Below are 57,671 nucleotides of genomic sequence, written 5' to 3'. Positions count from 1 at the left end.
GCGCACTTTCTGATCATTCTGCATCCCGATGCCTATGAAGAGCGCCAGAACGCCTTTCCGGTGATCGTCAATGAAGCGGTAAATGCCTTTAAATCCATCATCAAGGCGCAGAAAGAGCAGTTTGAACAGATCGCTCCGGTGGCATCGAGCTGGTTTTTCAAGTTTGGTGGAGGCCGGGAGTTTGGCGGAGAACCGGTCAATCCGGGGGATATCAAAGTAGTAGGTGCCCTGACGGGAATTCTGCCCGGCAACGCCCCCGCCCAATCGCCCGACAAAGTGCGCGTCACCCGCCGGGTCAAACAAACCAACCGCTACGAAAAAGTGGACGTCGACCAGCATACGTTCCAGCACATCGACTTTCGGGAACCGGGCGCGTTTGTCGTAAAGTTCAATTTTGAGCCGGAGACACCGAAAACCGCCCACCCGGCGGTTCTGGAAACCGCCACGCGCAACGTTGCGGGAGAGCCCCGGAACCCGGGTCCCGGCACCGGACTGGCCCGAATCGATTACTACATTGCCGAGCTGAACAAAGAGGATTCGTACGCCATGCGTGACCGCGAGATCGTGGTGGCCCGCAAGGAAACCGACAACCAGCATTTTCCGAACTACCTCCTGCTCGAATCGGCTTACGTATCCAATCCCCACGCCCGGATTCGCTTCAACGACGCGACCCAGGCTTTTCAGATCACCTCGTTCAGCCGGAACGAAACGCGGGTGAACGAGCAGCTTATTCCGCGGAGCGAACCCGCCAGCCCACACTGGCACGATCTGCCGGATAAAGCCCAGATTTTGCTCAACAGCATGGTTACCCTAAACTTTCAACGCACGACCTAAGGCTATGATTGATACGTTACTGGCCGTTTTGCTGCTTCTGTTTGTGCTGTTTCTGGTGGTGCGGCATTTTCGGGATTTACCCCGGTAGAAAAAACAAAATGAGCGTCTCTGCGCTTTCTTTTTATTTACGCAGTTCATTTTTCACGTTTCCCTTTCTGAATGAATTCGTTCGTATTTGCCGGTCGGACCGACGTAGGCCAACGCCGAAAAGATAACCAGGATACCTTTATCTGTTCGCCGATCTGGTCAGAAGATAGTGCCTTGCTGGCGGTTATCGACGGCGTGGGCGGGTATGCCGGGGGCGACCGGGCTGCGGCCATCGCCCGGGAGTCGATTGAACAGTACATGGCCACGCCCAACGGCGATCCGCTGTCGATGCTGCGCGAAGCCGTCGTGTTTGCCAACAACCAAATCCATACGCAACGGCAGCAGGAGTTGAAACTGGCCCAGATGGGGTGTGTTTTGACCACCGCCGTGGCCGATAGCCGCCTGGGCAAAGTCTATTTCGTTCATGTGGGCGATACGCGCTTGTACCGGTATCGCCGGGGGGTACTCGAAAAGCTGACCCGCGATCACTCGCTGGTTGGCGTTCGGGAGGACGCGAATGAACTGACCGAAGCCGAAGCCATGCAACACCCGCGCCGGAACGAAATTTTGCGCGAGGTCGGTTCCGCCGTCCACCGCGTCGATGATCCGGATTTTCTGGAGTCGGGCGAAACCGGTTTTGAACCGGGCGACCAGTTGCTGCTGTGCAGTGATGGCCTGACCGATATGATTACCCAGGCGCAAATCAGGGCGGTTTTAAACCAAAAACTGACGCTCGACGAGCAGACGGCCGAACTGATTCGCCTGGCCAATGAAGCGGGCGGTAACGATAACATTACGGTGGTGCTGGCCCTGAACGCGACGCCTGCCAGCGCGGTTCCGGTTCCTGCCGATAAAACTGCCCGTGCGCAAACTCCGAAACCGTCGCCGGTTCCGCCGGTCAATCCGGCACCGGCCAAAACGCAGCCCGCCAAAAAGAGTTCAGGCGGTATCTGGCTCCTGCTGGGCCTGCTGTTTGCGGGTGCCATTGCGGGGCTGGTGTGGTATCAGGACCAGCCCTCCAGCCAGTCCGAAGAAGCCCGAATGGATAGTCTGCGGTCGGTAAACAGTCTGCCCGATACGGCCTTGGCGACAATCGCAGGAATTTCCCGCTTCGATTCGCTGGTACAAACCGCCTACCGCAGCAAAGACCATCGCCTGCTGTTGCCCGCCGACACGTTCCGGCTCGATAAGCCGCTGCGGCTGACCGATTCATTGCAGAGCATCCTGGGTGCTAATCAACTAACGGTTTTGATTCCCGCGGATACGGCTCTGGCACAGGTGGCCTTGCGGATTGATCGTGCGGGACCCGTACGGGTGGAAAACATCGTGATCAGCGGTTTCAAAACCGGTATTGAAACCACCCGGGAAACGAAACTTCAGCTCTCAAAAGTGTATTTTCGGGACGTGGGCCTGCCCGTTGGCGCGGCTATTCGGCAGGATACCTTTCGCAACGTTCTTTTCGTGGTTTCGATGCAAAACCAGCCTGATTCTACCCCAAAACCCCGCCGTTGATGTCCACGATCCGATTCGATACACGTTTTCCCGGCTATGAAGTGCTGAGTGAGTTGGGGCGAAGCAACGCCCGCATTCTCAAGGCGCGTCATCTGGCCACGGGTGATCTGGTGGCCATCAAGCACTTTGCACTCAATACCGATGCCGAAACACTCCGGCGGTTTCAGCGGGAATCAGCCATCATGACCAGCATCGCCCACCCCAATATCGTCAAGGTCCGGGAGGTGCAGCTGGAAGCGGAGTTGCCTTATCTGGTGATGGAACTGATCGAAGGCGGGAACCTGAGTCAGCTCATCGCCGGTGAGCAACGGCTGAACGTGCCGACGGTTATCCGGCTGGGTCTGCAAATGGCCGAAGCGTTCCGGGCCATCCACCCGCAGGGCATCATTCACCGCGACATCAAGCCGGAAAACATTCTGTTTCGGCCGCTGCCCAGTGGCGAACTGCACTTTCTGTTAACGGACTTCGGCGTCGCCCGTCTGCACGAGCAATCGAACACCCTGACGGGGCAGTCGCTGATGACGTATGAATACGCATCGCCTGAGCAGTTTAACGACCCGAAAGGCGTAAATACCGCCACCGACTACTATTCGCTCGGCGTCGTCTTGTACGAATGCCTGCACGGGAGCGTACCCTTCAAGCTAGACGACAACTCGGGCATTGTAACCTTCATGAACAAGGTGCTGAACGAGGCTCCGCCCGCCCTGACCGTGACTCCGCAGGACCCGCAACTGGGTCCGTTCGCGGATCTTCTTCAGGCCCTGTTGAAAAAGAAAGCGAGTGAACGTCTGAACGATCCGGATGAACTGACGTGGTTACTAAAACAGGCCGAACTGAACTATTTGCGGGCGGGCCGGACGGTGAACACGCCCGGAAAAACCGCTTCGTTCCCCATCGAAAGTGCGCCGAATCGGGAAGCAACAAAACCGCCTGTGGCCGACGTTCCGAGGCCCGAACCGCGTGCGGTTTCTCCGGCCCGACCTCCACACACTTCGTCCGGAAAAAGTCTGAAAGTGGCCGTACTGGTGCTGGCCATTCTGGTGGGCGGAACCGGTCTGTATTTTGCCCTTACCGGGCGTCAGTCCAAGCCCATAAAAAAGATAGGAAGCCTGTTTACACCCGGCGATACAAGCACCGATCAAACAGATGCCACCGACCAGGACACGGACGTGCGGGCCGACGTTGAAGAAGCCGAAGACACCCTGAGCCAGCGGCTGGCGGAAGAAGCCAAACAGCGCGAGCAACTCCGGATTCGGGCACAGGCTGCGGGTGAAGCCCTTACGGTAGAGACCGTTGGCATTCGAGTCGGCATATTTGGTGGCATCAAAAAGGCCCGCATTCAGCTCAATAACCCCAGCCCGTTTCCCTTTCCGGCGGTTACGGTTCAGGTCAGCTATTACAAGGATAAAGGAGGGCTTCATAAAACCGAAAAAGTCTATTTCATGAATGTAAAGCCCCATTCTTCTCCCATCCGACCAGCCCCGGACAGCGACCGGGGCACCCGAATCAGTAGCAGAGTTTTGAAGTACGATCTGCCCAAAAATCTGGATTCGTTGGCGAAAACTATATCAACCGACTCGTTAAACTAAGTGGCCGATGCCAACCGTAAGTATCAATACCCATTTTCCTGGCTACGAAATACTCGGCGAAATAGGCCGCTCCAACGCCCGGGTCCTGAAGGCCCGCCATCTGGCATCGGGCGATCTGGTGGCGATCAAACATTTCGCCCTCAATACCGACGCCGAAACGCTCCGACGGTTCCGGCTCGAATCACAACTGATGACCGACATCCGCCACCCGAACGTGGTCAGTGTGCGGGAGGTGCAGTTGGATATGTCCATGCCGTTTATTGTGATGGAATGGATTGAGGGCGGCAGTCTCCGGACGCTCCTCGGGCAGCAGGGACAGCTAGACATTCCAACCACCATCCGGCTGGGGCTGCAAATGGCGGAGGCATTCAAGGCCATTCACCCGCGTGGTATTATTCACCGCGACATCAAACCCGAGAATATCCTGTACCGCCCCCTGCCGAGTGGCGAATTGCATTTTTTGCTGACCGATTTCGGGGTTGCCCGGCTGCGCGAACAGACGCAGACCATGACGGGCCAGTCGCTGATGACCTACGAGTATGCGTCGCCCGAGCAGTTCGACAATCCAAAAAGCGTCGATGTGGCGACCGATTATTACGCGCTGGGCGTGGTGTTGTACGAGTGTCTGGCGGGCCGGGTGCCGTTTTCAATGGCCGACAATGCCGGTATTGCCACCTTCATGACGCACGTCCTGCGTACCCCGCCACCGGCTTTGCCGCTTCCGGCTGGGCAATCGCTTCCGCCAAGTCTCGACACGCTTCTGAACTGGACGTTGACCAAAGACCCCGCAGAACGGCTGAGTGACGTAAACGAGTTGAGGCTGCTGCTGGGGCAGGCCAACGTGGAACAGTTGCAGGCCAGTCGCTCCGGTGTCCGTTCCGCGCCGGTTCCCGGGCGCACCAAAGCGGCCCCCGCGCCGGTGGTTCAGCAACCGACCGAGTCCGAGGTGTCCATGCCGGAAGAGGAGCCCGCTGCGGGGCCAAACTGGTCGTGGATTACACTGGGACTGGTCGCAGTGGCGGTCTTGATCGGTCTTTTCGTTTTTTACAAGAATCAGCAGAACACCGGCAGTTCCGGAATCGTGCCGGATTCGACAGTGAGCGTATCGGACACGTCCGATTCACAACGGATGACGGACGATTCGACCACGGACTCATCGGAAGAGGTTCCCGCGGAAGAGACGATGCTCCCGGATTCGACCGAAACCGCGCCCGCGATAAAAACCGACTCGACACCGCCTGTGCCCCCCGAAACGAAACCGGATTCGACCCGGGCGGTTCCGGATTCGACCCGAACACCCAATGACTAATTTACCAACCCACCTCAACACGAACGAATGAAATCAGCACCTGTTCCGGCCGGACGCCTGTATTTACTGGGGGCAACGGTTATGCTGCTCCTGCTGTTTATCCGGCTGTATGTGAACTTGTTGCCGAATTTGAACCGGGCCAAACAAGCGCTCGTTGAGGGACAAGCTTTAACACTGGAAGCCGGAATCAAACCGGTTTTCATTCAACGGCTCCTCGCCAGCGGAAACTATTACACGGATCCCCGGGATAGGGCGCTGGTGGCCGATTCCTTAGCCGCTAAACTGGCACAGGACGGTTCGCCGGATAACCTGGGTACCATCAACAAACGGCAATTTTCGGTGCTGGCTCCCCTCACCTGGCGCAGTCCGCTGGGGGGCTCCGATTTTCAAAGCCGGCTGCAACTGTCGCGCCAGCAAATGGGCTTCGACTCGGTGCTGTACGTTCGGGAACTCACCAACCCCAAATCCTACGGAGCAACGACGAAGGTCGGCAGCGGGTCACGAGTCCTTGCGGGGCGGGTCACCCGCGAGGAACAACCGATGGCCGGGGTGTTGGTCCAACTGAAGCGCCACCTGCCAACGGCCCAGCCCGACACGCTGGAAGACCGGTTTATCTACGCCCGCACCGATTCCGACGGCCGGTTTACGTTCACCGGTTTGAAAGACGGTTCGGCCTACAGCGTCGTACCGCTGAAACCCGGATTTGAGTTTGGCAGCCGGTGCGGAACGAGTGAGTTAACGAGCGATCAGACGTATGCCTTTGCCGCCCGCCCGCACCAGCTTCGGCTCATCGGGTCTGTCGTCTACGGGCAGCTGAAGGCCGATCACGCCCTTGCCGTTCGCACGCCAGCGACGTTTTCCGGGCAATTCTGGGCCATTGTTGCCTTGTTTTTTTTGATTTTCTGGCTGGTACAGGGCTTCTGGACCCTGCGTCGGTTTCAGCCGGACCCGCTGCTGTTGTCGATCCTGATGCTGCTGACCGGTATTTCGGTGCTGACGCTTCTGGCCATTCAGGACCCGTTACAGGATACGCTCTATGCCTGGCAAAGTCTGCAAGGCGTTGCCATCGGTCTGGTGGGCATGGCCCTGGTATCGCAGTTGAATATTGGCCGGTTTTACGCCGACTGGCGGTTTGACGGGTTGTTTACGTTCTGGAATCGGACCTCCGTGCGGCTGGTCGGCTGGACCTGGCTGGTGCTCGCCGTTGGACTGGCGGTATTGACCTTGCTCGTCGGCTCGGGACCGGAAGGCAGTGGCGTTCGGGTAAACCTGTCGCTGCTGGGCCTGACGTTCCAGCCGAGCGAGATCACCAAATACCTGCTGCTGCTGTTCTTTGCCGGTTTTTTTGCCGCCAAGGAACAGCAAATCCGCGACCTGCCCGATCTGCGCTGGCGGTTTGCGGTCAGTTTCGGTGCCCTGGCCGGAGCCGGTTTGCTTATGCTGCTGTATCTTCTGCTGGGTGACATGGGCCCGGCGCTGGTGGTCTGCTTTACGTTTCTGCTGTTTTACAGCATCGCCCGGGGAAATTTACCGCTGACTCTGGCAACCGGTGTCGGTTATGGCGTCGCCCTGTGGCTTCTGCCCGGCACTCTTGCCACGGTGCTCAGTGTCGGCGTTCTGATGGGCTACCTGTTCTGGCGGGGCGAAGCGCGTTCGACCAGCAAGCGGGGCTGGGTGGCTTTGCTGACGGAGGCTCCGGTGCTGCTCCTGCTGGTGATGGCCATGTTTGCCTTTGGTGATTTATTGCCCTTTGTCGGAAGCCGGCTGGCCGACCGAAAAGCCATGTGGCTGAGTCCCTGGAACAACGACGTCTATGGGGGCGACCACCTGGCCCACGCGTTCTGGACCCTGTCTTCGGGCGGTTGGACGGGGCAGGGGTTGGGCAAGGGGTTTGCCAATGCCATGCCAGCCGCCCACACCGACATGATTCTGCCGAGCGTGGGCGAAGAACTGGGCGGTTTGGGTGTCATTGCGGTATTTCTGTTGTTCGGCATCCTGTTGCACCGGCTGTTCTTACAGGCTCGCCGGGCGGGTCAGCCGTTCAGTTTTTTTCTGGTAGCCGGTATTGCCATTGCCACGGGCGTTCAGTTTCTGATCATTGCGGGTGGTTCCATCGGCCTTCTGCCACTCACCGGCATCAGCGTCCCGTTTCTGAGTTACGGGAAGATTTCGCTCATCATCAACCTGACCGCCATGGGGGCGGTATTCAGCGTTGCGCATCGGCCGGGGCAGACGGCCCAGCGCGAATACCTCGAAAAACACTATGATGCGGTACTGATGGCCGGTATCGCCGGTTTTCTGCTTGGCGTACTGCTTCTGATCGGTCGCTTGTTGCCGGTCATCGGCTGGCGGGGAGACGAGTATATTGTGCGACCGGTTCGGGTGGTGACGCGCAATGGCGACCCGGTTTTTAGCTACAATCCCCGCATCGAGCGGCTAACCCGGGCCCTGGCTTCCGGCACGATTTACGACCGCAACGGGGTTGTGCTGGCCACCAGTTCACCGGAAATTTTGACGCAACACGCAGCCCGGTTGACGAAAACCGGATTAAAGCCGGAAGACGTTCAGACGCTCTCCCGGAAACGACTGCGCCGGTATTATCCCTTCGGCGATCACCTGTTTTTCTGGATCGGCGATCTGAACACGCAGTTATTCTGGGGACAGAGCAACGGTTATTTTGCCGAGGCCACGCATTTCAGTGAGTTACGCGGTTTTAACAGCAAACCGCGCAAAACCGATCTGGTGACGACCGATTACCGCGCCGACCGGTTTAGTCCGCCGGTTCAACAAACGCGGACGTTGTCGGTATACGATTACAGCGAACTGGCCCCGGCGCTGCGGGCGGGCATCGACAGCCGCGAGGTGGACCGGCGCAAAGCCCAGAACCGGGATCTGCATCTGAGCGTGAATGCCGAATTGCAGGTTACCTTACAAAAGGCGCTGGCGACGTCGGACTACCGCGACCATCGTCTTTCGGTGGTGGTCGTCGATGCGGCTTCCGGCGACGTCATGGCTTCGGCGTTGCATCCCCTGCCGAATCTGAAAACCCCCGAGCCCATGCTGCTGTCGGATCGGGACCGGATGAAACTGCCTTTTCTGGTAACCGAACGCGATCTGGGAATGACGTATCCGACGGCACCCGGTTCAACGGCTAAAATTTTGACGGCCACCGCTGCGTTTAATAAATTGGGATCATCGGCTTCTGCGGTCAGTTACCCGATTTCGTGTCAGGAAATTATCCGGCGAGGTACGTACGAGTCGGAGCCCTGCGGGGAGTCGGTGGACATGCGGAAAGCCATTGTCCGGTCGAGTAATGTGTATTTTATTCGCCTGGCCAACGACAAAGCCCTGGATAACGAACTCGCCGATCTGTACCTGGCAACGGGCATGAATGTCGACCTGATTGGCGGTTATTCGTATTCCGACACGCATACCGACGCCGAACGGAAGCAGATTCGGGAACACTGGCGCGATTCGTCGTTCGTGGTCCGCCGGAAACTGTACCTGAGTGACCGCTACCCGCGACGCTACCGCAGCGAGTTTTCGGGCCTGGCCTGGGGGCAGGGGCAACTGACGGCAACGCCCGCGTCGATGGCGCGGATGGCCGCATCGATTGCCAACCGGGGCGTTCTGCAACCCTCGCGGTATGTGCTGAACCGGGCCGGAAAACCGCAGCCCATCCCGGCGGGTCGGCCCCTTGCCCGACAGCCCGACTACGCGGACCAGCTGGAGGAATTTATGATTCAGCAATCGAATCCGTCGGCGGGCCGGAGCAAAATCAGTGCCGTTCGTGTGGCCGGCAAAACCGGTACGCCCGAGCGCATCGTGCAGGGCGAACAGCGCAACGATGGCTGGTTTGTGTTTTTTGCGCCCACGCCCAACGGCCGGTCGCATACCGTCGTTTGCGTGCGGATCGAGCTGGGCGAGTCGTCGGCCGATGCGGTCCGGCTGGCCAATACCGTAGTGGCTCCGATCCTGCAACAACGGGGCTATTTAGGAAGTTTTTGATCACCAAACCACGACGCACATGGGCCTGCTGGAAACGCTTAAAAACTTATTTGGCTTTACGTCAACGTCCTCTTCTCCACCGGCCAACGCCCCGGCACCGAGCGTTCCAACGCCGGTTTCCGCCCGGCCTAAACCCATCCCGGCAGGGCCTCCGCCAGCCGCCCAGCGACGCGAGCAGGTTCTGCGGTTTGTGGTTGAAAAGCTGCGGGCCTACCAGAACGAGCCGGAAAATACGCCGGTCGGTCTTCGGTTGTATGTGCTGTGTACCGACGCCGAAGAAGAAGAACTGTACCGGGTGGCGTTGTGGGCCACCCGGCCGGGCCGGTTTCAGGAGGAGCTGGGCCGCCAGCTGGCCGACAACTACATCACGTTGCCGAAGGACTGGCGGTTCGAGTACGCGTTTTTTCGGGATCAGCTACCGGCTTCTACCTACCAGGCCGGGAACCTGGGAATGGCCGTGTTGGATAAGTCGAAGCCGGAGGGGCCGGTTCTCAAGGCTAAAATTACCACCCTGGTAGGCCAGACGGAGCAGCCGGAATACGTGCTCGACCCCACGCAGAAGCTCAACTTCTACATCGGTCGCGGCCATACGAGCCAGACGGCTTCGGGCCGGGTCCGGACCAACGATGTTGTTATTCTGCACGACGATGATCCCGGTTTTGATCCGCAAAAAGGGGCCGGTAATCAGGCTGTTAGCCGCGCCCACGCCACGATTCGCTACGATGCCCTGCAACGCAAATATTCCCTGCTGGTCGATCCGGGCGGGCTCCCGGCCAGCGGCAACAAAACGAAAGTGATGCATCCGGACGATACCATTGAGCGGGCCGATATTGCCGGTATGAGCTACCCGCTCCAGAACGGCGATCAGATCGAGCTGGGGGGCGAGGTTACTTTACTGTTTGAGCAATAAGGCATTGCTTTCAAAAACCGGCTGCGTTCCGGCAAACCGATCGGCGTAATGACCGCATCGGCGATGCCTGGCCGACGTGTATCCCATTGGCGACGTGCTGCTACCGATGGGGATTCGACTAATCCATTTTTCGCATTTCCTTTCTGACCTACGGTTTCTCTCGGGTCCAGTAACTGCCTGCACTAATTTTTGACGTTTCACCAGACGGGAAATGACGGCCTAAGCCGCTCACTGCGAGGTAGTTCTGTTTTGGCGGTATGGGTGCTGCCAGACGCGTCTTTTTAGGATTAAAAAGAAATATTTTTTTAATGTGGGGTGAAATAACAAAACTTTGTCTTTGAATTAGAATATTTTACTTCTCAACGTACGGCCATTCCCGAATCTCCTGCTCTTACGTAGGCTTAACGAATTGATCCACAACTCATCAAGTAGTTGAACACCGTTGTGATACCAGTGCCTAACCGCTCAAGCCTACCGGAACGATGAAACCTGACGAGCAGAAAATAGCGAGTTTTCAGTCGAATAGCCATAAACTTCGGATTTCGAAAGATTCTGAGGAAACAAAGGTTATTTCCGAAGACTATTTTATCCAGAACTATTTTACGGCTACCCCCAAAACGGGGTTCGAGCTACTTTTTAGGAAATACTATACTAATCTATGCAACCACGCCATTCGCTATGTGTATTCTAAAGAAATAGCCGAGGATATTGTTGCTGAAGTATTTACTAACTTCTGGAATAACCGGGTTTACGAAACCATCACCACATCGTATAGCTCCTATTTATATACGTCGGTAAAAAATAGAGCTTATAATTACATTAAGCTCGAACTAAACCGCAACGAAAATTTAGATTCCGAGAATGAAGATGCCGGTTATGGTGATAACTTTTCTGTGTTACAACCCGATGAAATTTTACACTATCACGAGCTTAGCCGGAAGCTGGAAGCTGCTATTCAGCGTTTACCAAAACAATCAAGGAAAGCGTTTCAATTAAATAGATTGGAAGGGAAAAAATATAGCGAAGTTGCTGCGGAAATGGAATTGACAGTCAGTGCCGTAGAACGATTGATAAGCCGGGCTTTATCGAAGATACGAGAAGAGCTGAAACAGGAGTATCTACTTAATTTATTCTTAATGTTTATTTTCTCCTATTGACACTACCTGTTGTTTGTTAAAAGCATTAAGATGGAACCTTCATTGATAAAGAAAATTATCTTCGATTATTTTGATGATAAAAGCACCTCGATACAGCGGAAAATGATCGAAGAGTGGCTTATTGACCAAGGTAACCGCGACCTTTTTCATCAGTATCTGGACGAATGGGAAGCGCAGCATCCGCAATATAATTTCGATACTGAATTGGGTCTGGCAACTATTTATAAAAAGATAAATGCTTCCATTGGTGAAGACGATGCTGTCCGTATCCCGATTAAGCGCATAAGTTTCAATTTTATCTTTAAATGGTTTTCCGTAGCGGCTGTCATTTTAATATTTTTTTTAATTGGCTGGCGTAAATTTTCAACTCCGTCTCTTGTTGGCTACAAAAACCGCATTGATGCCGTACGGAAAGAAACCGGTGAAATTTACGAAAAAGAAAATGTAACGACCGCGCCCATCCTGGTTAACCTGCCCGACCGAAGCTCCGTACTTCTACAACCTAAAAGCAAAATAAGCTACTCACCTAAACAATTTAACAAACAAACGAGAGAGGTTATCTTGTCGGGCGAAGCGTTTTTTGAAGTGCAGAAAAATTCAAACGTTCCATTTTTTGTCTACGCAGATGGACTGATTACCAAAGTTTTAGGTACCAGTTTTTTTGTGAAGTCGCAAGCTTACGCGTCGGAAGTGATTGTTAAAACAGGGAAAGTAGCGGTTTTTATGCACAACGATCGGAACAAACAACATAAACTGACTGACAAGACGCTAAATGGCCTGGTCTTACAGGAAAATGAACGTGTCACGATTGATCAGAATGAATACGCTCTTACTGAACCGTTGCAGGCGAGTAAGGAAACGCTTCAACTACCGATTCAGAAATTGTCGTTTGATTTTGACGAAGCTCCCGCTATTTATATCCTGGAAACGTTAAAGAAAGTTTATCATATTCAGATTGTTTATAATACCGCCCGATTATCAAAGTGCAGGCTGACGGCGCATTTGTCGGATGAACCTTTACTCGATAAAATTGAATTGATCTGTATCGCACTCGAAGCTCATTACGTGGAAAGCGACGGAAAAACCATCATTGAATCGGCTGGATGTAAATAAAATACCGGAAGTTCTTCTTTTTTGCCTGTCTTACTTATTCTTTACCAGTAATTAACCACTAAGCCCGATGAAAATACAGTTACGAACTTGCGGAACGAAGTTTGTTTTCCTGCAAATACTTGGTTGTTACCTTTTAATTTTATTCGGGTTGATTGACAACGCGTTGGCGAGCGACATCGATTCTCAGGAAATTCTAATGAAAAGGATCAGCTTCAAGGTTGAAAACCAGTCCATTAAAAAAGTATTGATTGAAATCGAAAAGAGCGCCAGGATACGGTTTGTTTATAATCCTGATTTGCTAAAATCAGCACAAAAACTAAACATCACAATTGATAATTTACCATTGGGTGAAGTGTTGCAAAATGTGCTTACTCCACTTCAGATAGGCTATCGGATTCTGGGGAAACAGATCGTTCTGAACAGGCTGGAAGAAAAAACGGATTTGATTCAGGAAAATACGGAGCGGTTTAAGGTAGCGGCTCCGTTGGATATACCCGTTAAAGGAAGCATTACCGATGATAAAGGCGAAGCCATTATTGGCGCCAGTGTTATTATTAAAGGCCTTAACCGGGGGGCAACGACCGATGTTCAAGGGAAATTTTCGCTGTCGGTACCCAATGAAAGTTCAGTGTTGATCATGAGTTTTATTGGCTACGAAACCCAGGAATTGCCAGTGGGTAACCGCACGGTTTTCGATGTCGTTTTAAAAACGGATTTAAAGCAGTTGGAAGAAGTCGTTGTGGTTGGGTACGGCGAAATTAAAAAGACGGATCTGACCGGTGCCGTCGCATCGGTGCAAACCAGAGACATTGTCCGGGCCAACCCGGTAATGGCATCCAAAGCCATTCAGGGGCAGGTCGCCGGAGCAACCGTCACCAAATCGAGTAATAAACCGGGGGCTGGGTACAACATCTCCATTCGGGGCGAAAATACCATCAACAATTCCACCGAACCGCTGGTGGTGATCGACGGGTTGATGGGCGGCAATCTTAACAACCTCAATCCCAATGACATCCAGTCGATGGACATCCTGAAAGATGCTTCTTCGACGGCCATTTATGGCGCCCGTGGTGCCAACGGGGTTATTATTGTCACGACCAAAAAAGGCATTTCCGGTAAACCGCGCGTGAGTTATGATAGCTATGTCGGCGTAAAAGCGCCCGCCCACATTCCTAAACTGATGTCGAGCGAGCAGTTTTACAAAGCGGTTTATACCGACCGGGTGCTGGAAGGTGCTACCGGCGCTACCTTTACGGCGGCCGAAATGGCGAATATTCAGGCGGGGAAAACGGCCGATTGGGTGGATTTAATTACGAAGCCCGCGCTGCAAACGAGCCACAACCTTAGTGTGGCCGGAGGCAGTGAGAAAACAACTTACCGGTTTTCGGGCGGGTATTTAAACGAGAACGGCAACGTGTTGTACACGGGCTACAAACGGTATAACCTGAATGCTGGGCTGGACAGTAAACTGGGCCGTCTTTTCAAGGTAGGATTTACCTCGTATTTAACCTACAGTAACCAGAATGTGGGTTCTCAGGAATCGCTGCGGGGCGCTTACCGGGCGCGTCCGACGGGAACGGCCTATTTTAGCGACCTTGCCAATCCGTCGGAAAATGGTGATTTCAACATCGACGGCTACGCGTTCTGGATGGGGATCAACGACAAGCAGGTCCCTAATCCGCTGGCCGATGTCGACCCTAAAACCTCGAAACTGCAGACCACCAACCTGACGGTGATGAGCAATGGCTATGTGGAGTTCACGCCCGTCAAAGGGTTAAGCATTCGTTCGTCGCTTTCCGCATCCTATGGCTCCGAGCGGGTGGGTGATTTTCGGGGCCAGTGGTCAAAATCCCAGATTGGGGCCAAGCCCCGGGCGCAGTTTGACAATCGGACGCAGGGCAATTACACGCTGGATAATATCGTCAATTATAATCTGGAACTGGGAAGGCATAAATTCGGCGTAACGGGTTTGCAAAGCGCCTTTTACCAGCGGAACGAAGCGTATCAGATTGCAGCAAAGGACCTGCCCTACGATTCGGATTGGTATGCGTTAAATACCGGTACGGTGACGGGAATCAACAGTTCGCTGGTGGAACGTTCGCTGCTTTCGTTTATGGGCCGGGTCAATTATTCCTACAACGACCGGTATTTAGTGACGGTAACGGGCCGGTCGGACGGCGCTTCCCAGCTTTCGGAAGGCAACAAATGGGCGTTTTTTCCGTCGGTGGCGTTGGCCTGGCGGTTGGGCGATGAAGCTTTTATTACGAATCTCAACGTGTTTTCGAACCTGAAACTGCGCCTGAGTTATGGTCAGGTGGGCAACTCGACGGTCAACCCGTACAGCACCCAGGCCGGTCTGCTCAATACCGGGTATGATTTCGACGGCACGGCGGCCTACGGGTTTGCGCCCGCCAATCTGGCCAACAAGGATTTGCGATGGGAACGGAGCACGGAATACAACCTGGGTCTGGACTTCGGCTTCTTCAAAAACCGGATTTCGGCTTCGCTGGAGCTCTATAACCGGAAAACAAAAGATCTGATTCTGAACCAGAAGATTCCGACAGCGACCGGTTTTTCGCAGGTGATTGCCAATGTGGGGCAGATTGAGAACAAAGGCGTCGAACTGACGCTGAATACGGTCAACGTCGCCAGGAACGATTTTAGCTGGAACAGCACCTTCGCGTTCACCCGAAACCGCAACAAACTGCTCCAGTTATACGGCGATGGACAGACGGTTGACAAAGGCAACAAACTCTTCGTCGGCTACCCGATCCGGTCGAATTTCGATTATAAGTTTGATGGCATCTGGCAAACGGCGGAGCAGGAAGCTGCGACCAAATACAAACAGGTTCCCGGCTCGGTGCGCGTGGTCGACAGGAACAACGACGGCGTTATTTCGTCGACCGATGCCATCGACGACCGGATGGTGCTCGGAACGCAACTGCCAAACTGGATTCTGGGCGTTACCAACCGCTTCAAATTCAAAAATCTGGACTTGTCCTTCTTCCTGTATTACCGCAATGGCGTTCAGTATTACAACAACACCCTGGCCGGAACCTTCGGTGAAATAAGCGGCACCCGGTATAACAAACTGGCTTCGCTGGACTACTGGCGGAGCGACAATCCGTCGAACACCTATTTCGGTGTTGTGGCCGCCAATCCCTACCGGAACGCCATCAACTACCAGGATGCCAGCTTTTTACGGATTTCCGACATCACTGTTGGTTACACCCTGCCGAAAGGATTGATGTCGAACTGGAAACTGGCCAATGCCCGCCTGTATGCGCAGGTCATCAACCCGTTTGTGTTCACCAAATTTACCGGTTTTGACCCCGAATTTAACTCGGCGATTTATCAGGACGACGTGCCGTCGATGACGTACACCGTGGGCGTAAATATCAGTTTCTAACCCCGAATTCAACGAATTATCCGAATGAAATCATTCTTACCGATGCGTTATTCTGCCTTCGCCGTGGCTTTTATCGGCCTGGTTGCTGCCGGTTGTAAAGACGATTTTCTGGTTGAAAAACCGGTGACGACCCTGACCACCGACGTATATTATAAAACAGAAGCCGGATTCGAGGATCTGGTCCGGTCCTGTTATTCCCTGCTGCGAAATATCCACCAGAACCGGGCGCTGGTTCTGAACGGAACCGATATTTTTTCGCAGAGCGGTTTCGGCGATCCGAAGTTTGCCACGCCGGCGGTAACGGGCGGCCCTCTGGAACAGTACGATGTGCGTTTAAACGCGACGCTGGGCGAATTGCAAAGCCTCTGGACCTTGTTATACGCCGAAATTGCCCGAACCAATACGGCCATTAGCCGGGCCGACGGCATCACCACCATGGCCGCTGCGCTCAAAGAGACACGGCTTTCGGAAGCCAAATTCCTGCGGGCGTTGTCCTATTTCTACCTGGTTCAGCAGTGGGGTGATGTCCCGATGCCGCTGACCGAATCGCTAAGCCCGAGCAAGGAAGCCATCCGGGTTCCTTCGGCGGAGATTTACAAACAGATTATCAACGATTTGCTCGATGCGGAAGCGAAATTACCGGTAACGGCTTCCAATTATGGGCGGATTACCAAAGGCGCGGCCCAGTTTTTAATATCGCGGGTGTATCTGACCCGGGGCTGGAATTTCAAAAGTTCGTTGGGTGGTTCAACCGCCGATTTCGACCTGGCGCTGCAATACGCCGATAAAGTGATCGAGGCCTATCCGCTGGCGACGGCCTACAACCAGTTGTTTCCGACCCGTTCCGAAAATCCGCTGAAACAGTATACCGGGGCTCAGAATGATAAGAATCCCGAAATCGTTTTTGCCGTCCAGTACAATTCGGATGTGTTGACCAACAAAACCGACCCGGCTTTTACCGTCGACCCGGCGGGGGGCAATAATCTGCATTCGGTTTTTGGCGGGGGCGGAGAAGGCTATCCGGGTACCAAAGGCCGAACATCGGATTACAACCGGCATCAACCGGTACACATCACCAATCCGGCCATGTACCGCCTGTTCGATCCGGAAAACGATTCGCGCTATGACCATAATTTTGTGGAGGTTGGCTATGCCTTATTGCCCGTTGCCGGTTTTAAACCACTGCCCGTCGTGAACCCGAATCTGAAAATCGATATCAAAGCCGGGGATACCGTCGTGTATTTCCGCCCCTGGAACAAACCCGCCACGTCGTTAAACGACCGCGGTATTGATTTAGGCGGCAAAAGGAATTATTCGGTGGTCAATCTGGACGAGTTTAGCGGAGGGTACGGTTTTGTGAATGGCAGCGCCGTCAGCGTGAGCGGTTTTCCGTCGGACCAGCCGATGATGTGGAAATTCTGGCAACCCGGTATTGCTTACGGCGATGCGTTTGGGACCTTCAACGAAGCGGTTTTCCGCTCGGCCGAAGCGTATCTGATTGCGGCCGAAGCCATTGTCAAAGGCGCGAAAAACGGAAAGCTGGGCGGTGCTGAAGTCTATTACAACAAGGTGCTGGACCGGGCTTTGGTCAAAAAAGGGGGCGATCCCCTGTGCGCCAAAGAGCCCGGAAATGTGAAGTCGCTGGAAACGGTATCGTACCGGGCTACGGCGGCTACCATCTCGATCGACCTGATTCTGGACGAACGGGCGCGCGAACTCATGGGCGAATATTCCCGCTGGTTCGATCTGAAGCGGACCGGCAAACTGGTCGAACGGGTGAAAAAATACAATCCCTGGGCCGCCAAAAGCAATACCATCAAAGACATTCATTATTTACGACCCATTCCACAGGGCGAGATTGACCTGTCTTTCCCGGCCATGAAGCAGAATGAAGGCTATTGAAACGAACGACAAACGGGCATGACGAAGCGACTGGCAAGGCTGGTGATCTGTTTTTTTTATTCCGCCACGGTGGCCTTTTCCCAGACCACCAGCAGCCTCTGGCTGGATGATTTGCCGACCAAATCGTTTTCGGAAGGTATTCCGGCGGTATTACCCAAAACAACGGCCGCCGGGGATTCCATCGTGATGCACGGGACGTATTTTAACCGGGGCGTCGGCGTGAATGCGACCAGCATTCTGGCGTTCTTTCTGGATGGAAAAGCCACCGAATTCACCGCTTTGGTGGGCGTAGACGACAAAGGGATAAAGGAATTGCCCCACCGGTTTTACGTCATTGGCGACCGGAAAATCCTGTTTGACAGCGGTGACATGCGGCTTGGCGACGAACCAAAGAACGTCGCTGTGCCGTTGAACGGCATTAAACGGCTGGGCCTTCTGGTGAAAGTCGATGATGCGGGGCGCACGAAAGTGTATTCCAACTGGGCCAACGCGCGGCTGGTCGTGCGGGATAATTACCTTCCACAAACCATTCCCAATACCGATGAACGCTACATCCTGACTCCGCCAACGCCAAAAACGCCTAAAATCAACTCCGCCCGGGTGTTCGGAGCCACGCCCGGCAACCCGGTTTTGTATACCATCGCGGCCACGGGCGAACGACCCATGCGGTTTTCGGCCAAAGGATTACCGGCGGGGCTTTCGCTGGATGTACAGACGGGCCTTATTACGGGAAAAGTGGTACAGCGCGGGACTTATAAAGTGACACTGACCGCCAGAAATGCCTTTGGCCAGGCAACCCAAAACCTGAACCTGAAGATTGGCGATGCGATTGCGCTGACGCCCCCGATTGGCTGGAACGGCTGGAATTCGTGGGCCCGAAACATCGACCGGGAAAAGGTAATTGCTTCCGCCAAGGCGATGGTCAGGATGGGATTGAGCCAGCACGGCTGGACGTATATCAACATCGACGATGCCTGGCAGGGCCAGCGCGGAGGAAAATTCAACGCCATTCAGCCGAATGAAAAGTTTCCGAAATTCCGGGAAATGGTCGATTTCATCCACAGGTTGGGGCTGAAAGTCGGGGTTTACTCGACGCCCATGATCACGAGTTACGCGGGCTACGTCGGTGGTTCTTCCAACTTGAAAGACGGCGGTTTTCCCGATTCCATTCAGGCCAACAAGCGGGCTTTCCGTTACGTTGGCAACTACCGGTTTGAAACCCAGGATGCCCGGCAACTGGCCGAGTGGGGCATCGATTACCTGAAATACGACTGGCGGATCGACGTGCCTTCGGCCGAGCGGATGTCGGTAGCGTTGAAGAATTCGGGCCGGGATATTTTCTACAGCATTTCCAATTCCGCCCCGTTTGCCAGCGTCACCGACTGGGTGCGATTGACGAATAGCTACCGGACCGGCCCCGACATTCGCGACAGTTGGAACAGCCTGTATGTGTCCGCTTTCACCTTGGACAAGTGGGCCCCGTACGCTGGCCCCGGCCACTGGAACGACCCCGATATGATGATTCTGGGCAATGTCACCACCGGAACGCAACTGCATCCCACGCGCCTGACACCCGACGAGCAATACAGCCACGTGAGCTTATTTAGCTTACTGTCAGCGCCTTTGCTCATCGGTTGCCCCATCGAACAGCTCGATGCGTTCACGCTGAACTTGTTGACCAACGACGAGGTGATCGAGATTGATCAGGACCCGTTGGGCAAATCGGCGAGGCTCTTGCGGGAAGAAAATGGGGTACAAATCTGGCTCAAACCGCTGGAAGACGGCTCGTTTGCCGTCGGCCTGTTCAACATCGGTGATTTTGGTAAAACGCCCGAATCGTATTTCCGCTGGGGTGATGAAACCGCCAAATCGTTCACGTTTGATCTGGCCAATGTGGGGCTGAACGGTCACTACCGGTTGCGGGATGTATGGCGGCAAAAGACTCTTGGCGTGGTTGAAACGTCATTTAAAACGGAGATTCGGCACCACGGGGTGGTTCTGCTCCGGCTGTTTCCGAAAAAATAATCCATGAAAAATACCCCCAATACCTCAAAGTCGGTTGCGATTCTATTCCTGTTCATGGCGACCGCTACTTACGCCCAAAAGACGAGCACGGTTTGGCTGGATGACCTGTTGATTCAGACTTTTTCCGAAGGCATCCGTCCGGTGACGGCGAAACGAAATTACAGCAACGATTCGATTCGCATCAACCGCACGTATTTCCGCCGGGGCGTGGGCGCACAAAGCGTTAGTGTGCTGGCCTTTTACCTGAACAAAAATGCCACGCGGTTCAGTGCCGTGATTGGGGCGGATGATCTGGGAAATAAAGAAATACCGGTCCGGTTTTACATCATCGGTGACCGGAAAGTGCTGTTCGAAAGCCGGGAAATGCACGTGGGCGACGCTCCTCAAAACGTGGAGGTGAACCTGGCGGGAATCGAGCGGCTGGGGCTTTTGATCACCGATCCGGTCGGCGGTTCCAACAACAAACGGACCTACGCCAACTGGGCCAATGCGCAGCTGACGATGAAGGGCGAAAACCGGCCCGGACACATTCCCAATACGGACGAAAAGTACCTGCTGACGCCTGAGCCTGCCGAACAACCCCGGATAAATTCTGCCAAAATCGTCGGCGCTACGCCCGGTAATCCGTTTCAGTATACCATTGCCGCGACGGGCAAACGGCCCATGCGGTTTACGGCAGCCGGTTTGCCGGGCGGTTTGGTGCTGGACAAAAATACCGGTATTATTTCGGGTAAAGTCAACCAGCGGGGTACGTACCCAACCACGTTAAAAGCCATCAACGCGCTGGGTGAAGCGGCCCTGCACCTAACCATCATGATCGGTGATACCATTGCGCTGACGCCCCCAATTGGCTGGAACGGCTGGAATTCGTGGGAAACCAAAATCGATCGGGAAAAGGTGATCGCATCGGCCGACGCGATGGTCAGGATGGGGCTGAAAGACCACGGCTGGACGTATATCAACATCGATGATGCCTGGCAGGGCAAGCGGAACGGTTCGCTGAACGCCCTTCAGCCGAACGAAAAATTTCCGGATTTTAAAGAAATGGTGGATTACATCCACTCGCTGGGTTTAAAAGCCGGTCTGTATTCGACGCCCTATATTTCGAGTTACGGCGGGTATGTCGGCGCGTCGTCTGATTTTGAACGGGGCGGAGAGTCGCATCAGTCGATCAGGATCAACCGGCGGGCGTTTAACCGCATTGCCCGGTACCGGTTTGAAATCGAAGACGCCCGGCAAATGGCCGAATGGGGGATCGACTTTCTGAAATATGACTGGCGAATCGATGTCAACTCGACCGAACGGATGTCGGCCGCCCTGCGGCAGTCGGGCCGGGATATTGTGTTCAGTTTGTCCAATTCGGCCCCGTTTGCCAACGTCACCGACTGGATGCGGTTATCGAACATGTACCGCACCGGCCCCGACATTCGGGATAGCTGGGCGAGCCTGTATCAGCTGGCGTTTACGCTCGACAAGTGGGCACCCTACAGTGGCCCCGGCCACTGGAACGACCCCGATATGATGATTCTGGGCAAGGTATCGACCGGCCCCGAACTTCATCCGACCCGCCTGACACCCGACGAGCAATACAGCCACGTGAGTTTATTTAGCTTATTGTCAGCGCCTTTGCTCATCGGTTGCCCCATCGAACAGCTCGATGCGTTCACGCTGAATCTGCTGACCAACGACGAAGTGATCGAGATTGATCAGGACCCGCTGGGCAAATCGGCGAGGCTCGTGCGGGAAGAAAATGGCGTTCAAATCTGGCTCAAACCGCTGGAAGACGGCTCGTTTGCCGTCGGCCTGTTCAACGTCGGCGACTATGGCAAAACGCCCGAATCGTATTTCCGCTGGGGTGATGAAACGGCCAAACCGTTCGCCTTTGATCTGGCCAACGTGGGGCTGAACGGCCGCTACCGGTTGCGCGATGTGTGGCGGCAAAAGGATATTGGTCGGTTTGATAAATCGTTCCGGACGAAGATCCGCCACCACGGCGTGGTTCTGCTCCGCTTGTTTCCAATTCACTAAACAGTAGCCCACGGAGTCGCTAATCTTTCAGGTTGTATGGAATTGTATACCACAAATAGAAACGGGAAGTGGATGAGCCGATTGCTCACCATAGGCCTGATGATGGGCGGGATTGGCGCGGTCCTGTCCGGCATGAACCCGTCCCGCCAACGCGGTCCCAAACAACCGCCCAATATCGTCTATATCCTGGCGGATGATTTGGGTTACGGTGATGTGTCGGTTTATAATCCGGAAGGACAGATCAAGACGCCGAATATTGATAAACTGGCGTCGCAGGGCATGCGGTTTACGGATGCGCATTCGCCCTCGTCGGTCTGCACGCCCACACGCTACGGCTTGTTGACGGGGCGGTATCCCTGGCGCAGCCGCCTGCCGGTTGGGGTGTTGCGTGGCTATAGCCGGACGTTGATTGAAGCCAGTCGGCCCACCGTCGCTTCGTTCTTAAAAAAGAATGGGTACCAAACGGCGGTGGTCGGCAAGTGGCATCTGGGGCTGGATTGGGAAGTTCAAAATGGCCATGAATCGGTTTTAACGGCGGAGGGATACGGTATTAAAACCGAAATGAATCCCGACGACATTGATTTTTCGCGGGAACCGGCGCAGGGGCCGAAAACCGTTGGCTTCGATTATTCGTACATTCTGCCCGCTTCGCTCGATATGCCTCCGTATTGCTACCTGGAGAACCAGAAACTGACCGAATTACCGACGGGGTATACCGACGGAAATAAGCTGGCATCCGGGTACACCGGCCCGTTCTGGCGCGAAGGCAAAATGGCACCGGCCTTCAATTTCCATGGCGTGTTGCCCACTTTTGTGACGAAAGCTACGGAATTCCTGAAAAAGCAGTCCGCTAAAAAGCCCTTCTTTCTGTATCTTCCGCTGGCGGCTCCGCACACGCCCTGGATGCCGACCAACGACTACGCCGGAAAATCGAAAGCCGGGGAATACGGCGATTTTGTCCAGCAGGTGGACGCTGCCGTCGGGGAGGTGTTGCGAACCCTGGCCGAATCGGGGCTGGCCGAAAACACGCTGGTCATTTTTGCGAGCGATAATGGCCCGTACTGGCGGGAAGATTTTGTGAAACGATTTAAGCACAAAGCCGCCGGAGCGTTCCGGGGCATGAAAGGCGATGCGTTCGAAGGCGGCCACCGCATTCCGTTTATCGTTCGCTGGCCGGGGCAGGTGAAAGCGGGAACCACCAGCGCAGCCACCACGACCTTGACCAATCTGCTGGCGACCTGCCAGGAGATTCTGGGCGATAGGAATCGTGCCGGTATGCCCGAAGACAGCTACAGCATTCTGCCCGTTTTGTTGGGGAAAAGCACTCAGGTGACCGATCAGCCCGCCGTTGTTCACAGTTCGTCCATCGGTTTTTTTGCGATTCGGAAGGGCGATTGGAAATTGATCGAGGGGCTGGGATCGGGCGGTTTTACGGAACCCAGAGCAATCAAACCACAGACGGGGGAGGCCGCAGGACAACTTTATAACCTGGCAACGGATGTCGCCGAGACGAAAAATCTCTACCAGCAGAATCCTGAGAAAGTTCGGGAGCTGACCGAATTGCTGGTCAAAATCAGGCAAAGCACCCGCCGGGTTTCGCCCTGACGCCTGAGCCGGTCGAAAGGCGCGGCAGTCGGGTTGATGGAATGACCCGACTGCCTTTCGCTTTCACTCAGGGTTTGGTATAATAAGGGTCCAGAAATAAATAGCGTTCCCGGTTTTTTTCCGTTTCGAGCCGCGTATTCACATCGATTTGCATGAACTGAACGCTGTTCCCGCTGTTGGCTGCCGGCCATTTTGGCAAACCGGCCCCATTGGGATTGCCGGTTTTTACGAAGTTGGCAAAGAAATTCTGCATGACTTCTGAAACCTTGTAATCATCGGGCGTCCAGGCGTAAACCTTGTTTTTTGGAAGATTTCCCATAGCATACTCGATTTCGGCGGAGTGAACCGCGCCGTGCGCGGGCGCGATTTTAACCGCGTTGGCATCCGTTGATTTCACAACGCCACCCGCCAAACCGGGGGTCGCATTGCCCATTTCGGGCGTCATGGCCGGGCGTGGGCGCGAGTAGTAATACCGATATACCGGTTTGCCACCGCCCGTTTTTCCCTGAAGGTCAGCCCATTTCCAGGTACTGTAGGCCAGAAACCGGTCGCTGGCCAGGGCCGTCGCCGATTGCAGAATTTCGTCTTCGGTAGACCCCGGATAGAGTTTTAAGACCTCATCCGCCTTCTCGTTGTAGAGTTTTTTAACGGCATTGGCGTAGTTTTCGGGCGTCGGTTTTTCCTGACCCAGAATCGCGCGCGAATTCATCTCCTCCGAGTTCCAGCCAACCAGCAAAGGGACATGGGCCTGTTCACCAGCCGCAAAAATTTCCATCGGCGGTTTCGGAAAGAAATACCCGTCCACGGTGGCACTGAACCGGGGCACACCCGGTTTTCCGGTGGCCTCCAGGAGCTGTTCCGCGGGCATGGCCCGCAGGTCTGCCAGCGAATTGGCCCCCAGCGCCTTGGCAAACGCCACGCCCGCTTCCTCGCCTTTCGCCAGCGGAACGGGTGGCAGCCCCCCGAGCAGCGAACCACTTTCACCAATGGCGCCGGCAATCAATCCTTTCGATAAAGGCGACGCCATCAGGCCGCTGACGGCAATCGACCCGGCCGACTCACCGGCAATGGTCACCCGTTTGGGATCTCCGCCAAAAGCCGCAATGTTTTGCTGCACCCAGCGAAGAGCCGCAGCCATATCCAGATACGCATAGTTACCGGATGAGTGATTGGGTGACTCCTGCGTTAATTCGGGATGCGCCATAAAACCGAACACCCCAAGCCGGTAGTTCACCGTTAGGGCCACCATGCCTTTGGTTGCCATGCTCTCCCCGTCGTAACGACCTTCCGAACCGTCACCGGCAATAAAACCGCCCCCGTAGAAATAGACCAAAACCGGTAGTTTTTCGGAGGCCGACTTGGCGGGAGTCCATACGTTTAAGTAGAGGCAGTCTTCACTCATGCCATCGGAACGAAACCCCATATCGCCAAAAACAGCGCGTTGCATCGCCCGGGGGCCAAATTTGTCGGCTTTCCGGACCCCTTGCCAGTTTTTAACGGGTTGGGGCGCTTTCCACCGTAAGTCGCCCACGGGCGGCTGACCGAACGGAATGCCTTTAAAAGCCCGTATGCCACTGGTTTCGGTAACGCCTTCCAGCAGGCCGTTGGCGGTTTTGGCTTGTGGGGCCATCGTGTTTTTGTTTGACTGGGCGCTCGCCATCGAAGCTACCTGAATAGTCAAAGCGGTCAGGATTACAAGGGTTTTCATCATCGTCGTATAGGGTATAAAAAATGAGTGACCTGCGCAACCGATCGTTTCGATACCGGACCGTTGGTTATTGTCTCATTTTGGAACAATAATAGAAATTTAAATTGAGAGCCCCGCATTTTTTGTTACTTGCACGCTGAATTTTAATCTTATGTCGCAGCATTTAATCCCGGAAGAGCTAAATCCGGAAGGAGCCGATTTCCTGCCGGGGCTGGCCATGGACTTCGTTATTTTTGGTTTTCATCAGAATCAGTTAAAAATCCTGCTGCTCGACTACCGGAATACCGACTTGTTTGCCTTGCCGGGCGGTTTTATTCGGCAAAACGAGAATTTAAACGATGCCGCCCGCCGGGTGCTGGCCGAACGGACCAGTCTGACGGATATTTACCTGGAGCAATTTTATAGTTTTGGCGATGTTGCCCGCCACGATGTTGCGCCTTTGCGAGCGATCATGGAGGCAAAAGGTCTCAAACCCGGCGATGATCACTGGCTGTTGCGCCGGTTTGTTTCGGTGGGCTATTATGCACTGATCGATTTTACGAAGGCCGTGCCGATTGCCGATTTACTGTCCGATTCCTGTGCCTGGTATGAGTTGACGAATCTGCCCCCGCTCATGCTCGACCATCGGGCCATTGTTCAAAAAGCGCTGGAAACCCTTCGGGCCGACCTCGACCGGAAAGGAGCGGGTCTGAACCGCTGGGCCGCCCCGTTGCTGTCCGAAACCTTCACCATGGGGGAGTTGCAGAGTCTTTATGAAACGATTTTGGGCCAGAAATTACGCCGTTCGAGTTTCCAGCGGAAAATGCTCAGTCTCGATATATTAGTACGTCTCGATAAAAAATACAGTGGTGGCGCCCACAAAGCTCCGTATCGCTACCGGTTTCCTGCCGAAGAGAAATAAGAATTCAGACGTCGAAGAACGGGTGGTTTCGGCCCGGCAGCGGTCGGCAAAGCCGGTTTACCTACTCGTCGTTTCAATGTCCGAAACCGGAAGCAGGAGCATTTTAACCTTTGCCAGCAGATCTTCCATGGTGAAAGGCTTGGTCAAAAAACCGCTCGGTTCGCCTAGTTCAACGCCCTGCCGGGCAATGGGCCACTCGGCTCCCGATACCAGCATTACCGGTGTTTTACAATCCAGAGCCTTTATCCGCTGTAATACTTCGATACCGCTCATGCGGGGCATCAGGAGGTCAAGCAGGATCAGATCGAGTCGTTGCTGGTTAATCCAGTTGAGTGCTTCCTGCCCGTCATGGGCAATGAATACTTCATAACCAGCGCTGGTGAGCTGGAACGTAAACAACTGCCGGTACGTAGCATCGTCGTCTACGACTAAGATTTTTCGCTTTCTGCTCATCGTTACCTCCGCGTTAAACTGGGCAGGATGTCGATCTGGTTTTACATCCAATTGGGCTTGTCAATGGCTGACCACTACGGTAGCCGGAAGTGGTCAGCCATTGATGCACTTCTTTAAGAGTGCTGCTACGGGACAGTTTGGGATGAGTTAAAAATAATTAGCAAACGGCCCATCGGTGAGGCCGATCAACGGGCGTTAAAGTCTTTCCAGGAAGGGGGAGGTGTTGTAATTATTTGATAAACAAAGTATAAGCAGAGGGGCTCTTTTTTAGGATAAAATAACTTGCGTTTTAGGTCATTGCATTTTCGATTAAAAACTATTCATCGGATCCGGCTGATAATTAGCTGGTTTACCTGTTCGGCGAATTCGTGCTGTACCCAGTGGGTGGCCTCCTCGATAAAAAGTAATTCACCCTGGTCACACAACTCGATACTGGACTGGGCCAGGGGACGAGTCAGAAACCGGTCGCGCACTCCCCAGATCAGTAGCAACGGGATTGTAATGCGGGTGTGGGCGGGCAGGGCCGGACGCTGTCTGACAAAAGCCCGATACCAGTTAATCATCGTACGCATCGCCGGTTGGCCGGTTGGTCCGGGTTGCGCCCACGCCTGCCGGTAATTGGGTAGGTCGGCATCCGGGAAGGTGCCAGCCCGGCTGGTTTGCCGCATTGCCCAAACGGGTGCCCACCAGTTGCCCAGCCGTGCCAGCCATTCCGGCAACCGGGGAAGTTGGAAAAAGCCGACATACCAGCTTCGGAGCATTTGCCGCGGCCTGTTCCGTATGGCGCGCAGCATAACCGCCAGGTGGGGCATGTTCAGACAAACGACCCGGTGCAGCCGTTCGGGGTGCGTCATGGCCAGCCACCAGGCGACTCCTCCGCCCCAGTCATGGCCGATCACCGTTGCCTGTTGCACCTGAGCGGCATCCATGAGCCCCAGCACATCGTCTCCCAGTTTGTCGATCGTGTAGTCGCTGACGGCCAGCGGTTTGTCACTCAGGTTATAACCGCGCTGGTCGGGTGCCCATACCCGAAAACCAGCCGCAGCCAGGGCCGGAATCTGATACCGCCAGGCGTACCAAAACTCAGGAAAACCGTGGAGCAGAATCACCAGCGGTCCATCGACGGGCCCATCTTCTTTGAGGTGCAGCCGGATGTGGTTGGTATTGACGAAGCGGGAATGCATACCTCCTGAACCGCCCTGGCCCAGTTGGGTTAGCGGCAGTTAGCGAATGGGGCTTATCGAAGTGGTCCATTTCCTCATTTCTGGTGAATTAATGCCGACCGGAGCAGGTAATCCCCGAGCTACGGAGTTGAACCGGGTAGTGCTAGTCGTCAACTTCAAAACGTATCGTAAAAATGAATCCAACCATCGAGAATAAACCGGCCGACTTACAGGATCCTCAACAGAAGTATCCCCAGCCACCGCAGTCGGAGCAGCAACCGCAGGATGTGCCCGGCACCGAAAGCGAAATGCAGCCAACGGCCGATCATGGCGAGACCTCGTATCAAGGCTCGGGTAAACTGACCGGCCGCAAAGCGATCATTACCGGGGGCGACTCGGGCATTGGCCGGGCGGTGGCCATCGCCTTTGCCCGCGAGGGAGCCGACGTACTGATTGCCTACCTCAACGAAGAGGAGGATGCCCGGGAAACCGCCCGGTATGTGGAAGAAGCTGGCCGGAAGGCCGTGCTGGTAGCCGGCGATATCCGCGACGAAGCGCATTGCCAGCAACTTGTGGAGCGCGCGGTGGCCGAGCTGGGTGGGCTCGACATTCTGGTCAACAACGCGGCTTATCAAATGGCGCAGGAATCGTTGCAGGATATCACCGCGGACCAACTCGACCGCACCTTCCGGACCAACATCTTCGCGATGTTTTATTTGTGTAAGGCCGCCGAAAAACACCTGAAACCCGGCAGCACGGTGGTCAATACCACCTCGATCAACGCCTACAAACCCAGCCCCATTCTGCTGGACTACGCGGCTACCAAAGCCGCTATTCAGAACTTTACGGCTAACCTCGGTCAGGTCTGGGCTGAAAAAGGGATTCGGGTAAACTGCGTGGCGCCGGGCCCGATCTGGACACCCCTGATTCCGTCGACCATGCCGCCGGAAAAAGTGAAAAATTTCGGGCAGGACGTTCCCCTGAAACGGGCCGGTCAGCCCGCCGAACTCGCTCCGGCTTACGTCCTGCTGGCTTCCAACGATTCGAGCTACATGACCGGATCGACCATCCAGGTGACGGGCGGCACGCCCACCATTTAAAGGTGTTTTCATGGAACCTGCCCGGCGGGCAGGTTCCATTTTTTCATTGACCGGTTTTTTTGATGCCCTGCCCCCTTAGGAGGGGCGGTAGCTGTTTTGGGAGTTGGTGAAACTCCGTTCAAGCTGGTGCCTGAGTTTTCCCGTTACGGTATGCAGCATGGTGTCCCAGTTTTGCCCATTATCTTCGGCGAAGACAGCCGCGCCGGGTACGTCCAGACTGATGCGTAATGATTTCTCATTGGGCCCTCCGTGGGCTTCGACGCGCAGAAACACATCAGCGGCAATGAGGTCTCCGCTGTAATAACGCCGGAGTTTGGTCAAAGCCTGCGCAATCCGGTCCCGGAACGCATCATCTACGGTACTATTAACCGCCTGAATTCTCAGTTTAACATCGTCTAGTCCTTTCTGCTCGCTCATCTTTCTTTTCGGTAGTTAGCTGTACTGAACAAGTACTATTCACAAGAGAAAAAGTCGGCCGGGAAGGACGACAAATGAGGCTACGGTATCACCTGACCGGTCCTAAACACCGCCAGTTGCGGCCAGAGGGGCGGTGGAAGAAATCGAAGAAGGCATCGAACTCAGGATGAAATCCTGCAGCCGGCAGGGGTGGTCTACCCGGAGGAATATTTTCCAATTGGACAACCCGGTGAAGAAAACGCGGTAATCAAATGTAACGAATTAACACGAAATGGCAAGAACCGGTAAGCGGGTCATTGGCCAGCCGGAATGGTGGCATTTCGCCAGCTGTGGCGCAGTGGGATTTTTCGGTAATTTCTTTGTATCTTGTAAGTCGAGATCCGGAAACTTCTCCTATCGAAAATACTGTTATTTAGTCAGCCTGCAGGACCTTTTGAATGCGTTTAATACGGCTTCAGGAAGTCCGTAGGTTATTTAATGAATTCTGCTAACCTCATACCAAAGCTCAATCAATGACGAAAGAATCCAGTGCGCTTTTACCCCCGAAAAATTCCGTAACTCCTTTTAAATTTCAGCATACCGACTACACTTTAGAACAGGCTCAAACGGCAAATGATGCCTTTGATCAGGCCGTTAAACAGTTTCTGCGCGACTGGATTGAACAGGGTACGGTTTCGACCAAAAGCCTCGAAGGCACGGGCGATACCGAGGAATTTATTGATCATGGAGCCTTACGGAGCTTCTTTAAACACCGGGAAGATGCCTTCGAGCGGCTACTCGAACAGGAACCCATCGCCCGCCATCTGCTGCGGCCCATCGACGAAGTCTATTTTCAGGGCGACGCCTATGAGCCCCTGCTGGCCAAATACGAGCGACGGATCTACAACATTGCCGCCCATCGGGAAAATCTGGAAGTGCCGTTTCGGTACAGCCCTTTCAGCCGGCAGGGCGATCATGGCGATACGCTCCAGCCTGCCGATCCGAATGGGGGGCCGCCGTCCGAAGACATTGGGGTCTATTTTGGTACCCGCCGGACCGACAGCACCGCCCTCACTATTTTGGCCCATCAACTGCGCTGGGAAGCCATGGCGCCGTCTGAGTTGCCCATCCACGTGATCACCGAAGGCTATATGGACGATTCGCTCCGGCGGGTGCGGGCCATTACCGAACAGGTGGGGCAGGAGGGAACCACGCAACTCCAGTGTTTTGTGATTCAACGACGGCATGCCGCCGACGACCGGCATCTGGGGGCGGCTTTGCTCATCATGAACCCTCAACGGCCTGCACTGCCGCAACGCATTATTTTCTGCGACACGCTGCGAGTGGGCCCTCAGCCGCCCTGGTGGGATAAATTCAAACAAAAGATCGACACGGTTTTTCCTCAGCCTGCCGGCGACACACCGGCTTCGGAACGGGTGGAAGACGGGGGCGTGAAACTCCAGCGCCTGCACGACGGGGTTCCCGTTCGGCATCAGGACATCGACTGCGCCTTCTACACGGCTTCCATGGGTCGGGCGCTGATTCAACTGGTGAAAGCGGATGCGAATCTGATTTTACAGGGCTCGATTGAAACCATTGTCAGCCAGATGACCGAGCGCATGCCCGAATATTACGAACAGCGAAACGAACCCAAAGAACCCGCTGTGGTTCGGCAGGTCAATGTCATTCGCCGGTGGAATACGGGCTGGCAGGCCTTAAAGAATATGATGCAGAACGGACTGGACTTCGTTTGTATGGACCCGTCGGCGGGTTACGGCTACAGAAATAACCCGATAACTCCGGCGTAATGGCCGGGGAGCAATCCGGAAGAAAACCGGTTTCCCGGCTTGGTGAAAAATACCGGTCGGCTTCTTTCTGACACGATCGGAAAGGAGCCGACCGGTATTTTTCGTTCTTTATCAGGTGGACCTCTGGCCGCCAGCGGGCGAAATCGGCGGCCATGGCAGGCGTATTCTTACTTTAGTATAGCTAAACAGCAATCCCTGGGAACGGTTTCCGGGGGCTTCATCGACTGGCGGGCGGTCAGCTGCCAAATTATCCCTGTCCAGGTGGCCGGTAAGCCACGAAAATATTGATCCAGACCCGGCGGGCTACCCTGAAAAAATAAGGCGTCAATATAACTAAAGAAGGAAGCAACGCCCACATATAAACCAGAACGTCGATGTTTAGCAGGACATAAAACAGCACGAACGTACTAATGGTCCAGGCCACATAAAGCGCATAGCTAACGTAGAGTGCGCCCGTGTAAAAGCCCGGTTCCGGCTCAAAGTTCTGGCCGCAAACTGCACATTGCGGGTGCATTTTATCAAACTGCCGCAGGTTGTAGGCGTTGTTGGTCACAAAGAAATCACCTTTCTGACAGCGTGGACACTTGTTGAATAAAATACTGTAGAGCTTGTTTCCTTTTAGCATACGGCTCCTAACGTTGAGAAGGGGTTTATTGTTCAATCCGGCACCGGAATGGGAAAAAGGAGACTTCTCCGTCAATAGCCAGAGCGGCCTCACTTCCGAAAAAACGCGATGAAGTCCGCATCGGTCAGCTCGATGTCGCACCGGCTCAGGAATTGGGTATAGGCTTTTTAGAAGTCGGATTGCTGTCGGTCAGGGTGCCCTAGTCGGCGGCTGAAAGGAGGCTGATCGGTCGGCTTCAGGGCTGCTGGCTCAGGATAAGCATCACCGAATCGGACTTCAGATCATACCCGTTGTCTTGCTTTTTAATGGCAAAGGTCTGCCCCTCGATCTGGAGGCTATCCCCCTTAATCTTCCAGGTAAACGAACTGTCGCGCGAGAGCATCCCAATCTGCGTATGGAGCCTTCCCTGACCCGCTTTGCTGAAGCTATAAACCGCCCTGGCGTTGAGCAGGCTTTGCCTGCGGGCACTGTCGAGTCCCCGGGTTGAATCGACATTGTACGTAGCTTCAAATTGTTTACTTTCCAGATCGATGTCCCGCACGCCGGTTGTACAGCTGGCCAGCAAGCCCAGTAGACTAGACGCAATTCCTAGTGGTAACGACTTCATACGTGTTTTAATTTGACCGTGCCCATCGTATTTGTTCGATGAACTGGTGAAACGTAAACCCGTTTAAAAGCCGGTTTGATGGCAAAAAATAGGAAGCGGTCCGGGTCTGAAGCAACTGCGGATTGCAAATCCTGACCAGCAAAACCCTTACGGTTTGGCATGCCGCATTTCCAGTCCCACCGACGTCCGGGGCTTAAAACCCGTCCAGGGATTGTCGTTGGACGTTTCCGGTAAATCCAGAAATTTTGCGTAGTCCAGTTTTTTCAGGTGAATACCCAGAAAGGCGGTTACAAAGTGCTGGTTGATGTTGTTGATCCGGCGCTCGTTCCAGGCGGGTTCCGAAAAATGCTGGTAATCGTCGAGCGGCTGTCCGGGTTTGAGCGTAGCCGCCGGGGGTGGATTGGGCGCTACGTTGTGCCGGGCATTGACATAGGTCAGCAGATACCGGTCGGCGTTGACGGCGCCGTCGTAGATGGCTTTGATTCCTTTTTCGTAGCCCGACACATCGTCTTTGCTGCCCGCCACCAGCAACGTTGGGCGGGTTAATCCCGCCAGTCCTTCGGCATCCCAAACGCCCCGTTCCATGCCCCAGGGTGCAAACGCCACCACGGCCTTGATGCGCGGGTCCTGCGAGGCTTTGTAGCCGGGGTCGCTCAGGGTGCGGGTTTGGAGGGCGGTGCTGCCACCCGCCAACTGTCCAAAAAACTGGACGGCCTGGGCACTGTAGCCAGCCCCCACCACATTGAGTGCGCCATATCCGCCCATCGAATAACCGACCAGGGCGGTATTGTCCGTATTAACCAGTCCGGCCAGAAAACTTTTAGCGGTTTGGGCACTCAGCCGCGCCATTTCATTCAGCACAAACAGATCGTCGAGCGAGCGGTTGAGCAACGTACTGGGAAAACCGGCCAGATCCTGGTACGTCGATTCGGTATGACCGATGGCCACGACCACATATCCTTTCGACGCCAGATTTTCCGTCAGATACGTCAGCAACAGCCGCGAGCCGGGATAGCCGTGTGACACAATAACCAGCGGATATGATCCGCCCGAGCGATCCGGTTCGGCTTCGCGCAAGGCCCGGCCGCCAAACGTAAACGGCACCAGCGGGCGTTTGGGGTCGTTGGCGCGGCCCAGCGCGTCTTCATAGGTCACGAACTGCGGTTTTCCCGCCGGTATTTTGGCGGGATACCAGACTTCGACCGTCAGCGGCCGGTCGTAGGTTGGGCTTTTGCCTTCTTTCGTATGCAGCACATCGATCTGGGCCGCATGCATCAGTTTCAGGGTTTGTACGCCCACGCCGTGCGGGCCACGCGGGGCCAGTTCGGGGGCGTCGGGCAGCAGATCGCCGGGCAGAAAGACGTCGGTGGTCTGGGCATAGGTCCGAACCGTAACGCCCAGGAGCAGAATCAACAGAAGATTTTTCAAGGTTGAAAGGTAGTTTATACGGAATGTATGGGTCCGGCTGGAACCCTTAGTTTTGGGACGTAAACTGATACTTGCCTGAGCCTATTTCAAGTTGTAAATACCCGTCCTTAAATTCGTTGACGAGTATTGCCGGATTGGTTTTCAACGATTTCGCCGATTCTAAAACCGTGGCGGGTTGCGTGGTCGGAATAAAAACCGTGGCCGACGTATTGACGGGAATCGTGATTTGCACGGTAAGATTTGATCCGGATTTTTTCCAGCCACTTTCGATCATGCCGTTGATGGAATGATAGGTGGCCTTCACGGAATTGATTCCCTCGCTGGCAATTTCCGGCCGGATCGTAACTGTTTTATACCCGGCTTCGCCCACTTTTATACCGGCGGCATTGCCAAATAACCATTCGTTGACGGAGCCGAAGGCGTAGTGGTTAAAAGAATTCATGCCTGAATTATTTTCAAATCCTTTGCCTTTAATGTAGCTATTCCAGCGCTCCCAGATCGTGTTGGCGCCGTTTACAACTTCAAAACCCCAGGACGGATACTCCGTACTCAAGAGCAGCCGATAGGCTTCCTGCGAATTTCCCGTGCTGGAAAGGGCGGGCAGCAAGGGCTTTAATCCTAAAAAACCGGTAGCGAGTTTATGGTCATTTTCTTTGATTAAATCCATCAGCCAGTTACCGGCTTTTTGGGTGTGTTCCGGCGTCAGCATGTGCATATAAATGGCGTTGGCATAAGCGGTTTGGGTGTGACCGTCAAATCCTGATTTGCCTTCGATTACATACCCTTCGCCATCGCCATAGGCCGCCTGGTTTGTTTTAAACTTACCGGTTTCGTCCGTATACTGTTTCAGAAAAGCCTGTTTAATCTGATCGAAAACGCCTTCATAATAAACGGCTTCATCGGGTTTGTCAATCGCCCTGGCCATTTCGGCCATCAACGAAGCCGTGTAGCCATAATACAATGAAGCCAGCAAATCCGGCGGTGTTTTTTTGCCAACGGAAAGCCAGTCACCGTACCCGCCTTTGGGAGAAATGTCTTCAAAACTGCGCTCTTTGTAAACAAATTCGCCCTTGCTCTTCGCTTGCATAAACGCGAGATAAGCGACCATATTCGGCCAGAACTTCCGAATAACGCGGGTGTCGCCGTAGGTTTTATAAATAATATAGGGGCAAACGATCCCGGATTCGGACCAGCCCGGCGAATACGTATCGGTTTTCCGAACATTGGGCGCTGGCGCATAGAGCGGATAGGCGTGATCGGCCCGTTGGGCGTCGTTTAAATCCACCAGCCATTTGGTGAAAAAAGCCGCAATGTCATTGTTAAACGTGGCGGATTTAACATACGCCTGCGCATCGCCCGTCCATGCCAGCCGTTCGTCCCGCTGCGGACAATCTGTCGGAATATCGAAATAATTCGACCGCTGCGTCCAGACAATGTTTTGATAAAGCTTGTTGATCAGTGGGTTATCGGTTTCAAACGAACCGGCCAGGGGCGTTGCCGAACTCAGCACGATGCCCGTAATGGCGTCCAGTCCGGGGGCGGTTTTAAATCCGGTGGCTTCGACGTACTGAAAACCGTGGTACGTGAATTTGGGCGTCCAGGTTTCGCCATCTTTAGCTCCCTTCAAAATATAGGTATCCGTTGCCCGCGCTTTCCGTAAATTTTCCGTCATGATTTCGCCATTCGGGAACAGCATCTCACCAAATTTCAGGCGAATCGTATCGCCTTTATGGCCTTTGACGTGAAGTCGAACCACGCCCGCAAAATTTTGTCCCAGATCAAATAAGTAGCGCCCTCCGGATTTTAACGTAACGGTTTTTGGTTTTAATTCCTGAAAAACCTGAATTTGATTTCCCGGATAAACTTCCAGTTTCCGCTCCGGTTTGTCCGGATAAACCGTGCTGTTTTTCCATTTTGTATCGACATAACCGGTTTCGCTCCACTTCTCAAATTCCAGATTGGCGTTGTACGTTTCTCCGTTTAAAATATCCGCTTCCAGAATCGGGCCGTGCGTTGTTTTCCAGGTTTGATCCGTCGCAATCGTTTCTCTTTCGCCAGTACCATACTCAACTTCGAGCTGGGCTTTCAGCAGTGGAACATCGCCGTAAAAACTTTTCACAACGGGGTTGCCAATCAGCAGCGCATACCCCAGATAACCGGCGTACCAACCCTCGGCAACGATGGCACCCAGCGCATTTTTGCCCGCCTTTAAATGAGACGTGACCTCATACGTTTGGTAATATACCCGCTTGTTATAATCAGTCCAGCCCGGTACAAAATGATCGTTGCCAACGCGTTTTCCGTTGATCTGGAATTCGTATAACCCCAGCGAGGTGACGTATAACCGGGCGCGTTTGATGGGGCCTTTCAGGTTCGTTTCTTTCCGGAAAAACGGTGCCGGCGGTAAATGATAAGTTTTTCCCTTTCCGAGTGCCGTCAGATCATTGCCAATCCATTCGGCTTTCCAATCGGCCTTATCGAGCAAACCCATTTCCCACCGGGCGGGCGCACTCCAGGCACCGGGCTGGCCGGTTTTGTCCCAACTCCGGACTTTCCAGAAACAAACCGCTCGGGCGGGTAGCGGCTTACCGGCGTATTCGATCTGATGGGTGGCGCTGCCCGCTTGTTTAGCTGAATTCCAGAAATCGGCTTTGTTGGCGGCTAATAAGGCGGGCGAGGATGCCACCATGATCTGGTAGGCGGTCTGGAGCTGACCCCGGGTGGCCGACGTTAACTCCCAGCTTAACCGGGGTTTGGCCGCATCCACCACGGGGTTTGTTTTGTATTCCGTCCGGAGATGAACGGGCTTTAAATCGGTCGAAACCGCACGGGCTGGCTGGTAAAAAAGGAGAATAAAAAGAGTAATCACCGGGTGGTGATAGCAAGACCGAATAAATTGCATGGTACAAGTAGTTCTGGGCAGAAAAACGCTGTCGTGGTGGTTAGGTGAGCCATTCCTGAAAGAGAAACCCAACTGCAAACTACTCGGTAAAACCGCGGATTACAATCCGGTAAATTTGCTACTTTAGCGGCTTGATAGACTTTGTTCATGTATATTCTGTACGCCATTCCGAATTGTGATACCGTAAAAAAAGCCCGCGTCTGGCTGGCCGATCACGGCATCGAGTACCAGTTTCACGATTACAAAAAACACGGTATCGACCGGAAAACGATTGAACGCTGGCTCACGCAAAAACCGTGGGAAGACCTGGTGAACCGCGCCGGAACCACCTGGCGGCAACTGCCCGAAGCTGAAAAACCGACGCAGGCCGACGACGCCATCGCCCTGATGATCGATAAACCCTCGGTGATTCGTCGCCCGCTGATCGAAGCCGAAGAAAAAATTATTGCCCTCGGGTTTAAACCGGATGACTACGAAAATGTGTTCCCGGTATAAGGGGAAATAATCTGTAAAACCCGGTAAACAATGAGCAAACGAGCACTGGATTCACCGGAAGCCATCCGGTTTTTGGTGGATTCATTTTATGAAAAAGTGCAGGCCGATGATTTTATCGGCCCGATTTTTACCGATGTCGCCCACGTCGACTGGGCGAAACATTTACCCAAAATGTATGCCTTCTGGGAAAACATCATTCTGGGCAACAATGCCTATCAGGGGCATCCGTTCCGGCCCCATCTGCTCGTTAATCAGCAGCACACGCTAACTCTCGACCATTTTGAGCGTTGGCTGAAACTATTCTCAGAAACGCTTTCGGACCATTTTGAAGGCACGAACGCCGATCTGGTTCGCCAGCGGGCGACGCAGATTGCTCTGGTCTGGAACCACAAATTCGAGTACATCAACAACGATTCGTACATGGGTAGCTGAGCGGGAGTTGCTGATCGGGATTGTAAACCTGAACCAGCTGCTCCTATTCTTTTCTTTATGATAAAAACACAACACCCATGAAAACGCTTCTCAACAGGGTCGGTACTGGTTTTGGATACTTCCTGATTTTTGGCGTGGCGCTCTACGCCCTGTCGTACTTCCTGCCGGGATACCAGCCCGGTTTTCTCAACAACAAACCGTTGGGCAACCTTTTCTGGCGGAGTGTCTTCTTCACGCACGTCGGTTTGGGGGCTGTTGCGCTGGGCCTGGGCCCGTTTCAATTCTCCCGCCAGCTCCGCCAGCGCCGGGTTGGGTTGCACCGTCGACTCGGAAAAATCTATGTGTTCAGCATTCTGGTGGGAAGCACAGCCGCGTTCTGTACGGCCTGGTTTGCCGACACGGGCTGGGTGGCGGCTGTTGGTTTCGCCGGCTTGGCAACGGCCTGGTTTTACACCACGTTCAGGGCTTACCGGGCCATCCGCCGGGGCCAGATCCGCAGCCACCAGGAGTGGATGTTCCGCAGTTATGCCGCCACCTTGTCGGCCGTAACGCTGCGAATCATTCTGCCCCTTGAACTGGCCGCTTTTCAGCTGCCGTTTTCGGTGGCGTATCCCATCGTCGCCTGGATGTGCTGGGTGCCGAATCTGATTTTTGTGGAGTGGTGGATCCTACGAAAAAACCGGTCCCATACGCCGGTATTGTCCGGGACTGCTGAATGAGCCGTGTTTTGTTACACGGTATTTTTATTCCGCCGACACCGTTCACTGCAATATTTCACGTCGCTCCAGACGGTTTCCCACTTCTTTCGCCAGCTAAACGGTTTTCCGCACACCGGACACATTTTTGTGGGTAAATCCTGCTTTTTCATCTCGTCATTTTTCGGAAAAATCGGGCAGTGACTGCGGGCGGGCATACGGAAACTGGGCGATTTTTTCCAGTTTGTAGTAGCTGTTCAATCCCGAGATTCCCACATCGTTTACCCGACTCAGGTCCAGATGGCCCTGCTCATCCACGGCTTCGTCCGGCACGATCAAATGCTCGATTCCCCCGATGATCAGCATCGTGTTGTTCGCTTCAATCGGAACGCCCTGCAAAAACCGCATGCCCAGTTTCAGCCTGCTTTCCTTCACAAAAGGCGCTTTGAAATCCAGCCGGTATTCTTCCGTAAAGTGGCATTTGTCAAACTCCGATTCGTCCCGTTTGAATTTCGCGGAGGTGTAGTGCGCCTGTTCCACGAACGATTCGTGCACGTGGTTGATGGTGTAAAAACCGTTTTCGAGAATGTTTTCGTAGGTATGCTGCCCGGCTTCCCGGTCGGGGCGCAGGATAAACCCCAGCAGGGCGGGATTGCTCCCCAGATGAATCACGGAGCTGAAAATGGCCAGATTCGATTGGCCCGCGTTCGAAACCGAGCCGATGAGGTTGGCCGGTTTGATGCCGGTGACGGAATTAATAAGGTTCAATCGTTTGATTCGCTCGGTAGTTTCAAGGTCTTCTTTGGTCAGGTGCATACTTGGTTGGGCTTTAAACTCCTTTAAAAATTGAAATTGAGCAGTAGGTCATGATAAAACACCCGCATTGGCTAGCTCTGGCCAAACGGATTGGATGCTACAAACTTTTACATCTTTGCGTAACCAGTAACCTTCCGCTTCAGGCGTAATGACCAGATTGACGGGCGTTTGCAAATCGGTAAGAGCCTCGGTATTGCCCCGTTTCAAGGATGGATCGTTCGAATAGCGAATCTCAATTGCCACGACCGGCTTCCCGGCTTTCACCAAAATCAAATCCAGTTCGGCACCGTTTTGTGTTCGGTAATAATAAGGCGTTACGTTCATCGGTAGTCGGGCGATAATCTGTTGAACGACGTAGCCCTCCCACGAAGATCCCAGAAGAATACTGCCTGTTAAAGCGTTGTAATCGCTGATATCAGCCAGCGCGTGCAGTAAACCGCTATCCCGGATAAAGATTTTAGGCGCTTTTACCAGCCGTTTTCCAATATTCACAAAATAGGGTGCCACACGCCGGATTAGATAAGCATTCTCCAAAAAACCAATGTAGTGTTGAATGGTTTTGACCGATAAATCCAATGAACGGGATAAGTCACTGTAATTGAGTAAACCGCCGTGGATCGTTACTAACATCGTCAGCAGATTACGGATGATGGTGGGGTGGGCCGCTAAGCCCAATTGGGGTAGATCGCGCTGAACATAGGTTTGGATAAAACTCTCCATCCAAAAATGCCACGCCGTTTGATCGGGTGCTTGCAGGGCATCCGGAAAACCGCCTTTAAGCCAGTGGTCGCGGTAAAAATAAACAGGCTCAACCTCCAGCAGGTGCAACGGCGACAGTTCCAGATAGATAATGCGCCCGGCCAGTGTTTCCGACGAATTCTTAAGCAAATCCGGCGAAGCAGAACCCAGAAGCACGAACCGCCCCGGAATCCGGTGCTGATCGATCATCGCGCGGAGCAAAGGGAATAGCCTGGGCATCCGCTGAATTTCATCCAGTACGACCAATTTATCCTGGTTAGCCTGAAAAAACAGATCTGGCTCTTGTAAACGACGCTGATCGGCAAAGTATTCCAGATCCAGATAGAGCACTTCTTTGGTGTAGTGGCCCAACAGCGTTTTAACTAATGTGGTTTTGCCTACTTGTCGGGGACCCAATACGGCGACAGCGGGAAAGGTGGAGAGGCAGGATTGAATGGTGGACGAAAGCGCTCGATTGAACATTAATCAAGTAAATTTAGTATCAAAGGTAAAATTTACTTGATTAATAGTCAAATTTTTACTTTTACTGAATTAAGCCGTAATCCGTCTAAAATGCCTGTTTCGTATCGTCTTTTAATTGATTTTTCGCATTTTCTGACAACTTTTGTTCATGCCTATTTCACAACCTTTGGGGCTTGATAAACAGCAGTGTTCATGCTACTCTGCTGTTTTATCTAAAAACGAAAACCGCTCGGTTTGTGTCTGAAGTCTTGAAGTTTGTCAACTAGTTCCGGATTTCAGCAGGCCGAAATTTCAATTGGTCGTCATGTAGTGGTTGATATAAAAGTGACTGACCTTGCCGTCCTTGAAATGAATTTGAACTTCGTCCATTCGGTTGGGTTCGGTGGTATACGCAAAATACCATTGGGGCGACTGGCGCATGAGTGGGTCGTACGGTTTGGAAATGGTTTTGGTCAGCAGCAGAATGCGCTCAAACGTCGTGGCGTAAGCACTTTCCTGCCGGATCCGGACCAGCTTATCATACAGCGAACCCGCCGTATCGCCAATCCGAACCGAAGAGGAAGCGGCTTTTGCGTTGGCGGGCCATTGCGAAAGTTTCTGGCCGCTGTTCAGATAAATGGCCTTGACCTGATCTCCTTCCAGGGTGAGTTGCACGCCCGAATCCGTGCCTTTGCGCTGATCGAGCAGGATGTATTGGTACAATGGCAGACGCTCGCGCAACTGGGTAACGTCCGACGAAAAATTACTGACCACGTTCAACTGCGCAACGCCCTTGGTTTGCTGGAGCGTTTGAACCGCAGCGTAAACGGTTTCGGCGTCGGACTGAATGTCGATGCCCAGGTAATTTCCGGTGAAAACACTATCGCGTCCGATAAAACCGGAGGGCGGGCAGACAATAATGGGTTCGGGGGCCACCGCCGTGTTCAGTTGGCAGCCCGACACCAGCGTTAGAAGCAACAAGGTTCCGGTAAGGATTTTTTTCATTGGATTGGGGAAGTTGAGAGAATATACCTCAACGGACTCCCGGTTTTGCCATTTGGTTGGAAGGGTCATACACTAATTTTTAGCCCCGGATTGGAACGGGAACCCGATCGATCTTGTGTTGTGGTGGAATGAATCAATCAACAAGGAAATGAGCAAGACATCAGAACAGGCAGCGTTGACTTTCAAAATCGGGGGCGACCTGGAAATCAATCGGTTGGGTTATGGCGGAATGCAACTGACCGGTTTTGGGGTTTGGGGCGATGCGCCGAACCGGGAAACCGCGAAGGCGGTTTTGCAAAAAGCCGTCGAGTCGGGCGTGAATTTTATCGATACGGCGGATTCGTACGGTCCGCATACCAATGAAAAATTAATTGCCGATGCTTTGCATCCGTACCCAAAAGGGCTCGTTATTGCCACCAAAGGCGGTTTTGATCGGACCGGCCCCAATCAATGGGTGACCAACGGCGATCCGGACCACATCCGGCAGGCGATTGACGGCAGCCTTCAACGGCTGAAACTGGAGCGCATCGACCTCTGGCAACTCCACCGGTTTGATCCGGATGTGCCGGTTGAAGAAACCCTCGGGCCGGTCGTAGAAGCCGTGCAGGCGGGCAAAATCCGGCATGTCGGTTTGTCGGAAGTCGGCATAAAGGAAATTGAGCGGGCCGAAAAAGTGGTGCCCATTGTGTCGGTGCAAAACCTGTATAACCTTGGCAACCGGAAGTGGGAGTCCGTTCTGGACTATACCGCCCGGCGCGGCATGGCCTTTATTCCGTGGTATCCGCTGGCATCCGGGCCCAATAAACTGGCCGCTAAAATCCGGGAAATCGCCGAAAAGCACGAGGCCACAACGGCGCAAATCGCGTTGGCATGGTTACTGAAACGGTCGCCGAATATGCTGTTAATTCCCGGCACCAGTTCGCCCGATCACCTGCAGGAGAATCTGGCCGCCGATCAGATTGTTTTGTCGGACGAAGATTTTGCGGCTTTGTCGGAATAATAAGGGGACAAAAGAGAAGAGACAAGAGAATAAAGAGTCGTGGTCTTTATTCTCTTGTCTCTTCTCTTTTGTCCCAAACTACTTACCGCTTATCCCACCACACCTTGCTCAGGTACGTATCTCCGTTGGCCATACGTGCCGACGCTTCGTTGTAGTTGGTGGCATTCCGCAGCCGTTCGGTGCTCGAATAAACGCCCCGGCGCGGAATCTGGCCGTTGGTGGTGCCCGGATTCGGACCCGGTTTCAGTTTTGGATAGCCCGTGCGACGCCATTCGGCAAACGCTTCGTAATGCCGCATGAAGAGGCTGATCCATTTCTGGGTCATGATCTGTTCCAGTTGCTGTTCTTCGGTACCTGTCAGTTTTCCTTCCCGCGCGATGTATTCAGTAATAGCGGCTTCAGGAATCGAATACGGCTGAATCTGCATCGTCGCCCGAATACCGGCCTGGTAAAAACCCTCAGCCTGGGCTGGCGTCAGTCCACCCCAGCCCAGCAAAGCCGCTTCGGCCTTGAAAAACAGGTTGTCGGAATACGCCAGAAAAACGTAGGGGAAGGTGGCCTTCCGGTCGTTGTAAATCGCAATGGTGCCGTACGAATAATCATCGCGGTTGATGATCGTGCTGTTGCCGAGCGCAACGCCCAGCCCGCGGTAAACCGGTTTGCCGGCTTTCTTGGAATTTTCGGTCGGTTCGGCAATGCGCGGCAGACGCGGGTCGTTTTTCGCCAGCAGCAGATCGATAAACGGAGCCGCCATCTGGTTCAGTTCTTTACTGCCGTTATAGCCGCCGATGATGGGGTGATACCCAAACGGATTGCCGTCCTGCGTCACCGTCGGCATGGCGCCGTTATCCGCATTGTTTTCGATCAAAGGCGCTTTCAGGGCTTCTTCAACGGTTTTGCGCGACAGAGCCGCATCGGCAAAACGAAGCCGCATGCCCATCCGGAGTTTGAGCGAATTGCCCAGTTTGCGCCATTTGGTAACGTCGCCTTTGTACACAAAATCGGCACTGCCGTACGAAACGTCCGTTGCGTTCAGTTGGCCAATGGCGGCATCCAAATCCGTAAGGAGCGATTTGTAAATGTCTTCCTGCTTGTCGTATTTGGGGAGCAAAATCAGGTTGTCGTCGGGCAAACCGGCCTGCGTATACGGAATGTCACCCCAGAAATCGGTCATGCGTTGCCAGAAATAAATCTCGGTGATTTTGGCAATTGCCAGTTTCGTCCGGCCATTCGGCGTTCCTTCCTGGCCTTTCAGAATCTGGTTGCGAATCTGCGACAGGTTCTTAATCAGCTCATAATGAGACGCCCAGTTGTTGGTTTCGTAGATGTCGCGGTCTTCCAGATACTGCGACGGAGCCGACAGCGAACCGCTCGCCCATTGTTCCACCCACGAGCCGACCTGCCACCAGTTGGTGCCATCGGCCAGAAAACCGTTGAGTTGCGCCTGCGAATACAGATACTCGGCCGGAACGCTGCGGGGCTGGGTTGGGGAGATATTGATTTCTTCGAAATTATTGGTACAGGCCGACGTTGTCAGGAGCAGACCCAGTACCGAAAATCGTATTTTTTTAGCGAATCGTTTCATGATTGTGATGCCGTTTGGGTTCCGATCAGAAGTTCAGGTTTAAGTCCACGCCAATGGTTCGCAGCAGCGGGAGGGAGTGTTGTTCCATGCCCATCGTGCCGGAGTTGACGTTGATGGATGAGTTTTCCGGCGAAAAACCGTCAGTGTGCCGTTCGATATAGCCCAGATTTCGACCGTATAAAGCGAGTGACGCCCCCCGAACCACCTTATTGTTTTTCAGAATAGCCGACGGAAGCTGGTACGAAAGCCGCAATTCCCGGATCGCAATGTAGCTGGCGTCATACAGGAATTCTTCGGCAACCGCAAAGCCTTTATCCGAAGCCACGCGGTTCCAGTAGGCCTGCGCCGTCACCGGAATGTCGTTGGCCTGACCCGTACTGATCCACTGCGTTCCTTCCTTCCGGGCTTTCACACCGGCGGCAATCAAACCGCCTTCGCGCCCTTCGAGCGTCCGTTTGGAGGTTCCGTAGGCGGCCTCCTGCACGCGTCCCTGCGAGAAAATCTGCCCGCCCTGCCGGATGTCGATCAACCCGCTCAGTGATAAGCCTTTGTACGAGAACGTGTTGGTAAAACCGCCAATCCATTTGGGCGTTGCGTTGCCGATGGCCACGGTTCCGATGCTCTGGACGATGGGCAAACCTTTGTCGTCGATCAGCCGGTTGCCCTTGTCGTCTTTGAGCCACGCATAATCGGCGGCTTTCAACTGACCATAGGGCTGGCCCGGTGCGGCCACCACCCGGATGTTGCGGTCGGAACCCACCACGATTTCGTTCACGCCGTCGATGAGTTCGAGCACTTTGTTGCGGTTGGCGGAGAAGTTAAAACCGGCATCCCACGAAAATCCGTTCGCCAGTTTGATGGGCGTACCGGCAATCAGAAACTCGATGCCCTTGTTCTCGATCCGTCCGGCGTTGGTGAGAAAACTGCTGTAACCGGTTGATTGCGAGATTACAATCGGTAGGATCTGATTGCTCGTTACGGAATGATAATACGTAAAGTCCAGGTTCAGGCGGTTTTTGAAAAACCGTAATTCGGCCCCGGCTTCGTACGACGTTTTCAGTTCGTTTTTCAGGTTCGGGTCAACAATCGTGTTGGTGTAGGTCGCCAGCGGTTGGTTCAGGAACGTGTTGGCATTCAGGGCATAATAACCCAGGGTCGAATAGGGATCGCCCGAACGCCCGGCCTGCGCATACGAAGCCCGTACTTTGAAAAAATCTAAAGCCGGCAAGTTCAGTTTGAGGGCATCGGTGACGGCCCAGCTCAACCCCACCGACGGGTAGAAAAACGAGCTGTTGGTGATCGGCAACGTCGACGCCCAGTCATTCCGGGCCGACACGTCGAGGAACAGGTAATTGCGGAAACCAACGCTGGCCTGCCCGTAAACCGAGTTGATGACGGATTCGGCCACACCCAGCCGGGGCGTGTTTAACACCGTCCGACCGACGGCATACAGCCCCGGAATACTGAGTTGGGTTCCGGTATTGCCCGTAATGCGGTATTTGTTGCTCAGGTGGTTGACTCCAAAGTTGGCGTTGATTGAAAAGTCACCGACCTCCTTGTTGATCATCAGCAACCCATCGATATTTTCGGTTTTGCTAAACTCCACATTTTCAGATACATCGCCGGTTTGCGAGATGCGCGTTCCGACGGCTTTCCAGGCATACTGGCGTTCGTAATACAAATCCGTTCCGTAACGAACCTGCAAATTGATCCCTTTCGCAAACTCGTAATTCAGCTTGGCGTAGGCAATAATCCGGTCGCGGGTGTCTTCGTTGTGCGTATTGTTGATGGTCCAGAACGGGTTGGAAGTCACCGAGTTACTTTCAAAAATCTTTTCACCCCCGACGAAATACCCGTTGCCGCCCAGATCCTGCGAATACCGGATGTCTTTGGCCGTGTATTCATACCGCTTCAAACCGTCCATGTTCAGGCTGCGCGGAATGTACAAAAACCGGTAAACCGGGTTCAGGCCGTCGTCACCCACATATGGACGGTTGTTCACAAACTGGTTGACGTAATTGACTTTCGTATCCAGATTCAAGCCTTTGGCAATATCCGCCGACAGTTTGACCGTCACCGAATTCCGGTTCAGCTTGTTGGTCGGTGTAAAACCGTCGTTGGTCAGGTTGGTCAGCGAAAAATAATAATTCACTTTTTCCCCACCGCCGTCGACGCTGACGGTATTCATCGCCTGTTTTTCGGGTCGGAAAAAAGCGGTATACGGATCGGTTACGGGCGAATAACTCACGGTGTCACCCCACATATCCTCAATCGTCTGCCCCTGCATTTTCGGCCCCCAGCTTCCGCGCGTCGTCGGGTTCCGGCCCGCGCTGAGCTTGGGAATACCGCCCGTCAGCGCCGAACTGAACGGTACCACAACGCCGTTAGCCTGGCGGTAAAACGTAAACTGGCCGTTGTAGCCCTGACCGTATTCGTTCTGGTAATCCGGTTTGACGAGCGCATTGCCGACCGAATAACTACCATTATACTGAATGGAGGGTCGCCGGTTCCGCCGACCGGATTTGGTCGTAATAATCACGACACCATTGGCCCCCAACTGGCCGTACAAAGCCGTTCCGTTGGGGCCTTTCAGAATGGTCATGGATTCAATGTCGTTCGGGTTGATGTTCGAAATACCGTCACCACCATCCAGACCGCCCTGCAACTGAAAGGAGCTAATCGCCCGGCGGTTGGAGTTGTCGATGGGAACGCCGTCGATCACATAAAGCGGCTGCGAGTTTCCCGACAGCGAGGAGTTGCCCCGAATCACGATCCGCGACGAACCGGACATCCCGCCTGCCGATGAGGTTACCTGCACACCCGATACCTTGGCCGATAAAGCCGTTCCGAGATTGGTAACATTGGATTGCGCCAGATCGGAACCTTTGATTTCACCGGTGGAATAGGCCAATGCTTTTTTCTCCCGTTTGATCCCCAATGCCGTGACAACCACTTCGTTAAGCGTCTGATCGCCAGGCAACAAACGTACCGTAATGACGCTCTGGGTCCCGACGGTAATTTCCTGTTTGGCATAGCCCACAAAGCTGAAAACCAGTACTGCATTGCCGTCGGCCACGTTGAGTTTGAAAGCCCCCTGGGCGTCGGTAGTCGTTCCCTGCGTGGTGCCCTTTACGGTGATGCTGACGCCGGGCAGGCTTTCGCCCCGGTCGTCGGAAACGGTTCCGGAAACCGCCTGTTCGAGTGAGGCCGTTGCGGTGGCTGGCTCCACCGTCTGCAGTTCGCTGGTTTTGCTTTTTGTCAGAATGATGCGGTTTTCGGCCACTTCATACGTGATGGCCAGGGGCGCAAACAGCCGCTCCAGAACCGCGGATAATTGCTCATTCGTGGCGACTAAGGAAAGGTCGCGGTCAATTCCGATGTTTTGGGGGACGTATACAAATTTGACCTGCGTTTGCTTTTCGATGGTGGCCAAAACCTGTTTCAGCGATTTGTTTTTCAGTTGCAGACTGACGCGCTGGCTCAGCAATTCTTTCGTGGCCTGATCCGGATTGAACGAGAAGGCGAACGGGCTGACTGCGAGCAGCAGGAGCAGGCACGTCATTCGGCGGAGGCAAGACACAAACGGTCGGGTTGGTAGTCGTTTTTTCATGGTTTGTTTACGAAAGGTGTCGCATTGTGAATTGGGATTTATTCGCCACATCCGGTGGCCAGGATGAGGACTTTGCCGTCGGTTACTTCGTAGGAACCCTGGAGTGATTTGCTGATCAGACGAAGTTGTTCATAGAGCGATAAACCGGTCAGGGAAGCGGTCAGCGTACATTTTTGCAGCAGGGATTCGTTGTAGACGATGTCGATTTCGTACGTTTCTTCAATGCGCCGGAATACTTCAGCGAGCGGCACATCTTCGAATTCAAAGGAAACCGAAGCCGCGTTTTTGGCAACGAAAACCGGTTTTTCGACCAGTTCTTTGTGAAAAACTTCCTCTTTCGCGTTAAAAACGACTTGCTGATTGGGGGTCAGCACAACGCCGGTGACTTCCGGTTTTTCAACATTCCGCTGCTGTTCCAGCTCTTTGCGGGAATACACCGTCACGCGCCCGGTCCGCACCGCCACCGTCACCTGCGGAAGCTCATCGTAGGCCCTGATCGTAAAGCTGGTGCCGACCACGCGCGTCACCACGTCGCGGGCGTAGACCAGAAACGGGACTTTCGGATTCGGAACCACGTCAAAAAATGCTTCACCCGTCAGCAGAACAGCGCGGACTTTCTGACCAAAACCGGCAACGTGCTGAATCCGGCTGTTGGGCTGGAGCCGAACCGTGCTGCCGTCCGGCAAGGTGACCTGAACCGGTTTGTCGGTGCGATTGGCCTGCTCGACCACGCCTTCTTTGGGGCGCGCATCCGGCAACAGACTCGCCAGAAAAGGCGGTTTTTGGGGAATTCGCCACACCAGCCAGCCCGCGCCCAAGAACAGAATAAGCAGCGCGGCCGCATACCAGATTCGACCCAAAACCGGTAGTTTTCGCCGTTCCGACGATTGACTCACCCGCCGTAAAATCTGGCCGGTTTCGTGTGTCAGCGTCGCTTCGCTTACCTCCGTTTCCGGTACGTTGAGTGCTTCCAGAATGTCTTTCGCCAGTAATGCTTCCGCCCGGTTTGGGTGCGCCTGCGCCATCCAATCGGACCAGAAAGCCGCAGCGGCTGCATCCCGGTTATACACCCAGGCGATAAAGGAATCGTCGGTCAGAAAATCTTCGGCTTTGTACGAATGATACTGCATGAAAAAGAGAGGTGGCCGGTGCTGTATTGGTAGATAGAACGGTTTTTTGAGTTCATACCCAGTTTTGTCCCTTTTTTTATTGCCCAAAAATCCTCGTTTGTTACTGTTTTTAAGGATTATGAACTACTTTTAAACAGCTTAAGCGGTTTCCTGAGCCCTGCTGACGGAAAATCGCTGGATGCGTACTGTGCTGCCATATGAAGAAAAATTTACCGGATTCAGACTTGTGGGATGAGATTCGGCTGGGAGACGAGGTCGCTTTTGAAGAGTTGATTCGCCGGTTCTACCGCCCGCTCTATCACTACGGTTTCAAGTTTACCCGCGACGCCGATCTGCTGAAGGATTGTATGCAGGATTTGTTCGTTGAGCTCTGGGCCTACCGCCGGAATATTGCCCAGACGGAATACGTACGGGTGTATCTGTTCAAATCACTACGCCGGAAATTGTATAAAGATGCGATTCGAAGCGGAAAAACCGAATCCTTTGAAGACGGAATGGCCGACGGTTTTCTCCACACCGAGAGCATTGAAGACGAACTGATCCGAACCGAACTATCGGCGTATCAACGCAGCCGCCTGGATACGCTGCTCAAAACCCTGACCGACCGCCAGCAGGAAGCCATTCACCTGAAATTTTTTGCGGCTTTGCCCAACGATAAAATTGCGGAAGTGATGGGGCTTACGTATCAATCCGTCGGGAATCTGCTGCACCGCGCGGTGAATAAGCTGCGGGAGGGCTGGCACGGGTTGCTGTTGTGAAAAGCGGCCTGCCCAATTTCCTGTCGTTCCTGTATTTCCAACCTCCCCTAAAATTCATTAACTTTGTAATTCTCCGCTCAACTCCTTTTCTCCGCTTACCTCCGCGAAATAATTTAAATGCTATTTCGCAGAGGTAAACGGAGAAAAAAGGAGTTTAGCGGAGGTAAATAAGCATCGAATCATGTTTGAAAATCTTCAGGATAAACTCAATCAGGCTTTCAAGACCTTAAAAGGGCAGGGCCGGATTACCGAAATCAACGTTGCCGCGACCGTTAAGGAAGTGCGCCGGGCTTTGACCGACGCCGACGTGAATTACAAAGTAGCCAAGGAGGTTACCGACCGCGTGAAAGAGAAGGCCCTCGATCGCAAGGTGTTGATCGCCGTCGAACCGGGTCAACTGTTCGTCAAGATCGTTCAGGAAGAACTGACCGAACTGATGGGTGGCGAAGCCGAAGGAATCAACCTTAAAGGCGATCCAGCCATCATTTTGATTGCGGGTTTGCAGGGTTCCGGGAAAACGACGTTCTCGGGCAAACTGGCGGCTTTTCTGAAAAAGCAGGGCCGTAACGTGCTGCTGACGGCCTGCGACATTTACCGCCCGGCGGCTATCGACCAGTTGAAAGTGCTGGGCGAGCAGGTGGGCGTGGAGGTGTATGCCGAACCGGAAAACAAAAATGCCGTCGAGATTGCGCAGAATGCCCTGGCGCACGCCCGCAAAACCGGCAAGAAAGTAGTCATTGTCGATACCGCCGGTCGTCTGGCCGTGGATGAGGTGATGATGAAGGAGGTCGAAAACCTCAAAAAAGCCCTCAATCCGTCGGAAACCCTCTTTGTCGTTGACTCGATGACGGGCCAGGATGCGGTCAATACGGCCAAGACCTTCAACGACCGGCTGAATTTCGACGGCGTGGTGTTGACCAAGCTGGACGGTGACGCCCGCGGTGGAGCTGCCCTCTCGATTCGGGGTGTGGTGCAGAAGCCCATCAAGTTTATGAGTACGGGCGAGAAGATGGAAGCCCTCGATATCTTCTACCCCGACCGGATGGCCAGCCGGATTCTGGGCATGGGTGACGTGATTTCACTCGTTGAGCGGGCGCAGCAGGCTTTCGACGAAGACGAAGCCAAGCGCATCAGCTCAAAAATGCGCCAGAACAAGTTCGATTTCAACGACTTCCGGGGGCAGTTGCAGCAAATCAAAAAGATGGGGAACATCAAGGACCTCATCGGCATGATTCCCGGGATGGGTAAGATGATGAAGGATGTCGATATCGACAACGACTCGTTCAAACCCATCGAAGCCATCATCGGCTCCATGACCCCGATTGAACGCGAACGCCCCGATATTATCGACGGAAACCGCAAAAAACGCATCGCCAGCGGCAGTGGAACGTCCATTCAGGAAGTGAACAACCTGCTGAAGCAATTTGACGAAATGCGGAAGATGATGAAGAAAATGAACCAGATGAATTCATCCGGTAAACTGAGCAAAATGATGAAGTAGGACGGACTAACTCCGTCCTACTTCTCCGCTTTATTTGTGTGAGGCATAACCGCCTTTTTCCAGCAGCCGTGCCCGGTCGAAGAGCGTCAGGGCTTTCTTATAGGTTTCGTCGCCCTCGGAGAGCATTTCGAAAAACTCGTTATTGAGACCGTCGCGGTGGCCCTGCCGCCAGGCATACTGGGCAATATAGGCTTTCAGCTGCGTCTGAATGTATTTCTTCGACCGTTTGTATTCCGCTTCATTGAACTTGATGCCCTGCGCCGATGCATCGTCGGTCAGCCGTTTCAGCATCGCGTCCGTCACAACGAAGTTCTTTTTATAGCTGGCAAACCCATCTTTCTCCAGTTGTTTCCGGTGATCGTTGGCGTATTCCATCGCCTGTTCCCGAACGATGTTCTTGTTGAACAACTGAATCAGGTACTTGGTCATGAACAGCGTGTCGCGGGGCACAAACACGTCGGGTGTGATGCCACCGGCACCAAATACCGTCCGCCCGCCCGCGGTTTTGAACTTGTATTTCTCGTTGTTCTTGATGCTGTCGGCGACGTAATATTCCCCACTTTTCGAACGGGCTTCCAGTTCTTTTTCGTAGTCTTCACTATGACCCGCCACGTAAGGTTTCTGAATGCTCCGGCCGCTCGGCGTGTAATACCGGGAGATCGTCAACCGCAGTTCGGAACCGTCGGACAGCATCACCGGCATTTGCACCAGCCCTTTGCCGAACGACCGCCGACCCACGATCAGCGCCCGGTCCTGATCCTGCAGGGCCCCGGCCACAATCTCCGACGCCGACGCACTGCCTTCGTCCATCAACACGATTACGGGGCCGTCTTCAAACTGTCCGGCAATCCGGGCTTTCGTCTGGCGGTCGTAGCGATCGTCTTTTCCATCGGTATACACCAGCAGTTTATCACCCGAAATAAATTCGTCGGCCAGGCTCGTTGCCCGGTCCATATAGCCGCCGGGGTTGTTGCGCAAATCGAGCACCATCTGGGTCATACCTTTCTGTTTCAGCGTACCCAAGGCTTTTTTGAACTCGTCGTAGGTGGTTTCCGAGAACCGGTTTACTTTGATATACCCGGTTTTATCATCCACCATATAAGCCGCATCGACGGAGTAGGTCGGAATCCGGTCGCGCTGTACCGTAAACAAGAGCGGTTTTTTCTCCCCTTTCCGGAGTACCATCAATTTCACTTCCGTTCCTTTCTTGCCGCGCAATTTTTTGAATACCAGCGCGTTGTCTAGTTTGCTACCGGTCATTTCGGTGTTGTCCACCTTGATGATCTTGTCACCGCTCAGAATACCGGCGGTTTCGGACGGGCCACCGGCCATCGGGGTCACTACGTAGACGGTATCTTTATAGATGTTAAACTCGACACCAATGCCGTCAAAACCACCTTCGAGCTGCGTCCGGGCGGCCACGGCGTCCTGCGGGTTCATGTAGGTGGTGTGCGGGTCCAGTTTCTCCAGCATCTTGGCAATGGAATAATCGACCAGATCATCGGTGTTGACCGAATCAACGTAGTTGTTTTCAATCAGTTGCAGAACTTCCTTGAATTTCGAATACCCTCTTCCAATGTTGTTGAGGCTTTTGCCACCCCCAAAAAACGTAGCGCCGATCAACATGCCGGCCGCCAGCGTAATGCCCAGTAACATCGGCAACCGGACAGTTGCCTTGTCATTCCGGATTTTTTCGTGTTCAGGTTCTTTCATACGGGTACCCACGGACTAAAGACCGTGAAACATTCTAATAGGTTGTTGATATTAGTTGGCCAATTCTCACGGACTTTGGTCCGCGGTTACGTACTGCAATAACGATAAATCAGGGGCAAAATGTTTGCCGAAACTGAATGAAAGATATAGAATTTATTCCGAGTCTCCTATTTGACCAACAAATCGGATTTCAGGCTGTCGGCCAGCTGAATAAACGTATCCAAAGCCGCCGGATTCCGGAGCGTATCACGACTCGTCACCCGGTCGGGCGACATGCCCATCAGAATCTTTTTTACGGGTGCTTCCACCTTTTTACCGCTGATGGTATACGGTATTTCCGGTACCTGAAAAATGGCGTCGGGAACGTGCCGGGGGCTGTATTGGGTGCGGAGTGCGAGCCGGATTCGCTGCGCCATTTCCTCGTCCAGTTCGGTGGGCTGACTCGCCGTCGGGTCGTTCAGCACGACGAATAAGGGCATGAAATACCGCCCGCCGTGGAGTTCGAGGCAAACCACCAGACTGTCGCGTATGTCGGGAAGGCTTTCAACGGCACTGTAGATTTCGCTCGTGCCAATCCGAACGCCGTCGCGGTTGAGGGTGGCATCCGAGCGGCCGTAAATGACCACGGTTTTGCGGTCCGTGATTTTGATCCAGTCGCCGTGCCGCCAGATGCCGTCGTAGTGTTCGAAGTAACTGGCTTTGTACCGTTGGTTACCGGTTGGAGCGTCGGCATTGTCATTCCAGAAATAAATTGGCATCGACGGCATGGGTTCCAGAATCACCATTTCACCCAGTTCATTGCGAACCGGTTTTCCGTTTTCATCGAACGATTCGAGTTTACAGCCCAGCATCCGGCACTGAATTTCGCCTTCATAGACCGGCAGCATCGGACAGCCGCCAACAAAACCGCTGCAAACATCCGTGCCGCCACTGAGCGAAACCAGCCAAATGTCTTTTTTAACCGACTCATACACCCAGCGGAATCCTTCGGGCGGCAGGGGCGACCCCGTGGAGCCGATGGTTTTCAGGTGGGCCAGTTTGGAAATGCCAACGTAGGAGAGGCCCGCCCGCATACAGGCCAGCAGATAGGCCGCGCCCGCACCGAAGTGGTTGATGCGGGCGCGCTCGGCCAGATTCCAGAGCACATCCATGTTCGGATAGCCCGCCGAGCCGTCGTAGATCACCAGCGTGGCCCCGACCAGCAACGACGCGACCGAATAATTCCACATCATCCAGCCCGTTGTCGAATACCAGAAATACCGGTCGCCGGGTTGCACATCCTGGTGCAAGGCCAGCGCTTTCAAATGTTCCAGCAAACAGCCGCCAACGCTGTGCGTAATGGCCTTGGGTTTGCCGGTTGTGCCCGACGAAAACAAAATCCAGATCGGGTGTTCGAACGAAACCGGCTCAAAAACCAGGGGTACGGCCGTGTTGGTTTGCAAGATTGAATTCCACAAAACCGATTTGGTACGGGGGCCGGTCAAGGGGTCAAAATCCGGATTGAGATTAGATACCCAGACGACTTTTTTCAGGCTGGGCAGCGCCGATTGCAGGTCGCTCAATTCCTCGGTTTTATCAATCAGTTTTCCGTTGTACGAGTACCCATCGACGGCAAACAGCACCTTGGGCTCGATTTGCCGGAAGCGGTCGATGATGCTGGGCGTTCCGAAATCCGGTGAACAACTCGACCAGATGGCCCCCACGCTGTTGGTGGCCAGAAACGCAACGACGGCTTCCGGGATATTGGGCAAAACCGACACCACGCGGTCGCCGGGCCGGACGTTGTTTTCGCGCAGAAAATGGGCGATGGCGGTTACCTGTTGTTCCAGATCCGACCAGCTCAGTGACGTCAGCGGCTGTTGCTCCGACTGAAAGAGAATGGCCGGGCGTTCGTTGGTTTTGTTGCGGAAAACGTGTTCGGCGTAGTTCAGCGTGGCACCCGTAAACCAGCGCGTTCCGATCATGCCTGATGCCGGTTTTTCGATCACTTCCTGGTAGTCGCGGTGGCTTTGCACGTTGAAAAATTGCCAGATGCTTCGCCAGAAATCTTCGAGGTCGGTGGTCGACCAGTCCCATAAATCGTGGTAATCCCGGAAATACAACCCTTTCTTGACAAACAGCCAGTCGAGGTATCGTTTCATTTGCGACTGGTCGATAAGCCGCCGGTCGGGTTTCCAGAGCGGTTCTTTGGAATCAGGTTTTGGTAGAGCAGATGCGGATGCCATCGGTTAGGGGAATCGTAATTCGGGTGATGGCCGGAATTGTTTCCGACCTAAATCGTGTTCCATTTTTGAACAAAGACAGAAGTTACATTAAAATACGCTAACTTTGCAGCCCATTTCAGAACGCATTTCCGAACTGGCTGATAATCAATACGTCTACAATAACTACAGTAGTGATACTGCAACTTTCATGAGCAAGAGAAGAGAAGAACCACAGAGCCGCCGGGAAGGCAGGCCAGGAGGACCCGGTCAGACAGAGACAACCCCTAAATTCTACAGCAACGTCGTCAAACGCAAGAGCGCCCCGGACCGGTCGGACGAGCGGAAAGAGCGCAGTTTTGACAAAGCGCGTGGCGAGCGCCCGGCGTCGGACGAACGCCGGTTCGACGATAAACGATCGGAGCGGCCCCGCACGGGCGGATCGGGAAATTTTGGCTCACGCCCGGATCGTCCGCGGTTTGAACGGAGTGACGACCGCCGTCCGTCGTCGGATCGGAATGAACGACCCCGCAGCGACAGCCCGCGCGGTGGCCGGTTTGAAGGCGGTGGACCTCGGCGGGATTTTGACCGGCCGCGGGGACCGCGTGATGAAAACAGCGGTTTCCGTCGCGATGACAACCGCAGCAGCCGCTATGGCGGTTCGGATGCCCGCGATGACAAACCCCGCTATGGCCGCTCCGGTGGTCAGTCGGAAACCCGCAACAGCCGGTTTGGTAGTGAAAAGCCCTTTCGCAGCGACGATTCAAAACCGCGGTCTGACCGGCCTGAGCGCCGGGAAAACCGGTTTGGTTCGGAGCGCAGCTACGGCGAACGGACCGAACGAAGCCGGGATGCAGAGCCTCGTGCCGACCGCAATGCCGAATCGGGAGCAGCTCCCCGCGAACGTCGGGAGTTTGATCGGCCGCGCCGGGATGATCGCGCAACGGACCGGGATCGCCGGGACTTCGACCGTCCGCGTCGGGATGACGCCCCAACGCGGGATGACCGCCCGGTTGATCGCGAGCGCCGGGAGTTTGATGGGCCACGGGGGCCACGCGATGAGAACAAAGAATTTCGTCGGGATGACCGCCCGGGCGACCGTGACCGCCGGGATTTTGATCGGCCGCGTCGGGATGATCAGCCCTCCCGTTACGACCGCCCGCGCCGGGACGACAGCGACGACGCACGGCAACGGAAAATCGAGGACAGCCGGAGCCGCCAGGTGGGTAGTTCCCGGGCACCGGAATACGACATTGATAAACTAAAGGAAAAAGCGCTGGGAAGCCGGGACCCACGCGCCAAACGGGCGAAAAGACCGGGTCACGAAAGACCGGGTCGTGATCAGGGCGATACCCGTAACACCGATAAAAAGCCGCGGGATGCCGACTCCGGTTTGATCCGGCTCAACCGGTATGTGGCCAACGCCGGGATCTGTTCGCGCCGGGATGCCGATGAGTTGATTGCCAAAGGCGATGTCAGCGTGAACGGCAAAGTGGTGACCGAAATGGGCTACAAAGTACAGCCCACCGATGTGATCAAGTACGGCAGCCGGGTTTTGAATCCGGAGAAAATGACCTATGTGTTATTGAACAAGCCGAAAGATTATATCACCACGACGGAAGATCCGGAAGATCGCAACACGGTGATGGATCTGGTGGCGGGCGCAACGCCGTACCGGATTTACCCGGTTGGCCGCTTAGACCGCAACACGACGGGCTTGCTGCTGCTGACGAACGACGGTGAACTGGTGGAGAAACTGACCCATCCGTCGAACGGAATCAAGAAAGTATACCAGGTTGAACTCGACAAACCATTGACCAATGAACATTTCGAAGCGATTCGGGATGGTTTTGAGCTGGAAGATGGCTACATCAAGCCCGACGATTTGGGCATTGTAACGCCGGATGCGCAGGTGGTTGGTATCGAAATCCACAGCGGCCGCAATCGCATTGTACGCCGGATTTTCGAGCATTTTGGGTACGTAGTAACCAAGCTGGACCGGACGGTATATGCCGGCTTGAATAAGAAAGAATTACCGCGTGGTAAATGGCGGTATTTGGACGAGAAGGAAGTGATTCGGCTGAAGTTTTTGCTGTAATCCGCCTTTCAAAATGCTTTGGTAGGGCGTCATTGGATGACGCCCTATTTTTTTACGACGGCGTTCGTTCTCACCAATCGGGCATGGTACTTTTCCGGGTTCGCGGGTAACGAGAGCCGTTACTTTTTGATGAATTCTTCCAGGCTTTGCAGGCCGGCGACGATCTCGTTGAACAGAAGCGTCAGCTGGTTGTGGATCTCCTCATTCGTCAGGGCCGGATTTTTCTCCAGTTTTTTTAGCCCGGCGGCTATGTCGAGCATGGCCACGGAGTTGAGCGACGAGCGGAAACGGTGGGCCAGATGATCGAACTGATCGCGTTTATTATGTTCAATGGCTTCGAACAGCGCCTGTCGGTTAATCGGAAGTTCGCTTTTAAAAAAAGTGATCAGTTCACCGATCAACTCATTGTCATCTCCGGTAATCTCCCGCAGATACGATTGATCGACAATGGGCGGTTTGGTTGCTTTGAGCAGTAAAAACCGCTCCAGTATCCCTTCCAGCTGTTTTTTCTGAATGGGTTTAGCCAGAAAATCATCCATTCCGGCTTCCTGGCAGCGGGGCCGGGCGTCGAATTCGGGATTGGAAGTAACGGCCACGACCGGAATCTGTAAGCCCAGTTGTTGCCGAATCTGTTGCGTAGCGGTGAGCCCATCCATAACCGGCATTTGAATGTCCATTAATACCAGATCGACGGTTTGCGTTTTCAGGAAATTAACGGCTTCCAGACCATTGCTGACTACGATACTGGGAATTCCATATTTGCGAAGAAGCGTTGATAAAAATGTCTGGTTAATGAAATTGTCTTCCACAATCAAAACCCGAACACTCAAGTCAGCTTTTCCAAATTGTTGGG

General features: G+C 54.0%; 41 protein-coding genes (2 of these 41 cut by a window edge). 23 read left to right on the top strand and 18 right to left on the bottom strand.

Annotated features, from left to right (window positions below; all coding sequences use genetic code 11):
- The 13 genes from EHT87_RS13065 to EHT87_RS13005 all read left to right on the top strand — a co-directional run.
- Positions 1-834, top strand: the 3' portion of a protein-coding gene (locus EHT87_RS13065; RefSeq protein ID WP_124907053.1) for an FHA domain-containing protein. It extends 177 nt beyond the left edge of the window; only the last 834 of its 1,011 coding nucleotides appear in the window; its start codon lies off the left edge, out of view; its stop codon occupies positions 832-834.
- A gap of 159 nt (positions 835-993) precedes the next feature.
- Positions 994-2,433, top strand: coding sequence for a PP2C family protein-serine/threonine phosphatase (locus tag EHT87_RS13060; protein WP_124907052.1), 1,440 nt, complete (start codon positions 994-996; stop codon positions 2,431-2,433).
- On the top strand, positions 2,433-4,022 hold the full coding sequence (locus tag EHT87_RS13055; RefSeq protein WP_124907051.1) for a serine/threonine protein kinase: 1,590 nt from the start codon (positions 2,433-2,435) through the stop codon (positions 4,020-4,022). Before EHT87_RS13060 ends, EHT87_RS13055 begins: the two co-directional genes overlap by 1 nt.
- 7 nt (positions 4,023-4,029) lie before the next feature.
- Entirely contained in the window at positions 4,030-5,331 is a 1,302-nt protein-coding gene (locus tag EHT87_RS13050) for a serine/threonine protein kinase (protein ID WP_124907050.1), read from the top strand.
- 27 nt (positions 5,332-5,358) lie between these two features.
- The gene (locus EHT87_RS13045) at positions 5,359-9,339 is read left to right on the top strand and encodes an FtsW/RodA/SpoVE family cell cycle protein (protein WP_124907049.1); all 3,981 of its coding nucleotides are present in this window, start codon (positions 5,359-5,361) and stop codon (positions 9,337-9,339) included.
- A gap of 19 nt (positions 9,340-9,358) precedes the next feature.
- Positions 9,359-10,249 (top strand): FHA domain-containing protein, encoded by an 891-nt coding sequence (locus EHT87_RS13040; protein ID WP_124907048.1) that lies wholly within the window; start codon positions 9,359-9,361, stop codon positions 10,247-10,249.
- A gap of 482 nt (positions 10,250-10,731) precedes the next feature.
- A complete protein-coding gene (locus tag EHT87_RS13035) occupies positions 10,732-11,406 on the top strand; it encodes an RNA polymerase sigma-70 factor (protein WP_124907047.1) in 675 nt (224 codons plus the stop codon).
- A gap of 30 nt (positions 11,407-11,436) precedes the next feature.
- Entirely contained in the window at positions 11,437-12,519 is a 1,083-nt protein-coding gene (locus EHT87_RS13030; RefSeq protein WP_124907046.1) for a FecR family protein, read from the top strand.
- Positions 12,520-12,715: 196 nt separating this feature from the next.
- The gene (locus tag EHT87_RS13025) at positions 12,716-15,928 is read left to right on the top strand and encodes a TonB-dependent receptor (RefSeq protein ID WP_229321042.1); all 3,213 of its coding nucleotides are present in this window, start codon (positions 12,716-12,718) and stop codon (positions 15,926-15,928) included.
- Between the two features lie 24 nt (positions 15,929-15,952).
- Positions 15,953-17,830: a RagB/SusD family nutrient uptake outer membrane protein gene (locus tag EHT87_RS13020; RefSeq protein ID WP_124907044.1), complete on the top strand. Its 1,878-nt coding sequence runs from the start codon at positions 15,953-15,955 to the stop codon at positions 17,828-17,830.
- A gap of 18 nt (positions 17,831-17,848) precedes the next feature.
- Positions 17,849-19,855, top strand: coding sequence for an NPCBM/NEW2 domain-containing protein (locus tag EHT87_RS13015; RefSeq protein WP_124907043.1), 2,007 nt, complete (start codon positions 17,849-17,851; stop codon positions 19,853-19,855).
- A 3-nt stretch (positions 19,856-19,858) separates the two neighbouring features.
- Positions 19,859-21,883 (top strand): NPCBM/NEW2 domain-containing protein, encoded by a 2,025-nt coding sequence (locus EHT87_RS13010; protein ID WP_124907042.1) that lies wholly within the window; start codon positions 19,859-19,861, stop codon positions 21,881-21,883.
- Positions 21,884-21,955: 72 nt separating this feature from the next.
- A complete protein-coding gene (locus EHT87_RS13005) occupies positions 21,956-23,488 on the top strand; it encodes a sulfatase family protein (protein ID WP_185716204.1) in 1,533 nt (510 codons plus the stop codon).
- A gap of 67 nt (positions 23,489-23,555) precedes the next feature.
- Here the strand turns inward: EHT87_RS13005 and EHT87_RS13000 are convergent, their stop codons facing one another.
- On the bottom strand, positions 23,556-25,196 hold the full coding sequence (locus EHT87_RS13000; RefSeq protein WP_124907253.1) for a carboxylesterase/lipase family protein: 1,641 nt from the start codon (positions 25,194-25,196) through the stop codon (positions 23,556-23,558).
- 151 nt (positions 25,197-25,347) lie between these two features.
- Between EHT87_RS13000 and EHT87_RS12995 the strand changes: the two genes are divergently transcribed.
- Complete coding sequence (locus tag EHT87_RS12995; RefSeq protein WP_124907041.1) at positions 25,348-26,097, top strand: NUDIX hydrolase; 750 nt, start codon at positions 25,348-25,350, stop codon at positions 26,095-26,097.
- 57 nt (positions 26,098-26,154) lie between these two features.
- Here EHT87_RS12995 and EHT87_RS12990 read toward each other — a convergent pair whose 3' ends face one another.
- Together EHT87_RS12990 and EHT87_RS12985 are read right to left on the bottom strand one after the other, a co-directional pair.
- Positions 26,155-26,550 carry a response regulator gene (locus tag EHT87_RS12990; RefSeq protein ID WP_124907040.1) on the bottom strand — a complete coding sequence of 132 codons (396 nt, stop codon included), beginning with the start codon at positions 26,548-26,550 and terminating at the stop codon, positions 26,155-26,157.
- 320 nt (positions 26,551-26,870) lie between these two features.
- Positions 26,871-27,734, bottom strand: coding sequence for an alpha/beta fold hydrolase (locus EHT87_RS12985; RefSeq protein WP_124907039.1), 864 nt, complete (start codon positions 27,732-27,734; stop codon positions 26,871-26,873).
- A 173-nt stretch (positions 27,735-27,907) separates the two neighbouring features.
- On the opposite strand from EHT87_RS12985, the gene EHT87_RS12980 reads away from it, so the two are divergent.
- Complete coding sequence (locus EHT87_RS12980) at positions 27,908-28,813, top strand: SDR family oxidoreductase (protein ID WP_124907038.1); 906 nt, start codon at positions 27,908-27,910, stop codon at positions 28,811-28,813.
- A gap of 75 nt (positions 28,814-28,888) precedes the next feature.
- On the opposite strand, the gene EHT87_RS12975 is transcribed toward EHT87_RS12980, so the two are convergent.
- Positions 28,889-29,230 (bottom strand): HPF/RaiA family ribosome-associated protein, encoded by a 342-nt coding sequence (locus EHT87_RS12975; protein ID WP_124907037.1) that lies wholly within the window; start codon positions 29,228-29,230, stop codon positions 28,889-28,891.
- Positions 29,231-29,742: 512 nt separating this feature from the next.
- Between EHT87_RS12975 and EHT87_RS12970 the strand changes: the two genes are divergently transcribed.
- Positions 29,743-31,017: a hypothetical protein gene (locus EHT87_RS12970; protein WP_229321040.1), complete on the top strand. Its 1,275-nt coding sequence runs from the start codon at positions 29,743-29,745 to the stop codon at positions 31,015-31,017.
- Positions 31,018-31,264: 247 nt separating this feature from the next.
- Here EHT87_RS12970 and EHT87_RS12965 read toward each other — a convergent pair whose 3' ends face one another.
- The 4 genes from EHT87_RS12965 to EHT87_RS12950 form a co-directional block, all read right to left on the bottom strand.
- Positions 31,265-31,642 carry a DUF983 domain-containing protein gene (locus EHT87_RS12965; RefSeq protein WP_124907036.1) on the bottom strand — a complete coding sequence of 126 codons (378 nt, stop codon included), beginning with the start codon at positions 31,640-31,642 and terminating at the stop codon, positions 31,265-31,267.
- Between the two features lie 235 nt (positions 31,643-31,877).
- Positions 31,878-32,249: a hypothetical protein gene (locus EHT87_RS12960; protein WP_124907035.1), complete on the bottom strand. Its 372-nt coding sequence runs from the start codon at positions 32,247-32,249 to the stop codon at positions 31,878-31,880.
- 147 nt (positions 32,250-32,396) lie between these two features.
- Positions 32,397-33,677 (bottom strand): alpha/beta hydrolase family protein, encoded by a 1,281-nt coding sequence (locus EHT87_RS12955; protein ID WP_229321038.1) that lies wholly within the window; start codon positions 33,675-33,677, stop codon positions 32,397-32,399.
- Between the two features lie 46 nt (positions 33,678-33,723).
- Positions 33,724-36,546: a family 78 glycoside hydrolase catalytic domain gene (locus tag EHT87_RS12950; protein ID WP_229321036.1), complete on the bottom strand. Its 2,823-nt coding sequence runs from the start codon at positions 36,544-36,546 to the stop codon at positions 33,724-33,726.
- 180 nt (positions 36,547-36,726) lie between these two features.
- Here EHT87_RS12950 and EHT87_RS12945 point away from each other — a divergent pair, with 180 nt between their 5' ends.
- The 3 genes from EHT87_RS12945 (at position 36,727) to EHT87_RS12935 (ending at position 38,225) form a co-directional block, all read left to right on the top strand.
- Positions 36,727-37,074 (top strand): ArsC family reductase, encoded by a 348-nt coding sequence (locus tag EHT87_RS12945; protein ID WP_124907032.1) that lies wholly within the window; start codon positions 36,727-36,729, stop codon positions 37,072-37,074.
- A gap of 30 nt (positions 37,075-37,104) precedes the next feature.
- Positions 37,105-37,506, top strand: coding sequence for a group III truncated hemoglobin (locus EHT87_RS12940; RefSeq protein ID WP_124907031.1), 402 nt, complete (start codon positions 37,105-37,107; stop codon positions 37,504-37,506).
- Positions 37,507-37,583: 77 nt separating this feature from the next.
- The gene (locus EHT87_RS12935) at positions 37,584-38,225 is read left to right on the top strand and encodes a DUF2306 domain-containing protein (protein WP_124907030.1); all 642 of its coding nucleotides are present in this window, start codon (positions 37,584-37,586) and stop codon (positions 38,223-38,225) included.
- A gap of 11 nt (positions 38,226-38,236) precedes the next feature.
- Here EHT87_RS12935 and EHT87_RS12930 read toward each other — a convergent pair whose 3' ends face one another.
- The 4 genes from EHT87_RS12930 to EHT87_RS12915 form a co-directional block, all read right to left on the bottom strand.
- A complete protein-coding gene (locus EHT87_RS12930; protein WP_124907029.1) occupies positions 38,237-38,374 on the bottom strand; it encodes a DUF2256 domain-containing protein in 138 nt (45 codons plus the stop codon).
- Between the two features lie 4 nt (positions 38,375-38,378).
- Positions 38,379-39,017 (bottom strand): flavin reductase family protein, encoded by a 639-nt coding sequence (locus EHT87_RS12925; protein WP_124907028.1) that lies wholly within the window; start codon positions 39,015-39,017, stop codon positions 38,379-38,381.
- Between the two features lie 48 nt (positions 39,018-39,065).
- Positions 39,066-40,238: an ATP-binding protein gene (locus EHT87_RS12920; protein ID WP_124907027.1), complete on the bottom strand. Its 1,173-nt coding sequence runs from the start codon at positions 40,236-40,238 to the stop codon at positions 39,066-39,068.
- A 291-nt stretch (positions 40,239-40,529) separates the two neighbouring features.
- The gene (locus EHT87_RS12915) at positions 40,530-41,222 is read right to left on the bottom strand and encodes a hypothetical protein (RefSeq protein WP_124907026.1); all 693 of its coding nucleotides are present in this window, start codon (positions 41,220-41,222) and stop codon (positions 40,530-40,532) included.
- Positions 41,223-41,370: 148 nt separating this feature from the next.
- Between EHT87_RS12915 and EHT87_RS12910 the strand changes: the two genes are divergently transcribed.
- A complete protein-coding gene (locus EHT87_RS12910) occupies positions 41,371-42,222 on the top strand; it encodes an aldo/keto reductase (RefSeq protein WP_124907025.1) in 852 nt (283 codons plus the stop codon).
- A gap of 82 nt (positions 42,223-42,304) precedes the next feature.
- On the opposite strand, the gene EHT87_RS12905 is transcribed toward EHT87_RS12910, so the two are convergent.
- Genes EHT87_RS12905 through EHT87_RS12895 form a run of 3 tightly spaced genes read right to left on the bottom strand, consistent with a single transcriptional unit; the run spans position 42,305 to position 48,547 of the window.
- The gene (locus tag EHT87_RS12905; protein WP_124907024.1) at positions 42,305-43,807 is read right to left on the bottom strand and encodes a SusD/RagB family nutrient-binding outer membrane lipoprotein; all 1,503 of its coding nucleotides are present in this window, start codon (positions 43,805-43,807) and stop codon (positions 42,305-42,307) included.
- A gap of 25 nt (positions 43,808-43,832) precedes the next feature.
- Positions 43,833-47,417: a SusC/RagA family TonB-linked outer membrane protein gene (locus tag EHT87_RS12900; protein WP_185716203.1), complete on the bottom strand. Its 3,585-nt coding sequence runs from the start codon at positions 47,415-47,417 to the stop codon at positions 43,833-43,835.
- A 38-nt stretch (positions 47,418-47,455) separates the two neighbouring features.
- Positions 47,456-48,547 carry a FecR family protein gene (locus EHT87_RS12895; RefSeq protein ID WP_124907022.1) on the bottom strand — a complete coding sequence of 364 codons (1,092 nt, stop codon included), beginning with the start codon at positions 48,545-48,547 and terminating at the stop codon, positions 47,456-47,458.
- A gap of 197 nt (positions 48,548-48,744) precedes the next feature.
- Here EHT87_RS12895 and EHT87_RS12890 point away from each other — a divergent pair, with 197 nt between their 5' ends.
- Together EHT87_RS12890 and ffh are read left to right on the top strand one after the other, a co-directional pair.
- Complete coding sequence (locus tag EHT87_RS12890; protein WP_124907021.1) at positions 48,745-49,305, top strand: RNA polymerase sigma factor; 561 nt, start codon at positions 48,745-48,747, stop codon at positions 49,303-49,305.
- Between the two features lie 181 nt (positions 49,306-49,486).
- Complete coding sequence (gene ffh, locus EHT87_RS12885; RefSeq protein WP_124907020.1) at positions 49,487-50,806, top strand: signal recognition particle protein; 1,320 nt, start codon at positions 49,487-49,489, stop codon at positions 50,804-50,806.
- Between the two features lie 30 nt (positions 50,807-50,836).
- Here ffh and EHT87_RS12880 read toward each other — a convergent pair whose 3' ends face one another.
- Complete coding sequence (locus EHT87_RS12880) at positions 50,837-52,519, bottom strand: S41 family peptidase (protein ID WP_124907019.1); 1,683 nt, start codon at positions 52,517-52,519, stop codon at positions 50,837-50,839.
- 167 nt (positions 52,520-52,686) lie between these two features.
- Complete coding sequence (locus EHT87_RS12875) at positions 52,687-54,744, bottom strand: acetoacetate--CoA ligase (protein WP_124907018.1); 2,058 nt, start codon at positions 54,742-54,744, stop codon at positions 52,687-52,689.
- Positions 54,745-54,931: 187 nt separating this feature from the next.
- Here EHT87_RS12875 and EHT87_RS12870 point away from each other — a divergent pair, with 187 nt between their 5' ends.
- Entirely contained in the window at positions 54,932-56,818 is a 1,887-nt protein-coding gene (locus EHT87_RS12870) for a pseudouridine synthase (protein ID WP_124907017.1), read from the top strand.
- 119 nt (positions 56,819-56,937) lie between these two features.
- On the opposite strand, the gene EHT87_RS12865 is transcribed toward EHT87_RS12870, so the two are convergent.
- On the bottom strand, positions 56,938-57,671 hold the 3' portion of the coding sequence (locus EHT87_RS12865) for a response regulator (protein WP_124907016.1). The gene runs 16 nt beyond the window's last position; the window shows 734 of its 750 coding nt (coding positions 17-750); the start codon falls outside the window, past its right edge — the gene reads right to left on this strand; it ends in the stop codon at positions 56,938-56,940.

Origin of the sequence: Larkinella knui (assembly GCF_003858645.1) — a bacterium.
In the GTDB taxonomy this organism is placed as follows: domain Bacteria; phylum Bacteroidota; class Bacteroidia; order Cytophagales; family Spirosomataceae; genus Larkinella; species Larkinella knui.
This window is presented reverse-complemented; position numbering and strand designations above follow the sequence as displayed.

Excerpts from the sequence above, each read along its gene's own strand:
- EHT87_RS13060 (WP_124907052.1), top strand. The coding sequence starts at position 994 with ATGAATTCGTTCGTATTTGCCGGTCGGACCGACGTAGGCCAACGCCGA.
- EHT87_RS13055 (WP_124907051.1), top strand. The coding sequence starts at position 2,433 with ATGTCCACGATCCGATTCGATACACGTTTTCCCGGCTATGAAGTGCTG.
- EHT87_RS13050 (WP_124907050.1), top strand. The coding sequence starts at position 4,030 with ATGCCAACCGTAAGTATCAATACCCATTTTCCTGGCTACGAAATACTC.
- EHT87_RS13045 (WP_124907049.1), top strand. The coding sequence starts at position 5,359 with ATGAAATCAGCACCTGTTCCGGCCGGACGCCTGTATTTACTGGGGGCA.
- EHT87_RS13040 (WP_124907048.1), top strand. The coding sequence starts at position 9,359 with ATGGGCCTGCTGGAAACGCTTAAAAACTTATTTGGCTTTACGTCAACG.
- EHT87_RS13035 (WP_124907047.1), top strand. The coding sequence starts at position 10,732 with ATGAAACCTGACGAGCAGAAAATAGCGAGTTTTCAGTCGAATAGCCAT.
- EHT87_RS13030 (WP_124907046.1), top strand. The coding sequence starts at position 11,437 with ATGGAACCTTCATTGATAAAGAAAATTATCTTCGATTATTTTGATGAT.
- EHT87_RS13025 (WP_229321042.1), top strand. The coding sequence starts at position 12,716 with ATGAAAAGGATCAGCTTCAAGGTTGAAAACCAGTCCATTAAAAAAGTA.
- EHT87_RS13020 (WP_124907044.1), top strand. The coding sequence starts at position 15,953 with ATGAAATCATTCTTACCGATGCGTTATTCTGCCTTCGCCGTGGCTTTT.
- EHT87_RS13015 (WP_124907043.1), top strand. The coding sequence starts at position 17,849 with ATGACGAAGCGACTGGCAAGGCTGGTGATCTGTTTTTTTTATTCCGCC.
- EHT87_RS13010 (WP_124907042.1), top strand. The coding sequence starts at position 19,859 with ATGAAAAATACCCCCAATACCTCAAAGTCGGTTGCGATTCTATTCCTG.
- EHT87_RS13005 (WP_185716204.1), top strand. The coding sequence starts at position 21,956 with ATGAGCCGATTGCTCACCATAGGCCTGATGATGGGCGGGATTGGCGCG.
- EHT87_RS13000 (WP_124907253.1), bottom strand. The coding sequence starts at position 25,196 with ATGAAAACCCTTGTAATCCTGACCGCTTTGACTATTCAGGTAGCTTCG.
- EHT87_RS12995 (WP_124907041.1), top strand. The coding sequence starts at position 25,348 with ATGTCGCAGCATTTAATCCCGGAAGAGCTAAATCCGGAAGGAGCCGAT.
- EHT87_RS12990 (WP_124907040.1), bottom strand. The coding sequence starts at position 26,550 with ATGAGCAGAAAGCGAAAAATCTTAGTCGTAGACGACGATGCTACGTAC.
- EHT87_RS12985 (WP_124907039.1), bottom strand. The coding sequence starts at position 27,734 with ATGCATTCCCGCTTCGTCAATACCAACCACATCCGGCTGCACCTCAAA.
- EHT87_RS12980 (WP_124907038.1), top strand. The coding sequence starts at position 27,908 with ATGAATCCAACCATCGAGAATAAACCGGCCGACTTACAGGATCCTCAA.
- EHT87_RS12975 (WP_124907037.1), bottom strand. The coding sequence starts at position 29,230 with ATGAGCGAGCAGAAAGGACTAGACGATGTTAAACTGAGAATTCAGGCG.
- EHT87_RS12970 (WP_229321040.1), top strand. The coding sequence starts at position 29,743 with ATGACGAAAGAATCCAGTGCGCTTTTACCCCCGAAAAATTCCGTAACT.
- EHT87_RS12965 (WP_124907036.1), bottom strand. The coding sequence starts at position 31,642 with ATGCTAAAAGGAAACAAGCTCTACAGTATTTTATTCAACAAGTGTCCA.
- EHT87_RS12960 (WP_124907035.1), bottom strand. The coding sequence starts at position 32,249 with ATGAAGTCGTTACCACTAGGAATTGCGTCTAGTCTACTGGGCTTGCTG.
- EHT87_RS12945 (WP_124907032.1), top strand. The coding sequence starts at position 36,727 with ATGTATATTCTGTACGCCATTCCGAATTGTGATACCGTAAAAAAAGCC.
- EHT87_RS12940 (WP_124907031.1), top strand. The coding sequence starts at position 37,105 with ATGAGCAAACGAGCACTGGATTCACCGGAAGCCATCCGGTTTTTGGTG.
- EHT87_RS12935 (WP_124907030.1), top strand. The coding sequence starts at position 37,584 with ATGAAAACGCTTCTCAACAGGGTCGGTACTGGTTTTGGATACTTCCTG.
- EHT87_RS12930 (WP_124907029.1), bottom strand. The coding sequence starts at position 38,374 with ATGAAAAAGCAGGATTTACCCACAAAAATGTGTCCGGTGTGCGGAAAA.
- EHT87_RS12925 (WP_124907028.1), bottom strand. The coding sequence starts at position 39,017 with ATGCACCTGACCAAAGAAGACCTTGAAACTACCGAGCGAATCAAACGA.
- EHT87_RS12920 (WP_124907027.1), bottom strand. The coding sequence starts at position 40,238 with ATGTTCAATCGAGCGCTTTCGTCCACCATTCAATCCTGCCTCTCCACC.
- EHT87_RS12915 (WP_124907026.1), bottom strand. The coding sequence starts at position 41,222 with ATGAAAAAAATCCTTACCGGAACCTTGTTGCTTCTAACGCTGGTGTCG.
- EHT87_RS12910 (WP_124907025.1), top strand. The coding sequence starts at position 41,371 with ATGAGCAAGACATCAGAACAGGCAGCGTTGACTTTCAAAATCGGGGGC.
- EHT87_RS12905 (WP_124907024.1), bottom strand. The coding sequence starts at position 43,807 with ATGAAACGATTCGCTAAAAAAATACGATTTTCGGTACTGGGTCTGCTC.
- EHT87_RS12900 (WP_185716203.1), bottom strand. The coding sequence starts at position 47,417 with ATGAAAAAACGACTACCAACCCGACCGTTTGTGTCTTGCCTCCGCCGA.
- EHT87_RS12895 (WP_124907022.1), bottom strand. The coding sequence starts at position 48,547 with ATGCAGTATCATTCGTACAAAGCCGAAGATTTTCTGACCGACGATTCC.
- EHT87_RS12890 (WP_124907021.1), top strand. The coding sequence starts at position 48,745 with ATGAAGAAAAATTTACCGGATTCAGACTTGTGGGATGAGATTCGGCTG.
- ffh (WP_124907020.1), top strand. The coding sequence starts at position 49,487 with ATGTTTGAAAATCTTCAGGATAAACTCAATCAGGCTTTCAAGACCTTA.
- EHT87_RS12880 (WP_124907019.1), bottom strand. The coding sequence starts at position 52,519 with ATGAAAGAACCTGAACACGAAAAAATCCGGAATGACAAGGCAACTGTC.
- EHT87_RS12875 (WP_124907018.1), bottom strand. The coding sequence starts at position 54,744 with ATGGCATCCGCATCTGCTCTACCAAAACCTGATTCCAAAGAACCGCTC.
- EHT87_RS12870 (WP_124907017.1), top strand. The coding sequence starts at position 54,932 with ATGAGCAAGAGAAGAGAAGAACCACAGAGCCGCCGGGAAGGCAGGCCA.